Here is a 57,671-nt window from a genome sequence, read left to right on the forward strand (position 1 = left end):
AAAAATAAGGAGCTGTAATAATGGACAAAAAAATTATAGGAATTATTGCAGCAGTCATTATACTGATAGCTGCAATAGTGGCATTTGGATCTTTTGGTGGAAGTACAGATAAAGTATCAATAGGATACCTGCCTTCAGACCATGATTCAGCATTATTTGTTGCCAATGCATCTGGAATGTATAAGGATGCTGGAATAGAAGTAGAACTACACGAATATAATAACGGTGGAGACCTGATGAGTGCAATGGCAAGTGGTAAAGTGGATGTAGGATATGTTGGAATAACACCGGTACTGTCCTCAATACAAAAAGGAGTACCGGTAAAAATAGTGGCCGGAGCTCAGACAGAAGGAAGTGGATTGATAGCATCAAACAGTAACATACATTCAATAACCGACTTAAAAGGTAAAAAGGTAGCAACACCAGGTGAAGCATCCATACAAAATATGCTACTAAAATATGAAATGAAAAATAATGGAATGGACGCATCCAGCATTGAAAGTCCTGGAATGAAAGTGGCATCAATGAACGATGCAATAAAAACCGGAAGTTTGGATGCAGCATTAACCTATGAACCGTTCGTATCAATAGCTACTGAATTAAACAATGCAACGCTGGTTAAAAAATCAGGAGACATCTATCCAAACCATCCATGTTGTGTAGTTGCAGTAAGCGATAAATTCATAAAGGAAAAACCTGATACAGTAGCAAAAATAGTGGATATCCATAAACAGGCTACAGAAAAACTAAGAAACAACCCTGAAGAGTGTGTACAATACCTGCCGGATAATATCGTGCCGGATAAGGAAGTAGAAAAAGGAGTACTCGAGGAATTAAATTGGGTATCCGACTTAAATGACACATACAAACAGGATATAAGAGACTTCATATCTGTTGAAAAAGATTTAGGTTTAATCAACACAACGTTTACCGATGAACAATTGTTCTACAGTAAATAATCCTCCTTCTTTTTTTTCCATTTTTTTAAAAACCCATTTTAACAAGTAATATTCAGACATATTCTCCAATAATCAATTTTCACAGGCAAGTAACCGTCATTAAAAGACGTTCTAACAGTTTATTAATGAATCATGCAGGTAAGTTAACCTCCATTTTAAATTCATAGTCGTATGATAAACAAAATAATTATTAATTAAATCAAATAAAACTATCATTATTAGAAAGCTAAAAAAAATCTTAAGAGATGAATCAATGAATAACATAAAAAATAAAACATCAGTTATAGATTTATTTATTTACCTGTAATACTGTTAATCATTTGGTACATTGTATGTGACGTATTCATGATGGTTCCATCATATATGTTTCCGGGACCAATAGAGGTATTCAATGCATTTGTAAAATTACTGCTTTCAGGTAAACTATTTAAAGATATAATTGCAACATTATATAAAGTGCTGGTAGGTTTACTGCTGGCTGCTATAGTGGGAATTACGTTAGGACTTATATTGGGATGGTCTAAGAGATTGGAAAGGATATCCACATTAATCGTAAGTATATTGAGGCCTATCCCTCCAATAGCATGGATACCCTTTTCAATATTATGGTTTGGAATAGGATCAAAACCGGCAATATTCATCATATTCATAGGTTGTGTATTTCCAATACTTGTTTCAACAATAGATGGTGTACACAGAACAAAAGGAGTCCTAATAGAGGCGGCCAAATCATTCGGGGCATCAAATACACAGATTCTAACGGAAGTTATACTGCCTGCGACAATACCTTACATAGTAACTGGATTAAAGGTAGGTATAGGCATAGCATTAATGTGTACGATTGCCGGTGAAATGATTGGATCAAGTTCAGGTATAGGATATATGATATTAACGTCAACAAATCTTTTCGATACTGGTTCAACCGTTGTTGGAATGCTGGTAATAGGAGTATTGGGAATAATATTTGATTATATCTTTACAAAAATACAGGAGAGAATATTCTGGTAAGGTGACAAAATGGCATTTAAAGTAGAGAATGTATCAAAAAAATATATGTCCAAGGACAATGTGGAAGTATTGGCATTGGATAATATTAATTTATACATAGAATCTGGAAAATTCGTATGTTTTGTAGGGCCATCCGGTTGTGGAAAGACAACACTTCTACGTTTGATTGAAGGATTTGAAACACCAACCGAAGGTCAAATCTATGATGATGATGAACTGGTAACCCAGCCGTCACGAGAACGTGGATTCATATTCCAGGATTACTCCCTATTTCCATGGCTTAACGTAATAGAAAATGTAACATTTGGATTGAAGATAGCGGGAAAACCTGAAGAAGAAAATAGACAAAGGGCATTGACCTATCTTGAAGCGGTAGGCTTAGAAGATTTTGCCGAAAAATATCCTCATGAACTGTCCGGTGGTATGAAGCAAAGAGTTGCAATAATCAGATCAGTTATTAATCAATCTAAATCATTGCTTATGGATGAACCATTCAGTGCATTGGATGTTCAAACACGTCATTCACTACAAAAACAATTTATAGGTACGTGGGCCGATAAGAAAAGAACAACACTGTTTGTTACGCATGATGTGGATGAAGCAGTATTTTTGGCTGATGAGATTGTTGTATTTACACGCAGGCCCGGTAGAATAAAACAAGTATATGAAAATAATCTTCCTCGACCACGAGAACGTGACAGTCAGGAGTTTAGGGATCTGGTAAATCAAATAACCGAAGAAATAGATGAAACAGATGAATAATCTGATTCACATACTCATTTTTTTTAAATTTTTTATTGAATTATGTGGTATAATTCAGACTAATTGTAATCAATCGTCTACGCTGCTTATTAATTGCATTATCTGTGCTGATTGCATACCTGATATCTTTAATGTCTTCAAGGCCTTAACGACTGACATCTTCAGATTTAAGTTTGACACTACCAATCCTTCTGTTGTGTATTTTCTAAACTGATTGTACTGTTCGGTATCATCAAACCATTGGATTAACTGTGATTCGACAGGCTTTAGTTTCTCATCAAGAACATCAGCCAGTTCCTCTATTGCTTTATCATTTTCCCGTACCATTTCCGTCTGCAATGCTCGTCCTATATCGTTTTGTGTAAATGTCTTTTCCAGTTCTTCAAGAATCAGTTCATCAATAACTTCATTGTCCTTTTGATTATCCTTTAATTTTTTGTTACGCTTGTTTTCCTTGACAAACTCTTTGTAAAAAGTATCAATGGCTGCTTTATTATGGTCAAATAAGTTTTCTACAGTACTTACTAAAACGGTACTTGCATATTTTTTTATTTTATCTTCAGTAATCATTAAAATATTCTCCTGTGAGAGATTTCTATTATATTATATTAAATCCTTAGTATTTAATTATATTTTGTAAAAATCAGTATGGAAAAACTAGTGGACCCACCGGGATTTGAACCCGGGGCCTCTGCCTTGCAAGGGCAGCGCTCTCCCAGTCTGAGCTACGGGCCCATTGTATATATAATTCTATGTTTTTTTCTTATTTATATGTTATGTCGTAGGTTATAATCTTATTTTTAGTATTGGGCAAGTTTTCTTTAAGTGTTGAGGGGCTAATAAAATTATTGTTTAAATAATAACTTTTTATATTAATTTAATACAAAGCTTTCATAAAAAAAGTGTTGTTTAAACATACATTATCTGTATGTATAAACACTTTCCTTATTTTCTTATTCTTCTGAAACAGCTAAGAAATCATATAAGTATACAGCTACTATTGCTCCGAGAATAGGTGCAATTAAGTATACTGGGAATAAGTTCCAAGGTGCTGCGGTACCTACTAAGGTGTTCATTAACATAGGTGCAAATACCCTTGAAGGGTTAATTCCACAACCACTGAAACCACCAATAGCTACTATAATACCAGCAAGTACTAAACCGATACTTAATGCTGCATCTTTAGCTTTACCGTCTACAGCTGCTGCCATAATACAGTACATTAATAATGCGGTACCTAAGAATTCTGCAATGAAAATTCCTACCATACCAATACCGCCAACGTCACCAACGCTACCTAAAGCACCGGTAGTTGATGCAATTTGTGTACCTGCCATGAATAATAATGCTGCAGATGCAATAATTGATCCAACAAACTGTGCAATTAAGTAAACTGGTACGTCAGAAGTTGGGAATTTTTTACCAGCCCATAAACCTATAGTTACAGCTGGGTTAAAGTGTGCACCGGATATAGGAGCCAGTGCATAAATTGCAACGGTTAATGCTAAACCAAATGCTAATCCGATTGCTACCCAATCAGCCATGGTTATAGCTGCAATATCTAGACCACCGTTTACTAGTAATACTAATACAACTGATGCTGTACCGAAGAATACTAATATAAATGATCCAATTAATTCTGCTAAAAATTTTTGCATTGTGCTTGCCATTTAATTAGCCTCCAAATTTATAGAATTGTCGACGACATAAATTTATTCGAAATGTTTAAAAAAAAACATGTAAAACATGTTCTTTTATTTGTTGGTTACATTATCAAAAATAATTTATTTTGTATTACTTTAATTAGTCTTACTTTCAAAATCATTTATGTTATGTATACAATTTAATACATTTGACTATATTCACATCATCTAATTAGATTTTTATAGTTATTAATATTTAAACTTGTTAGCTTAATATCTATTTTAATTGATAAAAAAATTTTAAATTTTAGTAATTACATCCTTTTTTTAATTTTACTTGACTTTTCATTCATATAATCATAATTTTTTCCAAATGGATTATTTTTTTTTAGGTTCACCTAATTTCATAAATAAAAAGATATATATATTAAAAAATAGGAATAGATTATTAATATAAACTATTTTTAAAATAATCATATTTTTATAATGTTAATTTTCAACTTACTATAAATTTTCAGTATATTGTCTCAATATAAAATTTCCCCTCTGATAAAAAAATTGTATAAATAAGCAATGATATAAATAATAATCATATTTAATCAAAAAAGTATAATTATTCAATGGTGTATCTAATGGATTTTCGAAATGTTCAATTGCCACGTGAAATACATACTGGTCCTGGAATATTGGATGAGATAGGAGAAGTATGTGATACATTACTGTCAAAAAAGAAGGTAACAATAGTCACAGGAAACACAACAAAAAAAATAGCTGGAAATCATGTAATCGAAGTGCTTGAAGATGATGATTATGAAATAGAAGAAATGATAATCAATCAGGCAACGGATGAAACTGTAAATCAAGTATACGAATCATCAAATGATTCCTCGGCAATACTTGGAGTAGGTGGGGGAAAAGTAATAGATGTAGCAAAAATAGCATCTACAAGAAATAACATCCCCTTTATAAGCATACCCACAACAGCGGCACATGATGGGATAGCATCTCCCCGGGCATCAATAAAGAATAATACCGGCAGTGCCTCATTGGAAGCAAATGCACCCTTTGCAATCATAGCGGATACTCAGATAATATCACAGGCACCATATAAATTCACTGCATCAGGATTTGCAGATATCATATCAAATCTAACGGCTGTAGAAGATTGGAAATTAGCTCATAAATTGATAAATGAGCCCTTCAGTGATTCAGCCGCGGCCTTATCCGTTATGACTGCAAAATTATTAATTCAGGAAGCCGACAATATCCAACCACGGCATCCTGAAAGTACTGCTATTGTAGTTAAAGGATTGATAAGTAGTGGAATGGCCATGAGCATAGCAGGTACAAGCAGGCCTGCAAGTGGATCAGAACATAAATTCAGTCATGCACTGGATAAAATAGCACCAAAACCTGCACTGCATGGTGAACAATGTGGTGTGGGAACAATAATGATGATGTATCTTCAGGGAGGAGATTGGAAACATATTCAATCAGTCCTTAAAAAAGTGAATGCTCCAACAACAGCTAAAGAATTAGGTATTGAAGATGAATATATTATAGAAGCGTTAACACAAGCACATAATATTCGAAAAAACAGGTATACCATATTGGGAGATAGAGGTCTTACAAGACAAGCAGCAGAAAATATTGCAATTCAAACAAAGGTAATAGAATAAAAAAGTGGAGGTCAAGAACTTGATAACATTAATCGGAGAAAGTCTAGCAAAAAAAGGATTGGTATTCACATTCTATGGAGGAAGCGTAAAATGTGAAAACTGTCGCTTTAAAAGAACTTGTTTAAACCTTGAAAAAGGAAGAAAATATATGATTACTGAAGTAAAAAAAGTAACACATAAATGTCCATTACATAAGGATGGAACCGTCAGAACAATAGAGGTGGAACCAGCTACAATCAGAACGGTCATCGAATCAAAAAAAGCATATAAGGGTTCAACCGTAATATTTAGAAATCCAACATGCGATCATGAATGTGAAAATTGGGACATATGTCATCCTGAAGGATTATATAATGATGATAAATGCAGAATAGAAGAGATAGGACCTGCATTATCATGTAAATGTGGAAATAATTTAACTGAAGTAATATTAAGTCACTAGGTGAATAAAATGGATATGGATTTATTAAAACAAAACGTTGGAAAACAGGCAGCAGCACTAATTGAGGATGGACAGGTAGTTGGATTGGGAACAGGTTCAACCACAGTACATTTTATCAAATTCTTAGGTCAACGGGTACAGGATGAACAATTGGATATTATGGGAATACCTACCTCATTCCAGTCCCTGATTCTTGCAAGAGAACTTGGAATAGAAGTAACCAGTATAGATGAACATGATATAGACATTGCAGTAGACGGGGCCGATGAGGTCAGTTCCAATTTGGATTTAATAAAAGGTGGGGGAGCAGCACACACCAAGGAAAAAATCATAGATGCAAGTGCAGATAAGTTTGTAGTGATAGTTGATGAAAGTAAAATGGTAGATAAGTTAGGGGCATTCCCACTACCAATAGAAATCATACCCGAATCATTACGGCTTGTTAAAAACGCATTATTGGATATGAATGTCGAATCACAACTAAGAATGGGTATACAAAAGGATGGACCTGTAATAACCGATAATGGAAACTTCATTTTAGATGCCAGTTTTAATGTTATAGAAAATCCAAGTCAGTTGGAAGTTGAATTAAACTCCATACCGGGAGTAGTTGAAAATGGAATATTTTCCAATGTAGTGGATAAGGTAATTGTTGGGCGAGAAAGCGGTATAGAAGTAATAAACAAAGAAGATATATGATGAAGGTGGAAATATGAAACAATGTATGGATTCAGATAACTTACACAGAAGATTACGTAAAATAGAAGGACAGGTAAAGGCTATAGACAGGATGATAGAAGAGGACATTCCATGTGAAGATGTTTTAATGCAGGTTAACGCAGCAAAATCAGCATTAAACAAAGTCGGCAGTATCATATTGGAGGGACATATGAATCACTGCGTTAAGGATGCCATCGACAAGGGAGATAGTAGTGAAGCTATCCAGGATTTATCCAAGATAATCGATTACTATTCAAGGATATAACTTATGGATTTATCCAATGTTTTCACCACCTTTTGATTTTTTTTTAAACGTTTTATTTTGTTGAATTTTTTTTTAGATATGAGTGTTGTTGTTTACGTATCATTTATTATTTTTTTACATTAATCACATTTGTTTTATTATTGTCCTAGTTATTATTTTATTCATGTTGCTTTACCATTTCAAATTAAAGATTATTTGTCCAAATAATCCAGTAAATATGTTTAAATAGCATTATGTGCAATCATTAATTATACTTATAGGGGGTATAGGTATAGTTTTATTTAATTCTTATGATTAAATAAATTTTGTATCAAATAAGATTATATTTATAATTTTATAAACAATAATTGATTTCGTGTGATTGATTATTATACAAAAAAAATGCTTTGATGAAAAAAAATCTAAAAATAATTATATGTATTGTCAAATGGGGTATAATACAATAAGGGATATGTTTTTGTTTGTTAAATACCATATTGAATCTAGTTATCGGTTCAAAAATTATTTTCACAAAAAACGTATATTGGGATAAAAATAATTATTCGCCAATATAAAATCACCGTGACATATTGTTATTATAAGTTATTCTCCCAAAAAAACAAAATCTGTTTGAATTACTTTACCATAAAAACATTCAAGTGTTCCAAGAATACATGATTGGTATACGCTAAATTTAATCTACAACCCCCAAAAGCAAAAAAAAATAAGGGATGATAAACGCTTTTGTAGATTATTGGTACAATTGGAATAATGATTATTGCATTAATGGAGTATAATTCAGTACTTTTAAATCTCAATGATTTTTTTCATCTTTCTCCTTTTTTATTCCGGGCATGTTCTATCATTTTTTTTATAAATGTACAGTTAAGACTTTTAAATATATTTCTTTATATGATTTATATATCAAAACAGATAATAATTCTTTAATATATTATATTTTTACAAATAACTTTTTATCAAGTTGTTTTTTTATAAGGTGGTATGTTTCAAATGTCCCGAACACAGATTGTACTAAAATGTAATGATAGAAGTAACACTTCACAAATCATCGAACGGATATTGGATTCTAAACGATATGATCATATTCAGAATAATAATGAAGATTACTGGAAACAAGGATTGGGGGTTACTGAGTCACCGAAGTTTATACGATATTATTTCGAAGAGGATAATGTAATACTTGAAGGATGGGTAAGTAATTTCGGTAAAGAAAGTAATCTGGATGGTTTTGTTGGTGCTCTTCCAAAAAAATCCTGTAAAAAGGTGTTAAATGAAATCAAGGAGAATATTGAAAATCCGAATAGTCAAAAGATTAATGATAACAATTTCAGTGACATGAATGCTAATGTTGTGAATGCTAATGTCGAAAGTTCGGCCAATCAGCAATTAACCAATCAGGAATCTGCTCAACTTCAAGGTAGAATGATGATTAAATGTGAATCTGGTGGTGATGATATTAAAAATAATATAAATCCATCAGCAAACGATTCTAATATGCAATCAGGTAATGTGGATGCATACATTAACAATCTATCTGATGATAATGTTGGTCAAAATAAGTCAAATAAGAACAGCATCATTCCTAGAAGGTATAGGGGAAGTATACTGACAAACATTCTTGAAATATTGATTGCATTATTCTACCTGTATGGTGCATCTACCGGTTATATGGTACTTAGATTTACAGATAGTAGCGAGGCCTTGATGCTTGTGGCAATAGTGATTCTGATTCATGGTGTTATTTCATTGATTTTGAATTTATCCGAGAAATGACTTTTCTTTCCAAAATTTTTTTTAAATTATTATTTTTTTATCATTACATGTATATATCCACTAAGTAACTATCGATAAATTCTATTTGATATGTGAATATTTATTTTATAACCAATAATTATACTAGTTAATATAATGACCATATATTTAATTGGAGCTATTTTTCAAATAATTAAAAAAGAAAGTGGGGGATTAATCTTCATATAATTCTCTAAGTAACTTTATCTCATCTTTGTATCCTTCAATATCATTAGGAGTTTCCAAAAAGAATGGCAGTTTTCTTAGTTTTTCATGGTTGATGATGGATGTAATGGCATCCAAACCGATTTTACCGTCACCGATTTTTTCATGTCTATCCTTATGGCTGGATAATCCATACATGCTGTCATTAAGGTGGATTGCCTTAAGCCTATCAAGTCCAATGATGCTGTCAAATTCATCAAGAACTCCGTCCAAGTCATTTACAATATCATATCCTGCATCATAGACGTGGCATGTATCAAGACATACGCATAGTTTTTCATCCATCTCAACAGCTTCTATGATGGATTGCAGTTCTTCAAAGCTTCTTCCAATCTCAGTACCCTTACCAGCCATGGTTTCAAGCAGTATTGTGGTTTTTAATTCCTCTGTAATTAATTTATTCAACGAATCGCTAATAAACTCAATACCCTTATCCACTCCCTGGCCTACATGACTTCCCGGATGAAAGTTATACATGTTTTTTGGCAGGTGGCTTAGCCTTCTTAAGTCATCCTCAAATAATTCGTAGGCATTTTGTCTGGTTTTTTCCGATTTGCTGGCAAGATTTATCACATATGGTGCATGGGCAAGTATCACGTCAATGTCGCTGTTGTTTCTAACGTCCTCAAACCTGGCTATGTCATCAAAATCCAATTCTTTGGCCTTGCCGCCACGTGGACTTCTGGGAAAGAACTGGAAGGTGTTGGCATCAATACTTATAGCTTCCAATCCTATATTTTCAAAACCTTTATTAATTGATAAGTGTGGACCTATTGTAAACATATCTAATTATCTCCATTAATTCTTTCTATTTGATTATTCTCTACTATTTATTTTAAACTCTTCTTGTTAAATATTATTGCCTTTGAAAAATTTTAATAATAAAAAATGATAAACTTTTATGTATATATACTTAACAAATTTTTTATGAGGGAGTTTATGGAAACAAGCAGAATACTGGTAACAGGTGGAGCAGGATTTATAGGTACAAATCTTGTAAACGAATTAAGAAGCCGGGGGCATGAAGTCATAGCGGCTGACTTATTGAACAATGAACGTGACGATTATGTACGTACGGATGTGAGATATTACAGGCAGTTGGAAAGAACCTTTGAAGAGGAAGGTCCATTTGACTACGTTTATCATTTGGCAGCAGAGTATGGTAGATGGAATGGGGAAGCATACTATGAAAACCTATGGCAGACAAATGTTATAGGTACCAAGAACATGCTCAGATTGCAGGAAAAAAACAAGTTCAGAATGATATTCTTTTCATCAGCAGAGGTATATGGGGATTATGATGGTATCATGACAGAGGATGTTATGGAAAACAACCCAATAAGCGATACATATCAAATGAATGACTATGCTATAAGCAAATGGGCAGGTGAACTGATGTGCATGAATTCAGCTACAATGCACGGTACCGAAACGGTACGCGTTAGGCCGGTTAACTGTTATGGTCCCGGTGAACACTATACTCCATATAGGGGATTCATACCAAAATTCATCTACCTGTCATTACATGATAAGCCATATACTGTATATAAGGGTCATAAAAGAATAATTGATTATGTGGGAGATACCGCCAGGACATTTGCCAACATAGTGGATAACTTCAGGGCAGGTGAAGCATATAACATAGGTGGAAATCAGGAATGGGAGATGGATATTAAGGATTATTCTGATTTGGTGCTTAAGGCAACTGGTCGGGATGATTCACTGGTCACATATGAAGAAGCAGAGGCATTTACGACCAAGGTAAAAACCATAGACTTCTCCAAATCAATCAAAGACTTAAAACATGATCCTAAAGTAAAACCTGAAGAGGGAATTAAAAAAACAGCTGATTGGATGAAATGGTATTACAGGTTGGATTAATACCATTATCTTTTTTTGAAAAACTTTATTTGAATTTCCTAATTTTCTTTTCTTATTCTAAAAACAATAAACTTATTAAAATTTGCAGAAAATCTTTTTTATATTAGTCTATTATTTTTCTATAGAGTTTATGGCATCGTTTATCTTTTTACCAATAACCTCCTTTGTATAATTTTTGGATTGGGCGTATCCTTCCTCTTGCAGGTTTTCATATAACTCTTTGTCACCTAAAAGCTTAAGGATACATTCACTTAAACCAACATAATCCTTTGGCTTGAAAAACAATCCTCCCTTTCTGCCACTGGCCTCTACAACCGGCGGAATCTCAGCGGCAACAAATGGGGTCTTCAGTGATAACGCTTCTATTACAACGATACCGAATCCTTCAACAATACTTGGAAGACAGAATATCTGTGATGAATTAACCACCTTCATTACATCCTCATGCTTTTGGACAAAACCCAGAAATTCAATGTTGTCCTCAAGATTTAACTCATGAACCAGTGCTTTCAAATCACCTTCAAGTGGCCCGGTACCTATAATTTTGCATTGAATATCAGGGATGCTTTCTTTGACAATTGAAACTGCCCGTATCAAATCTTCAACACGTTTATATTCAACAAGTCTTGCAACACAGCTTATGGTTGGTTTTTCATAACTTTCAGATTCCACAACCGGAAAATCAACTATGTTGTGTATTGTCGTTATCTTCTCTTCGTCAACATATTTTTTTAAGTTATCCCTTGTAAAATCACTGACTGGCAAAAACAAGTCAACATCCTGTTTCAGGAAATTTCGTTCAATCACTTCACCGAACAATCCCGTAATGCCCATATTTTTAACCCAATTGCCAATCCAAACATCATGATAACGTGCAACAATAGGTACTTTGAGTTTTTTTGCAATTTTATTTGCTATGGGATAAGTGATGAAGTTATATCCAATAACCAGGTCGATATCATCCAATTTTTTACCGGTATCTAATGCATCCTTCATGAAGTTTAGCCTATTTGTAAAGGATCCCTTCTGTACATAGCCACGCTTTTTACCGCAGCAGATAACATGGATATCGTCTATGTAGAAGTCATCATTATCATTATCTTCATTTGATGTTAAAACCGTTACATTATTGTACTTTGATAGCTGCTGTGCTTCATTAAAGGCACATACCTCAACGCCGCCCTTAATGTCTAAGTCCTTGCTGTGTGGAAAGTACTCTGTTACTATGCATATGTCCATATATTTCACCCTGTAGTTGTATCAATTGTTTTGTCTAATTCAATTATTCCTTTTTTGTGTAGTAGTCTAACTGGTCACGGATTATGTTATTTATCTCATGTTTCCCTTTATATCCGATACTTTCTATTTTACTGGTATCGGATAGTAGTATCGGCACATCTGATGGTCTGAAACGCTCTGGATTGAACACTATTTTAATGTCCCTCTTGTCTGTGCTGACAATTATGCCCTTATCCTTAATAGTATATTCCAACTCGTTATCCAAAATCATGGAGTCAACCATGGTTTTCTTAAAACGCACATCAAAATATTTGTCCTCATTTATCTCTGTAGGATCAAGTACCTGTTTGTCATTATTGAACGTTTCAATGCTGCTTATTGAGTATCCTGCCTCTTGGATACTAAGCAATATATAGGATAGTATTGAATTTGTACGCATGGATCCCTGATTATATACCTCTCCACTCAATGCATGCTCCGCCAGTGTCATATAGGAATCAATCATATCATCAATGTGTGTCCAGTCACGAAGTGCATTTACATTGCCTATATTGAGGCAATCGGTCTTCTCGGATATGATGTCTGCCACTTGACTGGTAATGACACTTGTAACAAAGTCTTTTCCGCGGCCGGCACCTTCATGATTGAAGCATCTGGCAACAACACAGTCCAGATTGTATGAATTAAAGTAATTTCTACTTAAGAATTCACCGTTAACCTTACTGGTGGCATATGGATTCATAGGCCTTAACGGGTTATTCTCATTAATTGCCAGTTCGCTTTCAAAGTCATCCGCAATTCCCGGGAATATGCTTTTATATTTATTTCGTATATTTTCATACTGTTTTCTGGATGATATTACCAGTCCATATTCATCACCTGAACCGGCAAAGATCATACGGCCATCACATTCATCTTGACGCATGGATTCCAATAAATTCAATGTGCCAGTAGTATTAACGTCATATGTAAGTTTGGGATTTTTGAATGATACGGGTACAAATGATTGGGCTGCCAGGTGAAAAATATAATCCGGTTGTGACTCACTCAAAGCAGCGGATATTGATGATATGTCATTTAAATTTCCAATCAGTGGATTGAATTTGTCATGAATATTCTTGTTTACCAGGTTTGGTGAATCAACCTTTGACTCATCTCTTATCAATCCATAAACATTAACATCCAAGTCAATTAATTTTTTGGCTAGATATGAACCTACAAAACCATTAATACCTGTTATCAATACATTTTTGTTCTTCCAATTCATATATATTCCTAAGGTGTATTCGATTAATTAATAATTATATAAGTAATATTTTTTATTCTTAACTATGTCTTTTAAAAATATAATAATTTAAACAACTAAATATATTCATAACATAGAATTATATTTTTTTATTTTCAAGGAGTTGTAAATCAATGAGTAGTGTTGCTGTATTATTGCCGGCATATAATGAGGAGGTAGCCATAGGCAGTATGGTTATATTATCATTAAAATATGCTGATGAAGTCATAGTAATAGATGATGGTAGTACTGATAGAACAGCCAAAATATCTAAGCTTGCAGGTGCAACAGTATTACAACACCAATCAAACAAGGGAAAGGGTGTTGCATTAAAAACAGGCTTTGATTACGCTTCAAACTATGATATCATAGTAACAATAGATGCTGATGGACAACATAATCCTTCAGAAATCCCTTGTTTAATAAAGCCAATAGAAGATAATGCTGCCGATATTGTAAACGGCAGCAGATACCTGAATGGACATGATAATGACACTCCCACATACCGTAGAGTTGGACAGACCGTTCTTGATACAGCAACAAATGTGGCGGCGGGTGTAAAGTTAACGGATTCACAGAGTGGTTTCAGGGCATTCTCATCCGATTCAATAAAGTACTTCGAATTCAACCCTGATGGCTTTGGAATAGAAAGTGACATGCTGATAGAGGCATCACAAAACAATTTGAGAATATTGGAAGTACCTATATCCGTCAGGTATGATGTGCAGACAACAAGGGAAAATCCGGTAGTACAGGGTTTAAGTGTACTGATGAGAATACTTGAAATAATGAGATTCAATCGTCCATTATATTTCTATGGAATATCCGGTTCAATAATACTGTTTTTTGGAATACTCATAGTATCCTCTTTAAAAATGAGCATATTTGAGTTTAACATCTATTATCAGGCAATTGGATGGGCCATTATTGCCATAGGAGTAATATTGATTTTGTCTGGAATAATGACCGATACATTAAATCGCTTTAAAAAATAGTTTACAATGGATAATTAAAAGTTTATGCCAGGTATTTAACAGGATTGTATTTAAAAAATGATTAATATAATATCAATTACTATTAAAACAAAGTATATAATTAATGAAAATTAAATTAATACTAAGTAAAAAAATATTTGAAATAAAGGTAGATATGAATGAACTTTGAAGATTATAAAGGAAAAGTAATATTTGTCGGAGCAGGACCGGGAGATCCTGAACTCATCACAGTCAAAGGGGCAGAAGCAATAAAGAATTCTGATGTAATAATCTATGCCGGCAGTCTGGTCAACCCGGCAGTGCTTGACATAGCAAAAGATGATGCAAAAATATATGATAGTGCAGAGATGGACCTGGATGAAATACTTGACGTAATCAAAAAGGCACATGATGAAAATAAGGTTATTGCAAGAGTACACACCGGAGATCCTGCAATATATGGTGCTATAGCAGAACAGATAAATCAATTAAGACCATTAGGTATAGAATTTACAATCATACCTGGTGTAAGCAGCTTATTTGGAACGGCAGCAGCACTTGAATCACAGTTAACACTTCCTGAAGTATCACAGACAATCATCATCACAAGACCTGAAGGAAGAACACCAAAACCATCCAAAGAAGCACTTGCAAGTCTGGCACAACACAATGCAACAATGTGCATATTCCTTGGAATACACATGATAGATGATGTGGTAAATGAATTGCTCAAGGAATATGATGAAAAAACTCCAGTGGCAGTAGTTAAAAAGGCAACATGGCCTGACCAGGAAATTGTCCGTGGGGATCTGACAAATATTGCACAAAAAGTACATGATGCAGGATTTACAAAAACAGCAATGATAGTAGTTGGAGATGTACTTGACCAGCAAAGTGGGGAACAATCCAAACTATACGACCCTAAATTCGCACACATGTACAGGGATGCTAAAGATTAGTATCTTCTTATTCTTTTTTTTATTTAAATCTTTTTATTTCATCGTTCAATTTATCAAGGATATTCTCTTTGTTTGTTGTTTTTCCAAAGAAGGGGATAATGTTTGTATTGTTTGTTGCATCGATGAATGTATCTATTTCTAATTTATCAATAAAAGCCATTAATTCACGGATACACTCCTTTTCTGTTGGCATCTCAAAGATGTTGTTTTCTACTTTTGAATATAATGGCGTATTTTCCCATATTGTCAACCTGTTAATCATGATTCTTTCGGGATTCAGTTTATTGAATACTTTCGCTGATTGGATTGCATGATTCAATCCATAGTCATGGCCGCCCATACCATTCAGGAAAGTAAAGGTGTATCCCATATTGGATTCATCCATTTTTCTAATTTGTTCTATAACATCATCAGAGCAATAACCTTTATTCATATAATCCAAAAGATTATCATCACATGACTCAACTCCAAAAACGATGGAGTTATATCCTAGCTTTTTAAGCTCTTTTAACTGTCGGATGCTTTTGTCTTTTAAACTATCCACTCTGGCATAACATCCAATGCTATTGGCGTATGGTAAATGTTTTCTAATAAGCTCCGCTATAGAACATAATCTCTCATAGTCCAGGCCAAACGGATCTGCTGACAGAAGCCATACCCGATTATGGGTTACTTTCCTGTCATGTAGTTCTTTAAGGTCACTTATAACTTCCTCTTCGGATGATATTTTGAAGGCGGTAGTTTTGTAATAATCACAGAACTTGCATGAATTATGGCTACATCCACTTGTCACTTGGAGGAATATGCTTCTTGCCTCAAATGGTGGTCTGATTATTCTATCGGAAAAATTCATGATATCACGAGCGTATTTATCTATATTTCTTAATTTTTAATAAGGGTAATGGTGAACATTAAAAAAAGTTTAAAAATAGTATTAATTTATGCCAAAACTCCATAATGATTTCTTTTATTCTTTGCATATGAAACAGAAGACTAGTTTAAAAAGAAGGATGGGAGGTTAGGAATTATACTGTTATAGTTTCAGTATATGTGTTTGTTTTTCCTTCATTGTCTGTGAACTCTACTTTTATTTCATGGTTTCCGGATAATAATTTTAAAAGGTCATATATTATCTGTGATAGGTCGTCGGTTGTTGTATCATTGAATACTAATTTTCCATCAATGTATACCGCCAAATGTCCATTTGTAAAGTTTAAACCGAAAATGTTGTTTAAGGTGGCTAATGTTAATTGATTGTTGTTTATTTTTATTACTTTATTGTTTTTCTTTACTGTGATTTTGGCAATATTATTGACGTTATGGGTTGTTTTTTGATTGTTTACCGTTTTTTTGTTTTCTTGGTATGACGGTGTGTTTTTGTCATCGTCTTCTGCATTTCCTCCATAGTCTGCTGCATGATTGTTTATGTATGTGTTGTTTATATCATTTACGTATAATTGATTTGTAGTGTATACTGCATAGTTAGGTCCGTTCTTTGCTTCATTGTCTTGGAATATGTTATTTTCTAGGGTTGTATTATTTGCTGATACGTAGATTGCTCCACCATATGCTGCTGAATTATATTTGAAATTGTTGTTTGTCATGGTGTTGTTTTCTTTTTTTAGGTATATTGCCCCGCCCCTAGGTGCGAAGTTGTTTTCGATTATGGAGTTTTCTAGTTTACCATTGGATGCATCCCATATGATTGCTCCTCCTCGTTCATCGTTAATTCCGTTTATTAGTTTTACATTTGTCAGTGTCACATTATTGCTTGTTATATCGAATATTCTTGCTTCTTTGTTTCCATCAATTATTTGTTTATCTCCAGTGCTGGTCATTGTTTTTTTACCGTCAATTGTTATTGCTTTTGTTATTTTTATTCCATTTTTTAATGATGTATCTGCTATTGGATGGTATTTATATCCTTGTGTTAGTGTTAGTGTACCGTTTGCGGAATTGATTAATTCCTGTAGTTCTGTGAATGATCCGATTTTTGTTTCAAATGTGAATTGTGTGTTGTTTATGTAGACGTTGTTTGTGAATGGTTTTAAATATTTTTTATCATAGAAATTTACTGCCTTATTATATCCTGATGCATTATTGTTTGTAAAGAGGTTGTTTGTTATGCTTGTAGGGGATTGAACATGGATTGCTCCACCTTTATTTTTTGCTGTGTTGTTATTGAAGGTATTTCTGTTTATTTTTGTGTTTGCTTTGTTGATGTATACGGCACCACCCATAACTGCATAATTGTTCTCAAGTTTGGAGTTTTCCAGTATTCCATTTTTTCCATTCCAATAGATTGCTCCACCTTTACTGTCTGTTTTACCGTTTATCAGACTTATATTTTTTATTGTTACATTATCTGATTCTATGTCAAATATTCTTGCAGCATGGTTTCCGTTTATTGTATGTTCAGATCCATCAAGGATTATTGATTTTGTTATTTTTATTCCATTTTTTAGTCCTTTGTCAATTTCAGAATCATATGTGTAGTCATCATCTAGATAAAAGTCGGGAATTTCTTTGATTCGTTGTTCTAGTATGGTAAATGTTTGATAAACACTATTATTTTCATATACTCTGCAGTGATTAAGGTAATTATCTCGTTTTTTGTTTGGTGGTACTCCTACAGGGTATTGATTGTTTTTGATGTTTGAATTTTTTATTGTGTTGTTTATTATGCTGATATCATTTCCATTTAGGGCAATTATTCCCTTTTCATTTATTGCTTTGTTGTTGTTGAATGTGTTTGATAGTAGTGTTACATTGTCTTTTTCAATGTATATTACTGAATTTAAACCTCCATAATTATGGGATATGTTGGAATTTTTTAATAATCCGTTTGATCCATCCCAGTATATTGCTGATGCTTTTGGCCATTTTCCATTTATTAAATTTATATTTTCGAGTGTTACGTTATCTGAGACGATATTGATTAATCTTGATTTATTTAATCCGTTTATTGTATATCCGTTACCGTTAATTTTTAGTGGAGTACTTATTTTTATTCCGGAGTTATCATCTATGTTGGGAGTGTATGTGTAGTCATGAGTTAGTGTGTATTCGTTTTTTGCTTTGTTGATTTCCCTTTGTAATTCTGTAAATGAATATATGGGTATGTGTTCAATGTCTTTTGTAAAACTCAGTTCACCCACATATATTGTGAAGTTACCTTTAGTGTCTTGTATTGGCGTATATTTAATGGTTTTTGTACAATCTAATCTAAATGATGTTGGAGTTACTTTGGCATTGCTTGCTGTTACTTGTAAACGTCTACCAATATTACCGTTTATTGTTTTATCATCTTTTTTTAACGTAACTCTGATTTCCACTGGATTGTTTAATTTGGCACTGCTTGGATAATCAATATCAAGATAAATTCTATCTTTTACTGTAATCTCGTCATTAACATAAGTTAAATCTACATTCTTATTTGTTATGGAGTTTGACCACCAGTTGTTATCAGCATCCATAGTTTTAGTGGAATAAATATTATTATAAATTGTACTTGTTGGATTAATTCCGTTACCTATTCTGTTTAATGCAAATGAATTGTTTTTTATGTCGACGTTATATTCATTTGAATAAATTGCCGCTCCATTTTCACTAGCTTTATTGTTAATAAAATCACATGTTTCAACAGTAACATAATTACTATTTATGTAAATGGCTCCTCCTTCCTCTGCTATATTATTATTAAAATAACAATCTTTTATCAGAGTATATTTATCATTTACATAGATTGCTCCACCAGCTTTTGTTAAAAGAATTCCATCTTGGCTTTTGGCTGCCACTTCATCATAATTATCAGTGAATTCACAGTTTATTATCTTATCTAGTTGATCATCTATATAAATTGCACTTCCTTCTTTAGATGCAAGATTATGGAAAACACAATCCTTAATGGTTGCATTATAAGATTTTAGATAGATTGCAGAATATGTGGAAGCTTGAATTCCATTTTTATAAACATTCTTAAATGTACAATTTTCTAACAATCCCCTTGATCCTTTCCAGTATATGAAACTACCTTTAGCTAATGGATCTCCATTTATCAATGTGAGGTTGTATATAAATACGTCTGCACTTTGAATATTAAATATTCTGTCAATATTATTGGCATCTAATGTATGTCCTTGACCATTAATTTTTATAGGATAGGTAATATCAATATCTCCCCGACCTAAAAAATTAACAGATGTAGCCTTATAATCTCTTGTTAATTTTAATACATTCCCAATACCGGTTTTATCAATTTCTTCCTGTAGTTCTTTGAATGTTCCCACATCAGATGAGCTTTTCAAATTGTTTTGACTGTTTTCTTTCTTAATTCTCTTTGATGTTTCGTTTGAATTACTTATTTTATTTTCAGATTTTATCGTATTCTGCTTGTTAATGCTTTTGCTTAGTTGCACTTCTTGATACTCATTAGTTGATATTTCCTGATTATCATTAGTGGATATTTCGGATTATCATCAGTAATTGTAGTATTACCTGCACTAATAGCAGTTAAAGAGCATAATAACAACAGAAATATTGAAAATAATACTATCTTCTTTAAATATTTAATAATAACACCCCATATTATTTTATTATTAATTATTATATTGTTAATGTAATAATAATTTTATCCATATTTTAGCTTGTCATAAATTAATTCAGATGGTGTGCGACAATTATTTTGCTAAATGAATTGTATATCTTTTTATATTATATATTAAACATAATATCAATCATGTTTGATAATTATGAACATAATTATAAGAAAAACTTGCTAAAAAAACCCCTAAAAGGAATTGTTTACGTTCTCGATTATGCTAAAAAAACGGAACAAATTTTAAAATAATAAAGTAGTGTCAAAGAACAAGTATATTATATATGCAAAATTGTTGCACATTTTCATATTTTAAAAAAAAAGATAATAAGGAGATTAGTTTAGTTTTTCATCTCTGAGGTCTATTGTATCGGCTAAGTCAGGTCCTGTTGATATGATTGTTATAGGTACGCCTATGCTTTCTTCTATGTCTGCAATGTAGTCTTTTGCTTCCTGTGATAGGTCATCATATTCGTTTGCTTGGTAGCATTCAGGGTATAGTCTGTCGATACAGGTTAATGCCACTTGTGTTGCACCATTTATCATACATGAACGTTTTGCAAATTCTTTGTCGAATAGTCCGACTCTTCTTTTACGTCCAGTCACTACTCCAAATTCTTCTATTCCCATAGCTTCTGCTTCTTCTGGGCTTATTTCTGTTGGGAATGGTCCTTCTCCTACACGGGTTGTGTATGCTTTGAAGATTACAACTACTTCATCTATTCTTGTTGGTCCTACCCCTACGTCTGCAGCTGCCGTACTTGCACATGTATCTTTACTTGTAACAAATGGATATGTTCCATAGTATAGGCTTAGCCCGAATCCTTGAGATCCTTCGATGAATACATCTTTTCCTTCATCCAATGCTTTGTTTACTTCTGTTGGTACGTCGGTAATGTATTCTTTTAGGCAGTCTACATCTTTTGCATAGTCTATTGTCCTGTTTATTCTATCTGCGTTTGCAGGTCCGCATCCACTGCCGGTTGTTCCTATTTTCTTGGATAGGTATGATGAATCTTTATCTGCCTGTGTGTGTTTGTCTGTTATTATTGCACAGTTTGAATCCATGAATGTTCTACCATCGGTGTTGTATTTTTCAAGATATTCTAGTTCATGTTGGAATACTTCCGGATTTACTAGTACGCCAGCACCTATTAATAATCTTGCATCTTTATTGAAAAAACCAGATGGTGTTAATCTAAGGGCATATTTATCACCATTAAATTCAACGGAATGGCCTGCATTTGGACCTACTCCTGCTCTTGCAATGATGTCTGGTTTATCTTTGGTACAAAAGTAAGTGATACATTTTCCTTTACCTTCGTCTCCCCATTGGCCACCAACTAAAATGGTACATGTCATAAAAAATCTTATCTCCTAAATAATTATAAATTCCTGTTTTAATTGTTTATAATAATTTTTTTTTATCAGTCTTATATTTTCTATAAAACCTTATACTTTAATATTTATTTCTCATATTTAATAAAAACTTTTCGATATTTTATTTTTTTATACAATATCACAATCCATTTTCTGATACATATACTATTATTTTAAAAAAAGGTAATATTTTTATACAATGTTTAATAAATTATTATATTAACTAAATTAAATTAATGGAGGATAATTTATAATTAAATTATTTACAGGAAAATGTATGAAATAATAGCCAAAAGCAAAGTATTAAAATTGGATAAATATGACATCATATACGACTATGAATCTTCAGAAAGCATGGAATTCTTTACCAAAACTCATTTTGACAAGTACAATAAGGATAGTGAAATATTCATTATCATACATGAAAATAAATTACTGGGCGTATTCACATTAAAGGATGATATTTTTAAATTGAATGATAATAAATATGACTGTGTTAAAATTGATTATTTGTATATATGTAAGAAGTACAGGACATATGGTCTGGGAACATTGATTTTGACGGACATATTATGGATTGTCAAAAGATTTCGTACAAAGACCAATTATATACTGGCAGATTCACTTGTAGACAGCTGCATGTTCTACTTAAAAAAAGGATTCGATTACTACAAATCAAGCAAATCAGAAGACGAACAGTTTAATATCATAACGATGTACAAAAAAATCAGATAACTATCTAAAAAATAAACAGGGGCATGCTAAAAAAAATAAAAAAGGAAAACGTAAACAATAATCACTGTCTTTTCTTCTTTCTTTTTTTCTGACTTTTCAAGTCTTCAAGAACTCTTTTGTTTATGTAGTTTCCCTTATTGAGTTTTGAATATGATATCTCCTCAATGCTTTCGGAGTATAACCTGCCGGGATTTTCATCCCTTAGTCGCTGGATGTAAATGTTTATGATCTTGTTGATATAATTGGCGGATGTGAATCGGCAGTCAAGTGTAATGTTTTCTATGCCCATTTGTTTAATCTCATCAATTTCATCAATTAGACAGAGCATGTCATTGTTTAAGAAGTGACTTTGTCTGTTGTAGTCAAAGTATATCTTGTATTTCTTATTGTTCTGTTTATCCTCAAGCACCACATACTCTCCACTTTCTATATCCAGGTCAAATCCACCCTTAAGGTTACCGAAGTCATCCTTGGATACCATAATCTCCTGATTTCCCTGAACTATCAGTTCCAGTTTGGTATCATACTCATTGGACTTTTTAACAAGATCCGTTATTTCCTCTTTGCTCAGTTCACTTGAAATGGTAGCCCCTTTGAAGTTGTTCTTATCAAGCATTGCAACGCTATAGTTGTTCCAAATGTTCAGGTTGTGGGCTCCATAAACATTCGTATTTGGGAAACTGCGTGTTAAGGAGGGTGAATCTCCCATTATTGAGATATGTATGTTGTTTTCTTCTAATCTTCTGTGAATTTGCTTTAATTTGTCCAAGTCATCATCCGAGGTGAAAGCCGAGAGTACCAACACGACCTCTTTGTCGGATGCGATAGTGGCGGCCTGCGTTAAGAGATCTTCAATATTTTCAAAGTAGTCCTCCTTATTGTCATAGATGTATGATGCATCGAAGTATATCCTGTTTATCGGATTTCTATTTGCTATGGTCAATAGTTCCAGGTTATCCACATATACATTTAATCCCACATAATGTGATTGTTCCATATCAATCTCTTTATTCTTGGATTCCTTTGCAAGCTTTTTGATGGTTTTTCTAATCTGATCCTGTTTAATCTCATCCGGAACATAGGATTGTAATAGTTTTTCGCTGGCGATATCCAACACTTCACGTCTTATATTGTTAATCTTGGCAAGTGGCATAAACAGGTTATCCGGAAAATCATTAACTCTGATGTTATTTATTAAAAATGGTGTATCACCTGTTTTGGACATTTGGTTAACAATCATCTCCTCGGTTACCGGCTTATTTATGGCATCATCAAATTTACGTTCTGACTTATATCCAAAGCTAATAATCCTGTCATTTACCTTGAAGCTGGCATTAACGGTCATTTGCCTTTTTTTGTTGCATGAAATGTCCAGCGATATAGGAATGCTCGGATTTATCCTTTCCTGTGCGTACTGCTTTTGTTTATCATGCAATGTTTTGGAATAACTGATATATACCTCAGAACCTACACGAATATCACGTGTTGTATCGATGAGGATATGTTTGTCATCCTGTTGGATAATCTTATCCAAATAGATGCCCCTTATGTGGTTGTTGTGTTTAAAACCAATACCATCACCCTTAACGAGGGTAGGATGATTTTCATTTTCAAATTCAATATCAACAAGGGTATCCTCGATGGACTTGATTTTACCAAGATATAATCCTTGATGGAACGAACTTTCCCTGCCCATGACCTCTCCCGGTGTGTCATGCATTATATAACCGTTGGTATAATAACGATTAAATGTCAAATCAAGCTCTTCCTGTAGCGATTTGATAAGTTGGCTGTTGTCCTCATTATTCATATTGTCAATCATTGTCCTATAAGCATGTACAACGCATGCAACATAATCCTCAGACTTTAATCTGCCTTCAATCTTAAGGGAAATGATGCCTGCATCAGATATTTCCTTCACGTGTTTGAATGTGGCCAGATCATGTGTGGAGATTAAACAGCCGTTATTGATTCTGTAATTTTTATATCTTAACTTATACATTGATCTGCACGGCTGTGCACAGGCACCCCTATTGGCACTACGTCCTGATATGAACGATGACATATAACAGTCTCCGGATATGCAGTAGCATAATGAGCCATGACCGAAGACTTCCAGGTCCATCTTGATTTTATCCTTTTTTAATCTATTGTTAATGCTACTTATTTCATCAATTTCCATCTCACGAGGTAAAATAACCCTTTTGATTCCTTCATCCTTGGCCCATAGTATGCTGTTATAATCACGTAGGGTCATCTGTGTAGATGAATGAACCTCCATTTCGGGAATGTACTTGTTTAACAGATATACAAGTCCGATGTCCTGTACAATAACGGCATCGACACCTATTCTATATAGGAATTGGACATATTTAAGAACTTCCAGGATTTCTCCACTATTAAATAGTGTATTAACGGTAACATGGATGCTTGCACCATTAAGATGGGCATAACGAACAGCCTTTTCAATTTCTTCCGACGTGAAATTTTGAGCAAATGCTCTGGCACCATATCTATGTCCTGCTATGTAAACAGCATCTGCACCAGCATTGATTGCCACAACCAATATGTCATAACTACCTGCAGGTGCTAATAATTCTCTTAAAACCATTTAAATTTTACCCCTTGTCGATTGATTTAGAAAAAAATAAGTATTATTCATAAAAAAGTATATATTATAACTATATATGTATCTGATAATTAAAAATAATTATTATTCAACAATTTACTGACAAGGAATAAAAAGAATGATATCACAACCGTATGACTTGATAGTGCCATATCTATACACAATATTTGAAATAGTTCTTGCAATAGCCATACCCTTAATAATCATGAAGATTATTGTCAAGGCCCTATTGAAATATGATGATGCAGACAATAATGAAAAGGTACTGGTTAAAAAAATAATATCCATTATTCATTATCTAACTGTGGTAATAATACTTGTTTCAATCTTATCTGTATTGGGTATAGATTTGCAGAGTTTGATTCTTAGTTTAGGACTGGCAAGTGTAGCAGTCAGTCTTGCTGCGAAGGATACATTGTCCAATATTATTTCGGGCGTTATAATAATTCTTGAAAAGAAATTCAAGGTTGGCGACTTGATAGAAATAGATGGAAAAGTGGGAAAGGTAACAAGGATAGGCCTTAAATCTGTTGAATTGGAATATAAAACCAAGTATATTTCAGTGCCCAATGTGGTATTCAGTACGAAGTCATTTATAAACTTTACAAAGTATGGCGTATACGCCGAATCATTCCAGGTAAATCTTAGAAATGACTATGAATTAGAAGAAAAAATACATGAAATCGAAAATATACTTGATAATAATCCGTTAATACTAAAGGAACCGAAATATCTGATATTGCCTAAGAATATTACGGCGTATGGGGTTGATGTTACCGTTAAATTTTACGTAAATGATCCTATTAAAAACAATATTATTAAAGCCAAGTTAATCAGGGAAATTAAACAGAAAGTGGTAATCGAGAATATAGACTGACTTTGTAGTTTCAGATTATATATAAAAAAGTAATATCTATTCTATTATAAAAAAAGTGGGTTATTGAAGGTATTCCTTCAATAATTTAATTTCCAGTTACAGGTTCTGCAACATAGACTGTAATGTCTAGCTCATCTGTTAGGAATTCTTTAATATCATTACCGAATGCTATAAATTCATCCGTTTTCATGTGTTTTTCCAAAGCTTCTTTTGACTCCCATTTTTCAACGAAAGTTAGGGAATCATCCAAAACATCTTTGAATAAGTTATAGGATATGTTTCCTTCATGTTCTCTTGATGCTAGGATTAATTTTTCTGCTTCACTTACAATATCGTCTATTTTGTCTTTTTTTGCTTTTAATGATGCGTTTACGATTATCATTTTTAAACTCCAATATTTCATTTAAATTTATGTTTATAATTATGGCTTAGATAATATTTAAACTTAACAGTTTTTTAACATTTTTAAAGGATTTTTGATGAAATATTTCTCAAAAGTTAAATATTGGAATTATTAATGGAGTTTTGTCTTAATATGTTCTTCCAATAATCATTTAATGCACATGGTTTAACTTATTAGATAATTGAAAAAAAGTTCTGATAAAAATCGTGCCGTATATGAAAAAAGGGGAAATCATATACAGCACGGGGGATTAATAAAATATTTTAATTTTTATTGTAATATTGTTTAGTATAAATCATTATATTATACTAATTGTCCTCCGTTTTTTAATTGAGATATATAATAGGGGGTTATGTGGGTAAATGCATTGCATTTACCTATAATTAAATTTGTTAATTCCCACGATTTTTCTGCTTCCTAGTAGAATATTATTACCTGAATAGCATACGATTATACAATCGATATGGCTGGTAGGAATATTCGGATAGGTGAATGATATTTCACCATTGGAAACATCCAATGCGGGGGATACTGTTTTTCTGTTTATTTTTACAATGGCTTTGCCGCCATATGCACTTTCATTATTTGATTTTCTGTAAATTCGAGCATATACCGTAAAGTTTTGTCTTCTGATGAATGTTGTATTGGTTATATCAATGTCTGATTCTTCTTTTTCAAGTGTAATCGTTGAATAGTTTCTGTTGGAGTGATATAGGTTGTTTTCACCGTATACCAGTGATAGGTTATACTTCGGTCCTCTGTAGTTGGATGGAATAACATAATCTTCAAGTATGGCAACTCCATTTCTTACATGGATGGTCTGTCTGATTGTTATTCCGTTAATCTTAAACCTGGCGATTCCCATATCAACCTTTTGGTTTCGTTCATCAGTTATTGTTGCTTTTAAAGTTATCCTGTCATTTGGGAAACCTGTTACTTCATACACAACAGAGTAAACATTCAATTTAAGGATATTTATTGAGGATGTACCTGATAAAACACTCTCAAGACCCTTCTTGTATAGTTTAACTTCCAGTGTGTAGTTTCTTTTTTTCCAGTTGGATGGAATTATAAAATCCTTTAAACAAATGTCTGATCCGTCGGTTATTATCTGATAATTGATGATTGTTAGATTATTTACCTTAAATATGATGGTTGAATTGTCCAATGAATTCATATTGGTAGTGTGGGCTGTCAGGTTAATGCTATCATTTACGTGTACATAGACCTTATCAACAATCAGTTCTGGTTTTTTTATATCAAATTCATAACTCTTATGTTTTGTAAGGTTAAATACTTCATCATGTATGGTGAGAGTCATGTTGTATTTACCTGTCTTGTTAATTATCGAGTCATAATTAACGTTTATGATTTCATTACTATTTATCGGATTAATGATATTGTTGTAGACAATGATTCCAGCCATGGTGATTGTCACATTAATGTTTCCACTTTTTCCGCTTCCATTGTTTGCAATGCTAATATTTAATCTCAACTTATCTGCTATGCTTATGTTTTCACAATTGTCTGATACGTTCATGTAGAGTGCAGGTTTTTGTACCATTATAACCTTTTCATGCATTGAACTTTCATTCGTATTTGAATCATTGACAGTAATATTTAGCAGTATGTCATCGGGGAAAATGCTTTTTACAGTCAAGGTCAGGTTCTTGCTTTCATTTGACTTAAGACTAGGGATGTACCATGTGTTGTTGTCATAATCCACGTTGTCCGATGAGATATACACGAGATTATCTGGAAGTACATTTGTCAATATGATGTTGCTGCCATTTGCCTCTTGGGTATTTCTGATGAGGATTGTGTAATTAAATGGCGTATCGTATTCTATGGCTTCTGGTGATATTATTTGAACATCATATTCTGGATATAACATTTCTATTATTATATTTTTGTCACAATTTTTGTAATTGGGGACATCTTCGAATATCATTCTAAAATTTGATGAATTATTGATTATTTCAGTAATATGAATATTGTATCCGTTTGAATAAACATTGGAATATGATAAACAAGAGTCATTTAAGTATAGGCTTACCTTACCTGTTGTAACGCTTGTATTATATACTTCTTTTGTCTTTATAATTCCTGTTATTTGAATATCCTCATCATAATTGAAGATATAATTATCATCACAGATTATTTGTGAAAACAGTCTATTTCCAATATATGTATTGTCTGATGCTTTGATATGTTCAACACTACCCTCATATAATTCTTCACATGTGTTGTTGACGTATGTGGTATTTTTGATTATTGTGGTTGCAATTATCTCTTTACATATATGATTTGAGGTATTGTTGGTGAATATGGAATCTTGAATGCTTATCGTAGCATTTTCATTAATGTTTTCTGTAAGTGTATCGCCTGCATTATTGGACGTTATTGATGAATTTAAGATGAGTGCCTCATGGTTATTCATAACAATAATTCCATTATTCTCCTGGATTTGTGAATTTGTTATGTTCAACTGGTTATTGTTATAAAACAGCGATTTGCTCACATTGTTTTCTGATATTGATGAATTTCCTATTGAAACATTACCGTTGCTGTAGATTAATCCATTGGATAGATGTCTGTATATTTGACATTTTGACAAGTCTATCTGACCGTTTTCAAGCAGATAACATATTGGATATTCTCCCTTGTTTGATTCAAAGTGTGTATCTTCAACACTTATATTGGAGTTCAGATTGTATATTGTGGAGCTATTTGCAGTATTGTTTTTAAACAGACAATTTTGAATTACTGTGCTTTTGCTGTATAAACAATAGATTGCCGATCCATCACTTGAGGTGTTGTTTTCGAATGTTGAATCCGTTATTGTCAGGTTGTTTGAATTGTATATTGCAGCTCCTCCAAACGTTATGGCATCAAGTGTATTGTTTATGAACTTGCAGTTATTTATATTCATTAAACCCGAGTTGTATATTGCTCCACCCGATGAAGAATTGTTGTACTTGGAATATGTGTCTTTTATGGTAATGTCATTAAGTATACAATTTCCAAGATTCCTTATCGCATTTGCCCTGTTGGATTGGGTGTTGGTTATCGTTAGATTATTGATTATTAGTGTGTTTGATTTTTGGATGGATATGAATGCTTTCTGGTTATTTCCATTTATGATATTGTTGTTACCGTTAATGGTTATTGTAATTGCCTTTCTTGTGCCCTTGATATCAATGTCCTGTGTGATGTCGTAGTTTCCATCCTTCAGGTTTATCGTTTTGTTTTTACTTTGGGAATTTGCCGTTGCGATTGAATCGTATAGTTCTTCATATGAGTTCACGTCAACTGTTTCCTCGTCTTGTTTCAATGATTTTTCCTGAACGTTTATACTTTTTTGAACGTTTTTTTCAATCTCCACATCCTGTGTATCAGTATCGTCATTTGCACTTATTGTACTTGCAGTTATAATTATTGTGATTATCATCAGCATTGTAAATATTAATTTTTTATTATTCATTTTTTTATATCATACTCCTATACAATTAATAGTATTATGTAGACAATATTAAACATTGTCCAAAATTAATTATAATTTTTATACTATTTATACTTTTTCAATAATTCATTTGATAATAGTTATATTTTTTTTATATTTGTATGAAAGTTTTAATAGGATGTAATCCATATATACAATATGAGAATTGAAAAATCATATACATAAAACGGGTTTAATTTACATGACAAAATATGATAAAAGTACATGTGTAAAGGTAAACAAAGATAAAATGGATTTAATCAAGAAAAAAGGATTAAATTTACAAGATATCTTGGATAAAGCAATGGATGAAGAATTAAAGCTAAACAAAGATGAAATAACAAAAGAATCAATCAAAGAAATAAATGAAAAAATCAATAAGTTGACCCACAAAAAAGAAGAGAGAATGGAAGAATATCAGAAAAAGATAGACAGCATAACAAGAACAATAAACGAATCAAAAATACATGAAGAAAAAATGTATGATGAGAAAATAGAATATCTGAAGACAAAAAAATACTATTTTGAAAAAACACTAAACAATGGGGGACTGTAATGGAAGAAACTCAATGGAGAGTCAAAGGACCACTGGAATTGGATGATGATAAATGGGCTGAAAAATTCTCAAAAGCAGCCAACTTGCAATATGAACTAAACCATCTACATCCCTCACAAATTCAACGAAAGAAAGAACTGTTACATGAATTATTCGGTCAAATAGGTGAAAACACGGAAGTACTACTGCCCTTCTACTGTAACGTGGGAACAAACATAAAAATAGGAAAAGGATCATTTATCAATACAAACAACAACTACCTTGACACGGATTCAATAGAAATCGGTGACTACACACTACTGGCACAGGGTGTAAACATAATCTGTGCAAATCATCCCGTGAGTACAAAAGAACGCATAGTGCCCGTAGATGACAAACTGGATGATGGAAAATATGCCTACATCAACGAAGAGGGAAACTTCGACGACTCGATAGAATACACATTCGTAAACACAAGAAGTCCTGTAAAAATAGGCGACAGATGCTGGATAGGTGCAAATGTAATAATCTTGCCTGGTGTAACAATCGGAAACAATGTGGTAATAGGTTCAGGCAGTATAGTAACCAAGGATATTCCTGACAATTCAATAGCAGTAGGAAATCCTGCAAAAGTAATAAGACAAAACGATTAGGATAAATTAACTGATAACAAATTGAAAGATGAATTAAGCGATTATTTAAAAAAAATTACGTAATAATATAGGAGTAAATGGAGAGATTAATTATGAAAAAGATGGGTTTTGGAATGATGAGATTACCATTAACTGATGAAAACGACTTAAAATCAATAAATCAGGAAGAAGTAAATAAGATGGCAGATATATTTATGGAAAACGGATTTAACTACTTTGACACCGCATATCCGTATCATGATGGATTAAGTGAGGTGGCCCTTAAAAAGGCAGTGGTTGAAAGATATCCACGAGATTCATTTGTCATAGCAGATAAACTGCCACTGTTTTTAATAACAAAAGATGAACAATTGGAACAAATATTCAACCAACAACTGGAACGCTGTGGAGTAGATTACTTCGACTATTACCTTTTGCATAATGTAAGCGGATTCTCTGAGGCAGGATTTATAGATGTTGACTCATTTTCATTCGTAAAGAAATTAAAGGAAGATGGAAAAATAAAAAAGATGGGACTATCGACACACGCCAATGCAGAATACCTGGACAACATACTAAAAAATCATCCTGAGATAGAATTCGTACAACTGCAGGTAAACTACCTTGACTGGGAAAACGATGGAGTAGAATCAAGAAAATGCGTAGAAGTGGCAAAAAAATACAATCTGCCTGTAATCGTGATGGAACCGCTAAAAGGCGGATTTCTTGCAAACATACCACCAGAAGCCGAAAAAATAATGAAGGAATACAATCCGGATGCATCAGCAGTATCCTGGGCATTAAAATACGTGGCCAGCATGGATGAAGTATTCATGGTATTAAATGGGGTAAGCAGTCTTGAACAAATGGAAGAAAACATAAAAATCATGGATTCCCACGAGAAATTAAACCCTGATGAATATGAAATAATATCCAGTGTAATTGACATAATAAACAGCAAAATAACAGTACCATGTACAAAATGCAACTACTGCATAAGCACTTGTCCGGTAAACATCAACATTCCAAAATTATTCGATTTTTACAACAATCAAAAAATAGAAAATATCCAAACATTTACGGCAGTGGGTAATGCATATGTAAATTACTCAAAAATAGAGTCAAATGGAATAGCATCAGAATGTATACAATGCGGCAAATGCGTAAAGGAATGTCCACAACATATAAATATCCCAGAAGTCATGGAAGATGTTAAAAAGACTTTTGAAATACCACTATATGGATTTAAAGAAGAGGAATAATCCTCTTCCAATCTTCTATTTCAGTACAAATAACTTATTTTATAATAATACTTCTCCGGTGATTTAATGAAAAAATTAGGCTTCGGAACCATGAGATTGGAATTGGTCAATCATGATACGAAAGAGATTAACATAGATTTATTTAAACAAATGATCGATTGCTTCATGGATGCCGGTTACAACTACTTTGACACGGCATACACCTATCTAAACGGCAACAGTGAAAAGGCACTAAAAAAAGCTCTGGTTGAACGCCATCGGCGGGAATCATTTTTTCTGGCAGATAAATTGCCGATATTCAATCTAAATAATGCTTCAGAAATGGAAGAGATATTCAATACCCAACTAAAACGATGTGGGGTCGAATACTTCGATTATTACATGTTGCATAACGTAAGTACAAAACATCAAAGCAAATTCACCGATATTGACTCCTTCAAATTTATTTTAAATAAGAAGAAAGAGGGAAAAATCCGGCACATCGGCATATCCTGTCATGATGATGCAAAATTTCTGGATAACATCCTCAAAAAACATCCGGAAATAGAATTCGTACAACTGCAAATAAATTACCTGGACTGGAATGATGAGATAATCCAATCAAAGGCATGTTATGAAGTGGCATTAGAACATGATGTCGACATAATCATAATGGAACCGCTTAAAGGGGGGCTGATGTCCTATGAGGATTCTGACATACTTAAGGAATTTGACAAACATTCCTCCAGAAAGGCGGTGGACTTGGCATTTTCTTTTTGCAAGCACTTGGATAATGTAATGGTTGTATTAAGTGGTATGAACAATATGAGTAACCTTTTGGAAAATATCAGAATATTTGAGGATGATAAAAAATTGTCAGAGGATGATTTGGAGTTTCTTGACAGGATAAACCGGTTAATGCATTCATACGATTTAATCAAATGCACGGGATGTAATTACTGCATTGACCATTGTCCGAAAGCCATAAAGATACCTGATTTTTTAAAGTTATACAACACCCAAAAAACCAGTAAAAATCACTCCGTAGGGATGTATTACAGGAATATGATAACCAGGTATTCCTCCAGTCCAAAAGATTGCATAAACTGTGGAAATTGCACTAAATTCTGTCCGCAGGATATTGATATTCCAAAATACATGGATGAAATAACCACCCTTTTCAAATAACTCTTTTTAATAAAAACATTGTTTCTAACTATTTTTTCATATTTATACTTTTACAAAAAAATTATAAAAAATATTTGATATTTTATCATAATAATTTAATATATGAAATTACAAATATATTATTACATATTTTATAGTTGAAAATAATAGAATATACTGTAGTTTAATAAATTCTAAGGATTTTCTATATTTTCAATAGTTTGTATAAAATATGTATTATATTAATATAATTAAAGATGTTTAACATGTTGAAAAATAAAACAAAAATGTTTTTATTATTTTCATTAGTGTTAATCACTATGATTGGAATGACAGCTATTGCAGCTGCTGATGTAGATGATTCTACAAGTGATGCACAGATTAGTGATGCTTCCAGTCAAGTAGGCGATACAATTAGTGATTTTACTAGTGACAATAGTAATAAACTAATAGAACAAACTGGTAATACAAAGACAGTTAAAAATGAAGGAGAAAGTGGAACACTATCTGATTTACAATCGGATATTGGTTCTGCTACAGATAGTATAACTCTTCAAAAAGATTATACTAGTACAAGTGATGAACAACCATTTGTAATAGCAAAAGATTTGACTATTGAAGGAAATGGAAAAACAATCACAGCGGTAAACGGTGCATTCAACATATCAAGTGGAAATACAGTATCAATCAAAAACTTAGTTTTCACGGGTAAAAATGGTGTACCTGCCATGATAAAAGTTGACGGTATATTAAACCTAGAAAATGTAACGTTCCAGGATTGTTTCAGTAGTACCTATGCAAATGCGGCTGTTTTAAATATCACGGCAAATGCAGTTGTTACCATGGATGGATGTAGTATTAATAATACTTGTTCAACCAAAGCAGCAGTGGGAGTTGCTGCTGAAGCTAAATTAGATGTTAAAAATAGTAATTTTACTGATATTGTAGCACTTAATGCTCCTATAGGTACATATGGTAATGGTGCAAACATTACTGTTGATAACTGTTACTTCTATAATTCCAGCAGAGTAAATTATGGTGCAGCCATATACATGGATAACTCAGGTTATTTAACAGTTAACAATACACTTATTGAAAACTGTTCTGCCGGTACGAGGGGGGCCATATATACAAGTGCAGTAACCAATATAGAAAATACTGTTGTAACAGGATTAAACCTTACAACCTCATCTGCTCAGTATAGCAGAGGTTCTGGTTTATGGATTGAAACAAGTACTGCAAATGTGTATCTTAAAAATAACACTTTTACCAATGGTCAAATACTAAAAGATGAGGGTATATACACCAGAAATGGATTTATCAATTCCACAGTTAAAGTGACTGTTGCAGATTATTCATTTGATGAAGGAGAAACCCCTGTATTTGTAGCATTTGTTACCGATGATAATGGTAATAAGATAGGTGGAGGAAATGTTGTTTTCACCACTGAAGATAAAACATACACGGCAACACTTGAAAACGGTACAGCATCTGTAACGGCATCCGACCTTGCATTAGATAATACTTACCGTGTAAAGGCAGTCTATCAAAGAACTCCTGAAGAAGTACAGGAAATCACTGAAGGTGTAATTACCTATGGTAATGTACTTCCGGCAATGACTGACTACACCTCCATGCAGGAAGTTATAAATTCACAGGAAGCACAAGCAGTTGTAAAATTAAACAACAACATTACACGTGCTGAAGGTGAAGAAAAAGTTGTCATTGATAAAGATTTAACAATCAATGGTGCAAAACTGGTAATTGATGCAAGTCAAGGAACAGTATTTGAAATAACCAACGGTGCAACAGTAACCATTAATGATTTAACAATCACCAACGCTGAAAGTGCTAATGTAATAAACATTACAAACGGTAACTTGATATTGGAAAATGTTGTAATTAAAGATACTACAGTAACACCTGAATATGCAGTAGGAGCACTTATTGCAGTAAAACCGGGCAGCAGTTTATTATTAGAAAATTCAATCATTGAAAATATCAGTGGTCCATTGATTGATGCAAACGGAACAACAGGTATTGGAGATACGATTTTCAGAAACATAAACGGCGGATCAGCCAACGGTGAAATATATGTAAGAAGCAATTTAACCATGAGTGGTTCAACAGTAGAAAACTGTACAGCTTACAGTGGATTCTTATATTCAGCAGCTTCACTTTCAGCATTCAGGATGAATGGAAAATTAGTTATAAATAACTGTACATTCGTCAACAATGTTATTACAACAGGTAATGCAGTAGTAAGTGTTGCTAATAACACGGAAATCTACAACTCCAAATTCATTGGAAATAAGGCAACCAGGGATTCTTCCTATGCTTCAGCAATAGGAATAAGCGGTTCATCCGACCAAACAGTTACAATGAATGTCATCAGCTGTTACTTCGAAAACAACACCTGTGAAGGGGACGAAGGTAACACTGCCATTGCAGGAGCACACTCCATTATGAACGTTACTAACTCAGTCTTCCTAAGAAATGATACCAAACCATTCTTCAGTTATTCAACACCAGAATACGGTGCTAAAGCCATATTAAACGGCAACTATTGGGGTACAAATAACACACTTGAAGATGGTGCAGTTGTCACTGAAGGTAATGAATATGATGAGTGGGAAGATGAATGGGTAACCACACAATATGACGTTACAATAGACAATTGGGTAGTAATCAACACTGAAGTTACACAATTTGAAGACAATAACATGAAATATAATGTTGTCACAACAGCATCAAGTATGGATACAAACGGTCAAACAAGTGAATTAACACAAAGTTTACCTAACTGTATAAATGTAAGTTATCAGGCAACAGCCGGTAGATTCGATAGTAATACTGTAACAATATCCAATAATGTTGCAAATAACGTATTTACTAGCGGATTGGAAGCTTCCACAGTAACCGTAAGTGTTCCAAATATTGAACAAACATTCGAATTGGAAGCACCTGAAATAGATGAAAGCAATTATTTCGGATTGGAATTAATGATAGATGGTACACCTGACGGCGAAACATTTACCTTTACAAGAGATTGTACAAGAGGGGAATCAGAAAACAATGTCACCATTGAAAACAGAAATATTGTAATAGATGGTAACGGTCATACTATTGATGAAAACAATGGCAGATTGTTCATGATTCAAAATTCAAACGTAACTCTTAAAAACCTAATCATCAAAAATGCAGGTACAACCTACAACCCATCCGTACTACAGATATGGACCGGTAACCTGGTAATGGAAAACGTCACAATCGTAAACAGTACCGCCTCTTCAAGCGGTGGAGCATTAGTATATATCAGTGCAGACTCAAATGCAACAATTAACGGCGTAACATTTGAAAACAACACTGCTAGATTCATATCAAATGTAGGTACAACCCTAATAAATAACTCTGTAGTAAAAAATACCAATGCAAACACGTCTTCAATGATTTATTGGGCATTCAACAATGGTCCGTTAACCATTGAAAACACAGTATTTGATAGTAACACTGGTTATTCTGCAGGATTTGCAGCAAATACGAATTCAGTATTAACTATGAACAACGTAACATTTACCAACAATACCATTTCAACAACAGGAAACGGTATTGTATTACATAGTAACGGTACTTTAACCATAAACAATTCCAATTTTGTCGAAAATACCAAGAATGATAGTGGAGCATTAAAAGGACTGATATATATAAGAGCAGATACAATTATTGACAATACATTATTTGAAGATAATTGTCTATACTCAACAAGTACAAGTTCATACTCCACAGGTCAAGGTATGGTATACATAGATAAATCAGGAACAAAATTAAACGTTACCAATTCAGCATTCATCAACAACATAGCAAATAATGGAAGTGCAATATTCAATTATTACGGAATATTCAATATGTCAAATTCAGTGATTATTGGAAGTCCAACTGATAATTTAATATACACGGATTATTCCACATCTTATGCTAATGATAACTGGTGGGGTGCTAATGAAGTACCTAGAGACCAATTCAGAACTACTTCAAGTTATAAGGTAATTACAGATTCATGGGTAATCATGGAAGCTGAAGCTAGTGAAGTAGCCGATGATAAAACAACAATTACAACCACATTAAACAAAGTAACCAATGCTGATGGAGTTGTAAGTGACCTGACTGGATCACTGCCTGATGGATTAGGAGTAACATATGATGTTATAACGGGTACTTTGATTGATTCAACCAACTTGATAAATGGCGTATCAACAGCAACAGTACAAACTGATGATGGTTCATACACAGTCACTGTAACACAAGCTCAGGAATCAATACAATTATCAAATGAAGAAGTTGGGGATATCATCGTAACAGAAGATTCATACAGCACATACTTCAATGATGATGGAACAACAACCTCTAAAGTTAAAGCGGGCAGTACAGTATACATCTCAGGTGAATTATCAAATAAATCATTCATTTTTGACGTACCTGTAACCGTAACCACATACAACCAAACACAGGCAAACCTTACAAATGCTAAATTCGTATTTAATGAAGGTGCCAGTGGCAGTAACATGACTAATATCATCATAAACAACACTGATTATGCAGAAGTGGCTGTATTTATTGATGAAGCAACAGATATGAACATTACAAACAACACGATTACTCAGACAAACAATGACGGTACTACAATAGGAATTGCATTTAACCAAACAACAGGAACTACAATTGAAGCAAATAATATCACAATATCCGGTAAAACATATCCAATAACCAGTAATGAATTATTATCAAGAACGGCGGCTATCCAAGGATACAACTCAAGTTCAAATTACATACTGGATAATGATGTAAACATGGTTGGATTAGGTAATGGTGCAAGTGCATCCTCTTCTGATTCAATGATTGGTATTGAAGTAAGAGGAGAATATTGGATAGATTGGACTACTTATGATATGGGTATGGATGAAAGTAATGATAATATGGTATCTGATAACCGTATAACCGTTAGTGGAGATGTAAAATATAACTATGGTATAAGGTTCGGTAACAATATTGATGGAACAATCATTAACAACAACACCATCGATGTAACTGGTACAGTCTATGCTTGTGGTATAGAAACCAATAAAGGTGATGATATACAGGTATTGTACAATAACATTAAAGCTGCTGCAGAAAACTATACCTATGGGGTATATGTATCCACAGGTGGTATGGGTAATGTAAATGATGCAACAGTATTTGCTAATGTTATTAACATAACTGGTAAAGATTGTTATGGTATTGAATTATTCGGCCCTGATGAAACAACAGTAAGTGAAAATATAATCTATGCTACTGGTGATTATGTATTTGGTATAGGTGGATATAACAGTAATCAAAACACCCTTACAGAAAACAACATAACAGTTGTTGGTGATTCAAGCAAAGTAAAACAAGTAACAGCGGACAGTCTTGGTCAGGATATTGTAGGTATCTCATTTGCTGGACCTGCTAATCCAAAGAACAATGTTGTAACTAACAACAATGTAAACGTCACAGACATAAACGGTAATGAGGTATATGCTGTAACAATCAACGGTGATGACAACGCTGTAACCGATAACAATTTATACGGTACAAATTGTATGGGTGATGAAGCTGTTAAATCTACTGGTGACAATACAGTTGAAAACAACGGTCCTGTAGGTGACATAATAATTACCAACGACACATACAGTAAATACTTCGATGAAAATGGACTATTCAAAGTAACAAAACAACTTCCAGGTTCAAGTGTATTCTTATCTGGTGAATTCACAGATAAAGACTTCGTATTCAACGTTCCTGTAAATCTCATAACCGCAGAAAATCAGGCAATATTAAATAACTCAATAATCACATTCAATTCCGGTGCAGTTGGCAGTAACATATCCAATATCATTATCAACAACAAAGACTACTGTGAGTATGTGATATACTTAGATCATGTTGATGATGTAACAATTGAAAACGTAACCATTAACCAAGAAAATACTGTTGCTGATTCAACTCACTCAATAGGTATAATCTATGGTAAAAATATCACAATCAAAGACAGTGCAATTACCACTATCGGTAAATGTTTAGATATTGATTATACTTCAAATAGTAAAGTCTTCACATCTTCAATATACTCATTAGCAACCAAAGCTTTAGTAATTGATTCAAACACAATTACCACAAAACAAAATGGTGAAGCTACTGATTATGGTACTATTGAATGTTTAGATTTACGTGGAGACATGACATATGATGAAGATGAGTATGAATATGTCGGAGAAACATTTGAAGATGCACGTATAGTAAACAATGTAATCAATACAGAAAGTGAATGTTATACATATGGATTAGTATTCAATTATGCGGTAGAAGATTGTGTCGTTGATAACAACACATTCAATTCCTACAGTACTTTCTACAGTAATGGTATTGAAGCATTCAACACTTCAAAAGTAAACATAACCAATAACAACATAAACGTTAATTCCGCAGATTTCGCATATGGTATATACTTATCAGGAATGGTTGATTGGAATACTTATGAGACAAGGTTAACCGATTTCAACTATGTTGCAAACAATACACTCGTCTGTAACAGTAATGTTGCATATGTAGTCGAGTTATACCTAGCTTCAAACAACACATTCATAAACAACAACCTAACTGCAAATACCAATTATTCAATCGGATTTGCAGGAAGTGATTCTGGTGATAATACAATATCATACAACAATGTAGTATTAAATAATGACATGGTTCAAACGGAAGTGCCAAATTATGATTCAATTGACAGCTATCCTGCAGGTGTAAAAGTAGTCTTTGGTTACATGGGATATCCTGGAGGTAACGTGATAACATTCAACAATATAACAGTAAATGCAGATACCGATGACATATTATACACGGTAAACCTTACAGATGTTGAATCCAACACAGTAACCGATAACATTTTAATTGGTGTAAATACTGTAGGATCTTCTTCTGTAGTATATACTGGAGAAGATAACACTGTTGAAAGAAACTTACCTAAATCTGTTAATGTAACAATGGATGAAATTGTCGGATTCATTGGACAGGAAACAATACTTTCCGTATCAGTAATTGATGAAGATGGTGAAGATGTCCAAGACGGTATAGTAACCTTTACTGATGCAAAAGGTAACCTATTAGGTGTAGCAAATGTTGAAAATGGATTTGCAGCAATCGGTGTAACATACAACAAGACACTTGAAACAACAATCACGGCAGAATATGCTAACGAATACATGACTGCAACTGCTGAAAACAATTTAACCATCAGAAAAGTAGTAACAATCATTACAATCGATGAATTTACTGCAACTGTAGGTGAAGAAGTTACCATAACAGCAAGAGTAGTTGATGTAAATGATAATCCGGTAACAAACGGTAAGGTCGTATTCAAAGTAAATGGTAAAACATTGAAAGATGGAAGCGGCAAGGTAATCTATGCCAAAGTAGTTAACGGTGTAGCAACCATTACATACACTGTTCCTGAAGATTGGACAGATGCTAATATCACTGCTGTTTACTCAGGTTCAAGCAAATATGAAGAATCTCAAGAAACTGCTGCCATTAACATGACTGCAACAACTCCTGCATTAACAATAGAACCTATCACTGATAGCATAACTATTGGTACACAAGTAACTCTCAAGGCTAGTGTAACTGGAACATCAAGTCCACTTAATAATGGAAAAGTAGTCTTCAAATTAAATGGTAAAACATTGAAAGATGAAAGTGGTAAAGTAATCTACGCTAAAGTTGTAAATGGTGTAGCAACACTTGACTACACATTTGCTGACGTAAAAGCAAAAGTTTACACACTTAGTGCAGTACTTATAAGCACTGAATATGAAAGACTTGAAGATTCAACTGAAATTTCATTTGTTAATTAAATGGTAGAATAATTAACCTTATTCTACTTTATTTTTTTTTATAATTATTGTGTTCATGTTTAAGACTTGTTTTAAGGCACATGATTTGATTCTATTTTTAAAGACAATTATGCATATTCTATCTATGAAACTAATTTTACAATATTGGATGATATATTCAATAGGATATGCCAAAAATAATCACTAATCTAGTTCTGTAAAAATAATAAATAAGTAAAAAAATCGTCTACATCTATTAATATAAGTTTTTTAAAGAGACTTGGCCAAAAGTATTTTAAAACAAAAAAAAGTATTACTTATATAAGTCAAGAAGAAAAAAAAACTTCCATAAACATATATTTTATAACAACCATTTTTTCATTTTAAAGCAAGTAAACAATAAACAGCATAACATTTCTTTCTTTTATTATAAAAGATTTAAACCCAGAAATAATCATACTGCATGGAATACTCTCTTTTGCCTTTGTTCAAATCAAATAACGACAAACATGTGATAATAACAATAATGGACAATAAGGGATAAACATTTTTTTATATTGCATCTATTATATATCTGGATGTCTTGGTTATAATTTGATTTTACTTGGAGTAGTCTGGACCCACTTACACAATAGCTCAAAATTGAACCTATGCTTACATTTTCGTATAATATTGGCTGCAGCGTTTACATCTGCGTTAATAATTTTTCCATTTTGTGTTTCGTATAATCCACGTTGGACTCTATTGCCCTTAAATTCATATTTAACTTTATCTTCCTTCTTTTTATCCTTCTTTTTTTTATCCTTCTTCTTTTTATCCCCCTTATTTTCAGCGTCTTTTTTTTCTTGGTATTCTGGTAGTATGTCTTCATCTAGGAAGCTGCTTTGGCTTGTGTATGATTCTTCCTGTATTATAAGGTCTATTTCGTGTATTTGGCATCGTGTTTCTAGTTTTTGTTTGAATTGTTTGAATGCTATGTGTGAAAATATTTGGTTTTGTTTTTTTCCCAGATTGGTCTTGTGCTGGAAATTATTGTTGTATCCAAGCACAATTGTACCTACATCTTGTTGTTTGCATTTTTTTATGATGAAGTTTACTGTTTGGTTGAGGAAGTTGTCTTGTATGTTTTTGAATTTTTGGTTTATTTTTCGGATTCTATTGGATGTTTTACGTCCTTGTTTATTAAGTATTGATTGGTAGTGTGCTGTTTTCTTACATTTGAAGTATATTTGATTTTTTAATTTTCTCCCGTCCACAATACATGGAGGCCCTTCGGTTGTAACAATTGTTGCAAAATTATTTACACCAGGATCAATACCCATAATTTTATCCTTATCCAAATCCAGTGGCTTTTTTTCAGCTTCATAAGTGAAATTTGCCTTAAACATCTTTCCATTATTTATAGGAATGATTTCCACTTGAATAATCTTTTTATCTCGTATGTTCTCAGGAATTTTTATTCTAGGTCTACAATTCTTTGATTCCAACACTTTCTTATACTCCCTACTTAAGGGTAATTCTATAAAACCCTCTTCCAGCTTCTTTTTAGAAGAAGTAACAGATTCTTTCGGAATTATAATGTTATGTAATCGATAATTCTCATGTTTTTTAGGCGGATTAACCTTTTGATTATATTTACCATCAATTTTTTTATTTTTCAACTCAATATATCCATTGAATGATTCAACATGCTTTTTTATAGTAGTATTAGCTAACTGAGCCTGAAGAAAAGAATATTCCATCTTAAATTCTTCTTTGACCTTGTTAATTATTGGTTTAAAATTTATTTTCTTAAAATGCTTTCTGTCAGTAGATTTAACAAATGGCGTCTTTTCCACAGCACAATTTCTCAAATAGTTAAGTTTCAAGGAAATATCCACTAAAACATTATATTGTTTCTTAGTAAGACCACGAATAAGAATACTTTGAGTTAATAAAACATTTTCATCTGACATAATCTCTCTTAGTTCACCTCCCCTATAATCACTGAATAAACATAATCACATAATATCTAACAAAATGTTCCTCAATAAACATTCATAACAGTCCCCCATATAAAGACATAACATATTACATGATTATATTATTATATTATTCATAGATACTATATAAATAAAATGAGAGCGTCTGATAAGTATTCAAAGGGGAGTCATGATAAGTATTCAAAGGGGGGTCATGATAAGTAATAATAATATAATTATTTTAAATTTTAACTAAAACAGATGCTAATAAATTAGTAAGTGTATAAAAGTATTACTCAAGAGTGAAAAAACATAATTTATGCCAACACTCTTAAATAAAAAAAAAAATAATAAATGGGGAATTTAAGTTAACATGCCCGTTAAAATAGCCATACTTTTTTTTTTCAATGTTTGAGTATTGGACAAAACTCTTAAATTACTTATTTTATCTTAATTTTCCATATTTATTCTTATTTTAGTTTTTTAATGGTGTATTGTTCTTTTTTTATTTTAGTTTTATTATTTTTTTAATTATTTTTATTTTTTTATTAATTTTTTTCTGCGTGTATTTTGCTTGTTTTTGATAGTTACAGTTAGTTTTATATATTATTTTTTATATAAATAATTATAATTATTTAATATTTAATATAAGTAGTTAGTTAGTCTTTAAACTAAGTATTAATGTTTATTTAATTGTATTTTTATATTTTGATTATATTTTGTTAGATTTATTAAATATTATATGGTTGGGTGTTTATGTTATGTATTCTGAAGTTTTTGATGAAAAGAAACGTTTGTTACGTGAGCGTGGTTTGATTAGTTTTGTTTTGGATGATGATTTGTTGTTTTTTATCAAGTTTTTTGTTGAGAATTATTGTCAGGAAATTTGTGGTTATTTTGAGCAAAAAGGAACTGGACGTCCTCGTTATCCAATTGAAAACATGCTTGGATTGCTTTTATATGCTTATTGTAATAAAGTATTTTCTCCGAAGGACATAGAGAGCAATTCACGTACTAATATTCCTTATATGGTGTTGATGGATGGGTTAACACCATCTAGTCGTAGTATTAGTCGTTATCGTTTTGTTTTAGGTTGTTATTATAAGTCTATTCTTTCTAGAACATTGCAGTTGGCTGTTGATTTGGGTTTAACAGATTTTGATCATGTAGCAATTGATGGTACAATTATTAAAGCATATAACAGTAGTTTTAATGTTATTCGTAAAGTAGATGTTAATCGTTTAATTAAAATACTAGAAAATGATAATCATGATGAAGAGATTATAAATAAGTTAAGAAAACCTGCTTATAATTTGTTAAATAGTGATATGAAGTTAAAAGAAAAACTTGACTTTTTATATCATTTGAAAGAAGAATTAAAAAGTAGTGGGCAAAAAACTGTGGCATTGTATGATAGTGAAGCTCGTTGGATGTTAAACAAAAAAGGAAAAAAAGAAATATCATACAATCTTCAAACAGCAGTAGACTACACAAGCAAACTAATATTAGCTATTCATGTTTCCAATCACCCTACTGACCATTATCAACTACCACCAACACTAACCAAAGCCATACAAAATAGTCCAGTACCATTAAATAAAATAAGTGCCGATACAGGATACCATAACGAAGTAAGCAGCAGCATACTACAAAAATACGAACTAGATGGATATATAGTTAACAGAAAACAAACCAAAGACCACAAAAAACAATACAATTCCAACCCATTCCATAAAGATAATATGATAGAAATTGAAGGAACTAATGCATTTTTATGCTTTAATAATGAACTACTAACATTCAAATACCAATACGTAGTTAATAACAAAAATAAAAAGAAACAAGAAGACCCATATGAAATAAAAAGAATATTCAACAATCCCGAAGCATGTTACATCTGCCCATACAAAAAATTATGCTTCACTGACTCACATACACACAGACAAGTAACAGAATATGGATCAGAATACACACAACAGATGAAATACAAACTCGAAACCATCGAAGGAAAAGAAGAATACAAAAAAAGATCCAAAACAGTAGAAGCACCATTCGGAACATTCAAACAACAATACCACATCAACAAACTACCATTTATCAAAACACAAAACATAGAAAACAACATAAACCTATACAGCATAACATACAATATAAAACGAATAATAAACATGATAGAACTAGAATTAGATGTAAATAAAGAATATCAAACATTTAAAAAAGAAAAAATAAAAGAATATCAATTATAAAAAAAATAGAACATTTACTAACCTCCTCAAAAAACACACCCTCTTTTTTTACAAACACCTAATAAAACAAATAAAAATATAACAATGTTAATTATTTTAATAAAAAATCTAAATAAACACAAAAAATAAGGAAAAAATGATGAAAAAACTCCAATAAAATATCAACATTGATAAAATAATAATATTCAAAAATAGGTTAAAACAAGAAAACAAGAAAATATAAAACGATTAAGCAGAAAATAAAAGAATAAAAAGTTTTGTCATATACTCTGTTTTAATTATCATTGAATGTCACATTATGTGAATATAACAATTCGGTACCGAATGATTCATAAACCTGAATTTCGGCTCTTGCCGGCTTGTTATCACTTGATTTATAATATGGGATATTCAACTTATAAGTTTGGTTTGCTGTAACATCACTAATGGATCCGGTATCATATGTTTCATCTATCTGGGCACCTTTATCGTCATACCATACGGCTTTAACCTGAACGTTTTCCAAGTTACGCTGTGATTTTAAATTTCCTTGAATACCGCCGGTATAATAACCGTAACTGACTTTTAAATCACTGGAGACATTGCTAATTTCGATTGACTGGGCCTTTGAATTCATATCATTTTCATAACTTAACCCACCGATAACTCCAACCAATATGATAATTATCACTGATGCTATAGGAACCAACCATAACATCCTATTGTCTTGTTTAGGCATTTGAGGAGCTGTTTGCTGGTTGTCACCAAAGTTATGGACATACTCTGGATTTATATTTGCAACATTGCTGACTTTATCCTTTTCCATAAATGCAACAACACCTGCTATCAGATAAAATAGGAATCCGAGAAGACCAAAGAGGGATGTTCCAATCAATACTCCCAATCCGCATACAATATACTGTGCTGCAGCTATCTTATAGTCCTTATTAAATAACCATATGCCCGCAAGACCAAGCAGACTTGATATCAATGTTATTGAACCGTTGGTCATTAACTCGGCACTAATTCCTGAAAAACCATAGGCAGCGAAGGCTCCGCCTAATCCAAATATCATAGCAATAACTGCTAATATTGGATTTATTTTCATTTTTACACCTCGTTGATATTATACATTTTTTAAAAGTAATTAATTATAAATTCATATCTTTAATCATCTTGATTTTAAAATAAAATATTATTCTTTCATTATTTTTTGTTAATCCAACTGAAATTTCATATTTTTCAAATTAATTACTATAATTTTATATTTGTAATTATTTAATAATATATTTTAATTATTCTAATCTAATTTAATCACATATCATGGGCATATAAAATCTATTTTTTTCATGAGGTGCCATGTTATATAATAGTAAAGAATAGATATTTAAATAAACAAATATAATAATGAAAATAACAATTATGTTTTAAGGAGATACATATTATGAAAGTATTAGGAATCGTAGGAAGTCCAAGAAAAGATGGAAACTGTGACGTATTAGTAAAAAAATTTTTAGACAATGTAGAAGGAGATACCGAATACATATTTTTAAATGAAAAACAGTTACATGGTTGTAATGCATGTATGGGATGTGTTGAAGGTGATTGTGTAATTGATGATGATGGAAACAGCATTATCAAGTCATTACTTGACTGTGACATTTTAGTATTTGCATCACCTATATACTATGGACAAATCACAGCACAAGCAAAAGCATTCATCGATAGATTCTATCAAATATCCAGAAACCCTGAAAAATCATTGGAATCAAAAAAAGTGGTTACAATCTTTACACAGGCACAACCTGAAAATGTATTCGGCGATTATATTGACTCATTTAAAGTCATGCCATTTGGATTTATGGGTATGGAAGTAATAGGTAACATTACCGCTATGGGAACTCAGGACAAAGGTAATGAAGAAGAACTTGAAAAATATATAGAAGAAGTAAAAGACATAGCCAGATCAATTAAATTATAATCGATCTATTCTTCTTTTTTTTAAGTTTCTTTATGAAACAATACTTATTTTTTTAGCACTACTTTATTTAAATTTTATTTCTGAATTCATTAATTTATGTGACTTATATTGATTAGTCTTCTCATTTCAAGGTTTAAAAAAATATAAAAAAAGATTCAAGGAGTAAACTCCTTTTTTTTATGAATATTATTTGGTGTTTAAATAAAGTGGTGTAATCAGACTAGCAGTCTTCCATACTGCCGTCCATAAAGCTACCATAACCTTTGAAGTCCATTAATCCATGACCGGAGAAGTTAACTACAATGGTTTTTTCTTCACCTGTTTGTTTACATTTCTGTGCTTCATCGATAGCTACTTTTATTGCATGGTTTGTTTCAGGTGCCGGGATGACTCCTTCGCATTTTGCAAACATTTTACCTGCTGCAAATACTTCCGTTTGATGTGCCGTTCTTGGGGTGATGTATCCCTCATTCTTAAGTAATGATACCTGTGTGTTCATTCCATGGTATCTGAGTCCACCTGCATGTACTGATGGGGCTACAAAGTTATGACCAAGTGTAAACATCTTTAAAAGTGGTGTAAATCCTACTTCGTCACCGAAGTCGTAAGTGTATTCACCTTCTGATAATGTTGGACAAGCTGATGGTTCAACAGCTAAGAATTCACAGTCGGTGTTTCCTTTGATTTTTTCTTTAATAAATGGGAATAATGATCCTCCGAAGTTACTTCCTCCACCTACACATGCAATCATGGTATCAGGTTCTTCTTCAGCTATTTCGAGTTGTGTTTGAATTTCCTGGCCGATAACAGTCTGGTGTAATATGACGTGGTTTAATACACTACCAAGTGTGTATTTTGTTTTTTCATCACTTAATGCATCTTCTACCGCTTCGGATATTGCTATACCTAATGAACCAGGATGATCAGGTGTTTCTTCCAATATTTTTCTTCCGACTGCTGTCTGGTTACTTGGGGAGGCATAAACGTTTCCATCGTATAGCTGCATAATTGTTTTTCTGAATGGTTTTTGATCAAATGATACTCTTACCATATAAACTGTACAGTCTAAGTCCATGAGAGATGCCGCTAATGATAATGCGGTTCCCCATTGACCTGCACCGGTTTCTGTCGTTAGTTTTTCAACACCTTCTTTTTTTGCAAAGTATGCCTGTGCTATTGCACTGTTTAATTTATGACTTCCCGTTGGGGATGTATCTTCTCGTTTATAATATATCTTTGCGGGTGTGTTTAGTTTTTCTTCCAATCCTTTTGCTCTGCAGAGTGGAGTTGGTCTTCCAAGTCTTTGGTATAACTCTCTTACTTCTGTAGGAATTTTTATATATCTTTCTGTTGAAAATTCCTGTGCTAAACATTCATTTACGAATATGTCTGGTAGTGTGCTTATCTGGTCTTTTCCTTCACTGTTTTTTGGTGCAGGTAATTCAACTGGTAAATCTGCATTTATATTATACCAATTTTTTGCCACATCGTCACTTGTTAATTCTATTTTATATTCCATTTTTTTCAATCCAATTGTTGTTTTTCAAATAATAATATGATAATTTTCATTAAAACTTTTTTTAATTAAAATATTTTTATTCTTGAGTAATATATTTGTATATTGTATTATTTATAATTCGTTATCTTTTTTCTATCCCTTGTAATTTATAAAAAAGCTTTACAAATTAAAACTTTTGCGATAATTCTTTAAATGTTTAAAAACAAATATTCTAATTAATTATTGGGTTGGTTATTATGAATAGTAAACAATTAACACTAAAGGACTTAAATATTAAGGATGAGCTAATTTTTATAAAATATTACTATAAATATCTGTTATCATATTGTCAAGAATATGACCTTCAATACAATGGGTTACTTGCTGTTGAAATCATTAAGCTTGGGGAGTTTGTTGATCGGATTACTTCCGATGAGAATGCTGTAATAAAGGATAAGGATATGAAATATTTAATTAGAATAGCTGAAGGTAGGGTATTTAAGGAAATTGATGAATTATCGCCTATGTATAATCGTAAGAATACTCATGACATTCTTAAGATTCCACGATATAAAATGTATCATATTCTTGAAAGGCATGGTTTCTAAAATGGGTAAATATTTATCTTAGTTATTAATTTACCCTGGTATTCATAGCAATCATGTTTATATGTTTAACTGTTTATAATTATTCTAGCTTTACGTTAAATTATATTCTGTTATAGTCATAATTTATTTAAAGGGGATGTCATTCATTAATATTCACTTGATACAAATGAAAGAATATATTAAAAAAGTCATATATAAATATATATAGATAATGAAATTTAGAGGTTTTATGATGAGCGAGCAATTATCATTCACACAATTATTACGTAAAAATGATTTTATCGAAGGCAATAACAGTACCGATGAAGAACCTATTGATATGGAAAATGACTTTGATCCTGATGAAAATATAGAAAATCTTGAAATGAAAACATTTGAAGAAGAAGCTAAACTTGTTGAAGAGGAAGAAGCCAGAAAAGCAGAGGAAGCCAGAAAAGCTGCTGAAGCTAAAAAAGCAGCAGAGGAAGCTAGAAAAGCAGAGGAAGCAAGGAAAGCTGAAGAGGCCAGGAAAGCTGAGAAAGCTCGGAAAGCTGAAGAAGCCAGAAAAGCTGCAGAAGCTAGAAAAGCAGAGGAAGCTAAAAGAGCCGCCGAAATTAAAAAAGCTGCCGAGGCTAGAAGAGCCGAACAAGCCAAAAGAATTGCTGCAATTGAAGAATCTGAAGATACAAGAGTCATATTCATTGGAAATAAACCAGTCATGAATTATGTTTTATCAATCGTCACATTAATGAACAAAGATGTTAAAAGAATCAGCATAAAAGCAAGAGGAAAAGCTATTAACAGGGCTGTAGATGTTGCAGAAGTAGTCAGACACAAATTTGTGACTAAAACCCAAATTGAAGATATTCTAATAAATACCGAGGAACTATTCAGGGAAGATGGTTCTTCATCAAACGTTTCAACCATAGATATTATACTCAGGGTTTAATTCTTAAAATTTTTTTTAAGAACAATTATCTTTTTTTTCACCTTTTTTTAGTCAATTTTATAATTGAATTAATTTAGCAATACTTTATTTGAGAGTTGATAGTGATGGAACTTATAGATATTGGATTAAATTTAATGCATAAATCATATAATAAGGATCGCGTTGATGTAATAAATCATGCAAGGGATGTTGGAGTAACAAAATCCATTATTACCGGAAGCAGTTTAACATCAAGCAAACTTGCAGTAGACTATGCAAGCAAACATCCTAATGTATTATACGCTACCTGCGGAGTTCATCCTCATGATGCAAAAACATGCGATGAAAACACTATAGATACATTAAGAAACCTTGCGAGTAATAGCTGCGTTGTAGCAATAGGCGAATGTGGGCTGGATTATAACAGAAACTTCTCACCCCAAAATGTTCAACGCAAATGGTTTGAAAAACAGGTAATATTGGCAGAAGAATTGGACATGCCACTATTTTTACATGACAGGGAATCTTATGATGATTTTAATAAAATAATGAAAAAACATAAAAAGATAGCTGGCAGGTCCGTTGTGCATTGTTTTACAGGAACAAAATATGAGGCAGAAGATTATCTTGATTTGGGTTGTTACATAGGCGTAACAGGATGGATATGTGATGATAGGCGAAATGATGAATTGCTCAAAGCAATAAAGGTTATACCACCAGAAAAATTAATGATAGAGACTGATGGTCCATTCTTGACTCCAAGAGACTTTGAACAAAAACCAAAGAATAACCGAAATGAACCAAAATATCTTCCCCATATCTTAAAAAGAATTGCTAAAGAAATGGATATTGATTCAGAAGAACTGGGAAAACAGGTAACAGTTAATACTAAGGAATTCTTTAATATCTAACTTCCCCGTTCATATATTTTTCATGTTTCTTAATTCAACATCCTCAAAAAAAAATCATGATTTTATAAATATTTCATCAATTAATTAAATACTGCCTTGTGATATTTTAAATACACTCCTCTTATAATATCGTATTTTAAAATCAAGGCATGAATCATGAGTAGTTATATAAATATAAAATGATAAATAAGTACATATCTGTAAACAATCGTAGTAAGAGAAATAAGAATATGACATGTGAAAATTTAAAAGAAGAACACGTACAAAAATTAAAAGAATTAGAAAAAACTTTACCTTCATTTGAGGAATTTGAAGAATATTCTGATAAATTCAAAGCGTTATCTGACCCAACACGATTGAAAATATTGTACTTACTATCTGAAGGTTCATGTTGTACATGTTCGATACAGGAAATATTGGATAAACCACAATCAAATATATCCCACCATCTGAAGATATTGAAGAATGCAGGGTTTATCGATAGTAAAAAAGATGGTATCTGGGTCTACCATAAAGTCAAAGATCCAGAGATAATCAAATTATTGGATGATTTAAGTAATTTAATTACCAATTAAATCCAAACAATTACTTTTTTTTTTAATTTTATCAAGTGTAAATATGACATTTAAAATATATTGTTCCATATGTGGTTATGAAAATAATTCAAACAATACCCTCTGTCAAAGATGTAATGAATTTCTACATAAGGACAACATACTATCCGACAATAAGCAATTAAACTCAATAGATGAATTATTTGCTAACATATATCATCAGAAGTTAAACGATGCAATCCTAACACTCGACAGCTATGAAGTAATAATACAAAACATCATAGAAAGTGGAGAAAACGGGATTATCTATAGAAAGAATATGACGCCACTGGAACGGGTCGTAGCCATAGCAAAGGCATATTCAATAGTAATTACCAAAGAGATTGGAAATAACTATGGTGAGTACGCATATAATGTGATATGCATAGATAAGACATTTGATTCATCAATTCAAATAGCAACAATCCTACATGAGTTGACACACCACTTATTCAATGAGATACTTAAGCAAATCCTAATATATGTATGGAATGTAAAGAAATCACCCCTGCTTGATGCCTTTGTACAAACGTTGGTTTCCCTTCCACCTGTACTTTTGGCCTCGGAGTATTGTGCAAGTAAAACTGAAGAAAGGTATCTTCCAAAAGAATACGTGTCATACTCATCGTTCAATCAGATAGCAGGTGATTTAAACTATGATGGCAAAATACTTTTGAATACCTTCGTCATAGCAAATGGAATCAGCGAATCCATCATAAGGATATTGTCTAACTTTATTGACAATCAACTGGAAGATAAAATAAGACAGGAGTTTGAAAGAAACAATACCGAAGAGATAGCTAATCCCATCTGTATAGAAGATAGAATAATAAACAATCCAATTTTAAGAAACGTATATCTCATGAACATGATAACTGAAAGTTATGAATTGCTCAATGATGAAAATTACCGTCATCTGATAGAGCGAAACAGGGATTTATTCGAAAAAGCATATGAAAAAATCAAGACAGATTAACATCTTCCTTTAACAAGTTCTGATTAGTCCACATCTTTTTTATCAGAATAAATCTTAATCAAATCGAAATTTAATTTTTCAAGGGACTCTCCATTCAAATACTTTATGAGAATATTAATCAAATCATTCTCCATAAACATAATTTCATCATCATTCAAGCCAACAAACGATTGATTAAATAGGAATTTGATGGAATCCCAATCCAAATTCAATGAATATAAGGTATTTCTCAGATATGACATATAATCATTTTCAAGTGGATTTACTCCCCTTTGAATGTTAAAGCTTGACTTAACAATAAATTTCTTAAACAGGCTGATTAATCGATTGTTATTATCGCCAAACAATTCATAGATATATGCTTCCATGTCATAAGAGGAATGATATTCTGTATAAAAACCTCCGGATATGAATTTATTTCTAAGAATATGAATTAAATTCAAGGTCAAATCTTCAAATGATTGATTTATAGGTCTTGTCTGACACAACCGGTCAAACTCGACTATGTCATCCACAACACTGTTTTTAATAATCTGATAATAAAAAATTACGTGTGGATTACTGTTTAATAAGTAGACGGCATATTGTGAAAGACTGTAATTGTTAGTTAATATCTCGTCAAATGGATTATGATTTTTGTCCCTAAGCAGTGAGATATAATCCTTCACAAGATGCTTAACTGATTTGCTTATCAGTTTTTCATTCTCTAATTCCTGAACTGTCAATATTATATCTTCAATGTTATAATAGGGGTACTCCTTGCTAAAGAGTTTGAGGTTGCCTTTTCTATGAATATAGTCAAGCAATATTATTTTAAGGTATCTGTGTTCAATTTCTTTAACACATCTTCCATGGTTGTATACCGATTTGATGCTGTCAGTAACTACTGATTCGTTCAGAGGTTTATCAGGGCAATATGATGTCTTATCGATGGAATAATCCTCATTGATTTTTATGATGTCGCCCGGTTTAATATACTCCGAGTTAATGCTTGATAAGAGTTCAACCAATGTTATATGAGGATCCTGTTTTTTACCACAGTTATAGCAGTATTTGTCTATGTATAAAATTTTTTTACCACAAAATTCGCAGATAATCTTCTTGTCAGCTGTATTGGCCAGATATCTTAAAATTTCATAGTCATAATCAAATTCATGGTTATTATAGGAACGTCTATTTGATAAATGATTAATCAGGCTGTTTATACGAAATATTACATTATTTTCATTAACTTTTTTGTTAATGACTTCATTATATACTTTAAACTTAATCAGATAACCGTCACTCTCATTAAGATGATTTTCGGATAATTTTTCATTAAAATTACTTGAAAATTCCTTCTCTCCAATGTACTCATTGAATGTTGCTAAAGTTTTATCTATTGACATTCCAATGCAATTCCTTTTTAATCCAGACAGGATAGATTATAATTTATTATTTGTAGTTAATCGTATAATTTAGTTTTGATAAATTATTGAAATATAAAAATAGTTGGTGATTAATTGGATTTGAAAGAAAAGTGAAAGATAGGTTGGTTTAACCAACTTTATCTAGGCCTATCGGTCCATCTTTTTCCGTCCATGTTTCAACATATCTTCCAGGAGCCATTCCCTCATATTGTCCTTTTTCATTATCACTTACTGTAAAGTAGGATTTATGAACATCTGATTGGGAACTTGATGTTTTCTGTGAGCTTGTCTTTGTTTGGGTCTTTTTGTTTGAGGCAGTTTGTGTTGTAGTGTTGGTTGAGTTTGTCTGATTGCTACTTATGTTTTGTGTATCGTTTGCCGTGGTGTTATTTGTGTCATTTGTCGTGTTGTTATCCGATAATTTAAACGTATCTGTGGAGAAAAGAACGATTCCCAGCAATATTAAAACAACTGCGGCTATAATGGCAATTTTCATATTTTCTCTCAATATTATACCTCTTATTTAATTTACATAACTAATATATTTTCTTTTAATATTTAAATATTTTGTACTTTTTAATGCATAATCAATTTTCTAAAAAGGTACACGATCAATTATTTTTTCTAAATATTCATTTATAGTCAACCATATTAAAATCAATCGGATTAAAATGGTACTTTTTGAAATAAAACAGATAATCATGGAAAAAACTATATTTTTAATCGCTCTGATTTAAGAAATAATTCCATATTGTTACTTATATTAAAAAATAATGCATAATTATATGGCAGTGTCCAAAATACAGTCTGAGTTTTGATGTCTGTTAACCTTATAACATTATTTAATAAATTGTTTTATTTTTTCATTGATTAAATAAATGTTAAAATACAATATAATATTATACAATTAGTTAATCTTCAATTAAATTATATATTAAATATTATTTAATCAACAGACTTATTTTTATCAGTATTTTAATATATGGTTGATATATATGTCGTCGTTAATTTATATCAGTTTAATGAATTTGTTATAATGAGTTTAGAGTTATAAAATAAGTTTATATATGTGTAGGGAGTTATATAATATTATGTTAACGAAAATAACCCCTACAGATATATGTATTAATTTTGAAGTAGTTAAATTTTTCGGTGAAGAAGAAAAATTATTGGTCATGTTACCAGATACTGTTTCACCTGATGTTATACCGTTTTTAGGATTCTTTAACTCCGATATTGATGGTGTTTTGTATTTTAAATCAAATCCTATTTGTCCTGATTGTGGATTGGAATTGGTTGAAAGTACTGTTGAAGAATTTTATCCCAATAAATTAGATAATGTTTATAGGATTGTTTATAGGTGTCCTGATAAAAAATGCGGTAAGAAACACAGGGCTAAATTAGATAAATTTATTGATGATAGCTCTAATTATACTAATAATATGAAACAATTGGGTTCTAGACTTCAATTTATTGAAAAGATAGCCTATCGTAAAATGAGTGAAATTTTTCAAGCTATTCTTGGAATAAGAATACCTAAGTCTACCATGTATAATCATCAAGATCAAACTAGTGATGAAATATTAACTGCCGTTGAAAAAGAAATTGATGCAGAAGTTGAAAGACAAGAAATAGAAGCATCTGGAAACTATAATTATGATGAACAGTTTATGAAAGTATCCAAAAATAAAAAAGCAAAATTACAATTGCTTGATGCTAACACAAAATATGCATATCCTGCCATGATCCTTAATCAAGATAAATTTGATTCTGATACTATTTTAAATTACTGGAATACGATTTTATCAAATTTACCAAAAGAATGCATGATTACTGATGGTCATACAATGTATCCATCAATTTGTAAAGAATTTGAAATAGAACAAGCATTATGCACTTTTCATGCCATCCATAATGTGCGAGATAAACCATATAAGATAATAAATAGAAACAATACAAAAAGAAAAAATAAATCAAAGAAGATTAAGACTATTGAAGAAAATTTAACAGAATTGAATAATCAATACATTCCTAAACGAGGTAGATTTCAAAAAAACGATACTAAACAACGTAAATTGTATGAAAAAATACAATCCAAAAACAGACAGATATCTACATTAAATCAAGAAATCCGAACGTTAAATAAGGAAGATAAAGAACTAAATAAATATATGGATAAGATATCCTTAATATTCAAATCAAAAACTCTTAAAACAGCCAAGAATAGATTAAACAGACTAAAAGAAGATAAAAGTAAATTACCTGATTCTATAGTGGATGCCCTTGACAAAATAGATAAAAAATTTGATAAACTAACTAAACACATTGGAAATGATGATATACCTAGTACAAATAATTTAGTCGAATTATTTTTCAATGTTACATGTGGTAATAAGTTAAAGAAACATTATAGGACCGATAAAGGGGTTGATAGAAGAATGAGGGCTAATAGATCAAGATGGAATTATAGAGTATGCTTGGGAAAAACAGATTTTATCTTATCGGTCTTTGTAATACAACCCACTGAAAAAATATTAAATTTATAGGAAGTCAGACTGTATTTTGGACACTACCTAATTATATAAGTTTTAATAATGATAGTATTAAGTATAAAAAATAAAGGAGGAAAATCAAAATGGTAAATAAGAAAGTACTGTTTACATTATTTATCATATTGGGTATAATGACTGCTTCATCAGTAGTATCCGCAGGATTATTTGATTCTTCAGCATCCAATGATTTGAATGTATCTGATATTACAATTACCAGTGAAGGATATTCCATGTACAAGGTCAACTGTGAAGTTACTCCTAAAAAGGATTTCAGCTACCTTGAAATGCAAGTAATCTTCTATGACAGTGATGATGCTGTTGTTGGTAAAAGTTCACTTGTATGGAATGTTAATGATCCAGAAAAAGATCAGTTAATGAAAGTGTCCGGTACAGCAATGACAGATGATGCAAGTTCTAGACCAGCACGTGCTGAAGTATACTTTGTTGACTCTGCATTTGGAAGTACAAAGGATGATGCGATATATGTTCAAAATGTAACCATGTAAAAATATTTAAATTTTTTATTTTATTTTTTTTTATCATATCCGTGAATTGAGTTTATTTTTTGGGAATAACGTAGTTATTTGCTTTATTATGGGATACTATCTAA

At 32.1% G+C, this 57,671-nt stretch carries 43 protein-coding genes and 1 tRNA gene; 27 read left to right on the forward strand and 17 right to left on the reverse strand.

The features are described from left to right. The first annotated feature begins 20 nt into the window (after positions 1-20). From AW729_RS00005 to AW729_RS00015, 3 genes are all read left to right on the forward strand, one after another. Positions 21-959 carry an ABC transporter substrate-binding protein gene (locus tag AW729_RS00005; protein ID WP_112123139.1) on the forward strand — a complete coding sequence of 313 codons (939 nt, stop codon included), beginning with the start codon at positions 21-23 and terminating at the stop codon, positions 957-959. A gap of 345 nt (positions 960-1,304) precedes the next feature. Then, positions 1,305-1,967, forward strand: a complete 663-nt coding sequence (locus AW729_RS00010) for an ABC transporter permease (protein WP_112123140.1) — start codon at positions 1,305-1,307, stop codon at positions 1,965-1,967. Positions 1,968-1,976: 9 nt separating this feature from the next. Next, on the forward strand, positions 1,977-2,729 hold the full coding sequence (locus AW729_RS00015) for an ABC transporter ATP-binding protein (RefSeq protein ID WP_112123141.1): 753 nt from the start codon (positions 1,977-1,979) through the stop codon (positions 2,727-2,729). 69 nt (positions 2,730-2,798) lie between these two features. Here AW729_RS00015 and AW729_RS00020 read toward each other — a convergent pair whose 3' ends face one another. From AW729_RS00020 to AW729_RS00030, 3 genes are all read right to left on the reverse strand, one after another. Then, complete coding sequence (locus tag AW729_RS00020) at positions 2,799-3,299, reverse strand: hypothetical protein (RefSeq protein WP_112123142.1); 501 nt, start codon at positions 3,297-3,299, stop codon at positions 2,799-2,801. A gap of 91 nt (positions 3,300-3,390) precedes the next feature. Continuing rightward, positions 3,391-3,464 (reverse strand) — tRNA-Ala (locus tag AW729_RS00025). Between the two features lie 218 nt (positions 3,465-3,682). Then, positions 3,683-4,399, reverse strand: a complete 717-nt coding sequence (locus AW729_RS00030) for an MIP/aquaporin family protein (protein ID WP_112123143.1) — start codon at positions 4,397-4,399, stop codon at positions 3,683-3,685. Between the two features lie 605 nt (positions 4,400-5,004). Here AW729_RS00030 and AW729_RS00035 point away from each other — a divergent pair. The 5 genes from AW729_RS00035 (at position 5,005) to AW729_RS00055 (ending at position 9,251) form a co-directional block, all read left to right on the forward strand. Then, positions 5,005-6,051 carry an NAD(P)-dependent glycerol-1-phosphate dehydrogenase gene (locus AW729_RS00035; RefSeq protein ID WP_112123144.1) on the forward strand — a complete coding sequence of 349 codons (1,047 nt, stop codon included), beginning with the start codon at positions 5,005-5,007 and terminating at the stop codon, positions 6,049-6,051. Positions 6,052-6,070: 19 nt separating this feature from the next. Then, positions 6,071-6,493, forward strand: a complete 423-nt coding sequence (locus tag AW729_RS00040) for a UPF0179 family protein (RefSeq protein WP_112123145.1) — start codon at positions 6,071-6,073, stop codon at positions 6,491-6,493. 15 nt (positions 6,494-6,508) lie between these two features. After that, entirely contained in the window at positions 6,509-7,192 is a 684-nt protein-coding gene (rpiA, locus tag AW729_RS00045; RefSeq protein ID WP_112125198.1) for a ribose-5-phosphate isomerase RpiA, read from the forward strand. 13 nt (positions 7,193-7,205) lie between these two features. Next, complete coding sequence (locus AW729_RS00050; RefSeq protein WP_112123146.1) at positions 7,206-7,478, forward strand: metal-sensing transcriptional repressor; 273 nt, start codon at positions 7,206-7,208, stop codon at positions 7,476-7,478. Between the two features lie 990 nt (positions 7,479-8,468). Further along, positions 8,469-9,251 carry a hypothetical protein gene (locus tag AW729_RS00055; RefSeq protein WP_112123147.1) on the forward strand — a complete coding sequence of 261 codons (783 nt, stop codon included), beginning with the start codon at positions 8,469-8,471 and terminating at the stop codon, positions 9,249-9,251. A gap of 192 nt (positions 9,252-9,443) precedes the next feature. Here AW729_RS00055 and AW729_RS00060 read toward each other — a convergent pair whose 3' ends face one another. Next, positions 9,444-10,277 carry a deoxyribonuclease IV gene (locus AW729_RS00060; protein ID WP_112123148.1) on the reverse strand — a complete coding sequence of 278 codons (834 nt, stop codon included), beginning with the start codon at positions 10,275-10,277 and terminating at the stop codon, positions 9,444-9,446. 156 nt (positions 10,278-10,433) lie between these two features. Here AW729_RS00060 and AW729_RS00065 point away from each other — a divergent pair, with 156 nt between their 5' ends. Then, positions 10,434-11,375, forward strand: coding sequence for an NAD(P)-dependent oxidoreductase (locus tag AW729_RS00065; protein WP_112123149.1), 942 nt, complete (start codon positions 10,434-10,436; stop codon positions 11,373-11,375). A gap of 111 nt (positions 11,376-11,486) precedes the next feature. On the opposite strand, the gene AW729_RS00070 is transcribed toward AW729_RS00065, so the two are convergent. Continuing rightward, positions 11,487-12,614 (reverse strand): glycosyltransferase family 4 protein, encoded by a 1,128-nt coding sequence (locus AW729_RS00070; RefSeq protein ID WP_112123150.1) that lies wholly within the window; start codon positions 12,612-12,614, stop codon positions 11,487-11,489. A 43-nt stretch (positions 12,615-12,657) separates the two neighbouring features. Then, the gene (locus AW729_RS00075) at positions 12,658-13,881 is read right to left on the reverse strand and encodes a GDP-mannose 4,6-dehydratase (RefSeq protein WP_112123151.1); all 1,224 of its coding nucleotides are present in this window, start codon (positions 13,879-13,881) and stop codon (positions 12,658-12,660) included. A 152-nt stretch (positions 13,882-14,033) separates the two neighbouring features. On the opposite strand from AW729_RS00075, the gene AW729_RS00080 reads away from it, so the two are divergent. Both AW729_RS00080 and cobM read left to right on the forward strand, forming a co-directional pair. After that, complete coding sequence (locus AW729_RS00080; RefSeq protein WP_112123152.1) at positions 14,034-14,894, forward strand: glycosyltransferase family 2 protein; 861 nt, start codon at positions 14,034-14,036, stop codon at positions 14,892-14,894. Between the two features lie 158 nt (positions 14,895-15,052). After that, the gene (gene cobM / locus AW729_RS00085; RefSeq protein WP_112123153.1) at positions 15,053-15,832 is read left to right on the forward strand and encodes a precorrin-4 C(11)-methyltransferase; all 780 of its coding nucleotides are present in this window, start codon (positions 15,053-15,055) and stop codon (positions 15,830-15,832) included. A 19-nt stretch (positions 15,833-15,851) separates the two neighbouring features. Here cobM and AW729_RS00090 read toward each other — a convergent pair whose 3' ends face one another. From AW729_RS00090 to AW729_RS00100, 3 genes are all read right to left on the reverse strand, one after another. Next, the gene (locus AW729_RS00090; RefSeq protein ID WP_112123154.1) at positions 15,852-16,685 is read right to left on the reverse strand and encodes a radical SAM protein; all 834 of its coding nucleotides are present in this window, start codon (positions 16,683-16,685) and stop codon (positions 15,852-15,854) included. A 172-nt stretch (positions 16,686-16,857) separates the two neighbouring features. Then, positions 16,858-20,250 (reverse strand): right-handed parallel beta-helix repeat-containing protein, encoded by a 3,393-nt coding sequence (locus tag AW729_RS00095; protein WP_112123155.1) that lies wholly within the window; start codon positions 20,248-20,250, stop codon positions 16,858-16,860. Positions 20,251-20,765: 515 nt separating this feature from the next. After that, positions 20,766-21,791, reverse strand: a complete 1,026-nt coding sequence (locus AW729_RS00100) for an adenylosuccinate synthetase (RefSeq protein WP_112123156.1) — start codon at positions 21,789-21,791, stop codon at positions 20,766-20,768. 291 nt (positions 21,792-22,082) lie between these two features. On the opposite strand from AW729_RS00100, the gene AW729_RS00105 reads away from it, so the two are divergent. Continuing rightward, positions 22,083-22,544, forward strand: a complete 462-nt coding sequence (locus AW729_RS00105) for a GNAT family N-acetyltransferase (protein WP_112123157.1) — start codon at positions 22,083-22,085, stop codon at positions 22,542-22,544. 61 nt (positions 22,545-22,605) lie between these two features. On the opposite strand, the gene AW729_RS00110 is transcribed toward AW729_RS00105, so the two are convergent. After that, positions 22,606-25,155 carry a U32 family peptidase gene (locus AW729_RS00110; protein ID WP_112123158.1) on the reverse strand — a complete coding sequence of 850 codons (2,550 nt, stop codon included), beginning with the start codon at positions 25,153-25,155 and terminating at the stop codon, positions 22,606-22,608. A gap of 136 nt (positions 25,156-25,291) precedes the next feature. On the opposite strand from AW729_RS00110, the gene AW729_RS00115 reads away from it, so the two are divergent. Beyond that, positions 25,292-26,050, forward strand: coding sequence for a mechanosensitive ion channel family protein (locus AW729_RS00115; RefSeq protein ID WP_112123159.1), 759 nt, complete (start codon positions 25,292-25,294; stop codon positions 26,048-26,050). 85 nt (positions 26,051-26,135) lie between these two features. Here the strand turns inward: AW729_RS00115 and AW729_RS00120 are convergent, their stop codons facing one another. Continuing rightward, complete coding sequence (locus tag AW729_RS00120) at positions 26,136-26,432, reverse strand: putative quinol monooxygenase (protein WP_162685677.1); 297 nt, start codon at positions 26,430-26,432, stop codon at positions 26,136-26,138. Positions 26,433-26,826: 394 nt separating this feature from the next. Next, entirely contained in the window at positions 26,827-29,937 is a 3,111-nt protein-coding gene (locus AW729_RS00125) for a right-handed parallel beta-helix repeat-containing protein (RefSeq protein WP_112123161.1), read from the reverse strand. A gap of 220 nt (positions 29,938-30,157) precedes the next feature. Here AW729_RS00125 and AW729_RS00130 point away from each other — a divergent pair, with 220 nt between their 5' ends. From AW729_RS00130 to AW729_RS00150, 5 genes are all read left to right on the forward strand, one after another. Then, positions 30,158-30,511, forward strand: coding sequence for a hypothetical protein (locus tag AW729_RS00130; RefSeq protein WP_112123162.1), 354 nt, complete (start codon positions 30,158-30,160; stop codon positions 30,509-30,511). Beyond that, the gene (locus AW729_RS11690) at positions 30,511-31,143 is read left to right on the forward strand and encodes a sugar O-acetyltransferase (RefSeq protein ID WP_112123163.1); all 633 of its coding nucleotides are present in this window, start codon (positions 30,511-30,513) and stop codon (positions 31,141-31,143) included. Before AW729_RS00130 ends, AW729_RS11690 begins: the two co-directional genes overlap by 1 nt. Before the next feature lie 92 nt (positions 31,144-31,235). Further along, on the forward strand, positions 31,236-32,384 hold the full coding sequence (locus AW729_RS00140) for an aldo/keto reductase (RefSeq protein ID WP_112123164.1): 1,149 nt from the start codon (positions 31,236-31,238) through the stop codon (positions 32,382-32,384). A gap of 66 nt (positions 32,385-32,450) precedes the next feature. Further along, a complete protein-coding gene (locus AW729_RS00145) occupies positions 32,451-33,551 on the forward strand; it encodes an aldo/keto reductase (protein WP_112123165.1) in 1,101 nt (366 codons plus the stop codon). Positions 33,552-33,850: 299 nt separating this feature from the next. After that, positions 33,851-41,461 (forward strand): Ig-like domain-containing protein, encoded by a 7,611-nt coding sequence (locus AW729_RS00150; protein WP_162685678.1) that lies wholly within the window; start codon positions 33,851-33,853, stop codon positions 41,459-41,461. A gap of 566 nt (positions 41,462-42,027) precedes the next feature. Here AW729_RS00150 and AW729_RS00155 read toward each other — a convergent pair. Then, complete coding sequence (locus tag AW729_RS00155) at positions 42,028-43,395, reverse strand: transposase (protein ID WP_112123167.1); 1,368 nt, start codon at positions 43,393-43,395, stop codon at positions 42,028-42,030. A gap of 767 nt (positions 43,396-44,162) precedes the next feature. Here AW729_RS00155 and AW729_RS00160 point away from each other — a divergent pair. Further along, complete coding sequence (locus tag AW729_RS00160) at positions 44,163-45,647, forward strand: transposase (RefSeq protein ID WP_112123168.1); 1,485 nt, start codon at positions 44,163-44,165, stop codon at positions 45,645-45,647. 274 nt (positions 45,648-45,921) lie between these two features. On the opposite strand, the gene AW729_RS00165 is transcribed toward AW729_RS00160, so the two are convergent. Next, a complete protein-coding gene (locus AW729_RS00165; RefSeq protein WP_112123169.1) occupies positions 45,922-46,734 on the reverse strand; it encodes an FxLYD domain-containing protein in 813 nt (270 codons plus the stop codon). A gap of 336 nt (positions 46,735-47,070) precedes the next feature. Here AW729_RS00165 and AW729_RS00170 point away from each other — a divergent pair, with 336 nt between their 5' ends. Further along, complete coding sequence (locus AW729_RS00170) at positions 47,071-47,607, forward strand: flavodoxin family protein (RefSeq protein WP_112123170.1); 537 nt, start codon at positions 47,071-47,073, stop codon at positions 47,605-47,607. 220 nt (positions 47,608-47,827) lie between these two features. On the opposite strand, the gene AW729_RS00175 is transcribed toward AW729_RS00170, so the two are convergent. Then, on the reverse strand, positions 47,828-49,126 hold the full coding sequence (locus AW729_RS00175; protein ID WP_112123171.1) for a TrpB-like pyridoxal phosphate-dependent enzyme: 1,299 nt from the start codon (positions 49,124-49,126) through the stop codon (positions 47,828-47,830). 236 nt (positions 49,127-49,362) lie between these two features. On the opposite strand from AW729_RS00175, the gene AW729_RS00180 reads away from it, so the two are divergent. The 5 genes from AW729_RS00180 (at position 49,363) to AW729_RS00200 (ending at position 53,100) form a co-directional block, all read left to right on the forward strand. Continuing rightward, positions 49,363-49,713, forward strand: a complete 351-nt coding sequence (locus AW729_RS00180) for a hypothetical protein (protein ID WP_112123172.1) — start codon at positions 49,363-49,365, stop codon at positions 49,711-49,713. Between the two features lie 646 nt (positions 49,714-50,359). After that, entirely contained in the window at positions 50,360-50,641 is a 282-nt protein-coding gene (gene albA / locus AW729_RS11435; RefSeq protein ID WP_257791429.1) for a DNA-binding protein Alba, read from the forward strand. A 101-nt stretch (positions 50,642-50,742) separates the two neighbouring features. After that, complete coding sequence (locus AW729_RS00190) at positions 50,743-51,531, forward strand: TatD family hydrolase (RefSeq protein WP_112123173.1); 789 nt, start codon at positions 50,743-50,745, stop codon at positions 51,529-51,531. Between the two features lie 230 nt (positions 51,532-51,761). Continuing rightward, positions 51,762-52,106, forward strand: a complete 345-nt coding sequence (locus AW729_RS00195; protein WP_112123174.1) for a helix-turn-helix transcriptional regulator — start codon at positions 51,762-51,764, stop codon at positions 52,104-52,106. Positions 52,107-52,149: 43 nt separating this feature from the next. Beyond that, a complete protein-coding gene (locus AW729_RS00200; protein ID WP_112123175.1) occupies positions 52,150-53,100 on the forward strand; it encodes a hypothetical protein in 951 nt (316 codons plus the stop codon). Positions 53,101-53,123: 23 nt separating this feature from the next. Here the strand turns inward: AW729_RS00200 and AW729_RS00205 are convergent, their stop codons facing one another. Both AW729_RS00205 and AW729_RS00210 read right to left on the reverse strand, forming a co-directional pair. Then, positions 53,124-54,488: a hypothetical protein gene (locus AW729_RS00205; protein WP_112123176.1), complete on the reverse strand. Its 1,365-nt coding sequence runs from the start codon at positions 54,486-54,488 to the stop codon at positions 53,124-53,126. Between the two features lie 148 nt (positions 54,489-54,636). Next, positions 54,637-55,005: a hypothetical protein gene (locus AW729_RS00210; protein WP_112123177.1), complete on the reverse strand. Its 369-nt coding sequence runs from the start codon at positions 55,003-55,005 to the stop codon at positions 54,637-54,639. 595 nt (positions 55,006-55,600) lie between these two features. Here AW729_RS00210 and AW729_RS00215 point away from each other — a divergent pair. Both AW729_RS00215 and AW729_RS00220 read left to right on the forward strand, forming a co-directional pair. Then, the gene (locus AW729_RS00215) at positions 55,601-57,055 is read left to right on the forward strand and encodes a transposase (protein WP_112123178.1); all 1,455 of its coding nucleotides are present in this window, start codon (positions 55,601-55,603) and stop codon (positions 57,053-57,055) included. Positions 57,056-57,144: 89 nt separating this feature from the next. Further along, positions 57,145-57,567, forward strand: coding sequence for a hypothetical protein (locus tag AW729_RS00220; protein ID WP_112123179.1), 423 nt, complete (start codon positions 57,145-57,147; stop codon positions 57,565-57,567). Positions 57,568-57,671 lie beyond the last annotated feature (104 nt).

This window comes from Methanosphaera sp. BMS (assembly GCF_003268005.1).
Classification (GTDB): Archaea; Methanobacteriota; Methanobacteria; order Methanobacteriales; family Methanobacteriaceae; genus Methanosphaera.

Excerpts from the sequence above, each read along its gene's own strand:
- AW729_RS00005 (WP_112123139.1), top strand. The coding sequence starts at position 21 with ATGGACAAAAAAATTATAGGAATTATTGCAGCAGTCATTATACTGATA.
- AW729_RS00010 (WP_112123140.1), top strand. The coding sequence starts at position 1,305 with ATGATGGTTCCATCATATATGTTTCCGGGACCAATAGAGGTATTCAAT.
- AW729_RS00015 (WP_112123141.1), top strand. The coding sequence starts at position 1,977 with ATGGCATTTAAAGTAGAGAATGTATCAAAAAAATATATGTCCAAGGAC.
- AW729_RS00020 (WP_112123142.1), bottom strand. The coding sequence starts at position 3,299 with ATGATTACTGAAGATAAAATAAAAAAATATGCAAGTACCGTTTTAGTA.
- AW729_RS00030 (WP_112123143.1), bottom strand. The coding sequence starts at position 4,399 with ATGGCAAGCACAATGCAAAAATTTTTAGCAGAATTAATTGGATCATTT.
- AW729_RS00035 (WP_112123144.1), top strand. The coding sequence starts at position 5,005 with ATGGATTTTCGAAATGTTCAATTGCCACGTGAAATACATACTGGTCCT.
- rpiA (WP_112125198.1), top strand. The coding sequence starts at position 6,509 with ATGGATTTATTAAAACAAAACGTTGGAAAACAGGCAGCAGCACTAATT.
- AW729_RS00050 (WP_112123146.1), top strand. The coding sequence starts at position 7,206 with ATGAAACAATGTATGGATTCAGATAACTTACACAGAAGATTACGTAAA.
- AW729_RS00055 (WP_112123147.1), top strand. The coding sequence starts at position 8,469 with ATGTCCCGAACACAGATTGTACTAAAATGTAATGATAGAAGTAACACT.
- AW729_RS00060 (WP_112123148.1), bottom strand. The coding sequence starts at position 10,277 with ATGTTTACAATAGGTCCACACTTATCAATTAATAAAGGTTTTGAAAAT.
- AW729_RS00065 (WP_112123149.1), top strand. The coding sequence starts at position 10,434 with ATGGAAACAAGCAGAATACTGGTAACAGGTGGAGCAGGATTTATAGGT.
- AW729_RS00070 (WP_112123150.1), bottom strand. The coding sequence starts at position 12,614 with ATGGACATATGCATAGTAACAGAGTACTTTCCACACAGCAAGGACTTA.
- AW729_RS00075 (WP_112123151.1), bottom strand. The coding sequence starts at position 13,881 with ATGAATTGGAAGAACAAAAATGTATTGATAACAGGTATTAATGGTTTT.
- AW729_RS00080 (WP_112123152.1), top strand. The coding sequence starts at position 14,034 with ATGAGTAGTGTTGCTGTATTATTGCCGGCATATAATGAGGAGGTAGCC.
- cobM (WP_112123153.1), top strand. The coding sequence starts at position 15,053 with ATGAACTTTGAAGATTATAAAGGAAAAGTAATATTTGTCGGAGCAGGA.
- AW729_RS00090 (WP_112123154.1), bottom strand. The coding sequence starts at position 16,685 with ATGAATTTTTCCGATAGAATAATCAGACCACCATTTGAGGCAAGAAGC.
- AW729_RS00100 (WP_112123156.1), bottom strand. The coding sequence starts at position 21,791 with ATGACATGTACCATTTTAGTTGGTGGCCAATGGGGAGACGAAGGTAAA.
- AW729_RS00105 (WP_112123157.1), top strand. The coding sequence starts at position 22,083 with ATGTATGAAATAATAGCCAAAAGCAAAGTATTAAAATTGGATAAATAT.
- AW729_RS00110 (WP_112123158.1), bottom strand. The coding sequence starts at position 25,155 with ATGGTTTTAAGAGAATTATTAGCACCTGCAGGTAGTTATGACATATTG.
- AW729_RS00115 (WP_112123159.1), top strand. The coding sequence starts at position 25,292 with ATGATATCACAACCGTATGACTTGATAGTGCCATATCTATACACAATA.
- AW729_RS00120 (WP_162685677.1), bottom strand. The coding sequence starts at position 26,432 with ATGATAATCGTAAACGCATCATTAAAAGCAAAAAAAGACAAAATAGAC.
- AW729_RS00125 (WP_112123161.1), bottom strand. The coding sequence starts at position 29,937 with ATGAATAATAAAAAATTAATATTTACAATGCTGATGATAATCACAATA.
- AW729_RS00130 (WP_112123162.1), top strand. The coding sequence starts at position 30,158 with ATGACAAAATATGATAAAAGTACATGTGTAAAGGTAAACAAAGATAAA.
- AW729_RS11690 (WP_112123163.1), top strand. The coding sequence starts at position 30,511 with ATGGAAGAAACTCAATGGAGAGTCAAAGGACCACTGGAATTGGATGAT.
- AW729_RS00140 (WP_112123164.1), top strand. The coding sequence starts at position 31,236 with ATGAAAAAGATGGGTTTTGGAATGATGAGATTACCATTAACTGATGAA.
- AW729_RS00145 (WP_112123165.1), top strand. The coding sequence starts at position 32,451 with ATGAAAAAATTAGGCTTCGGAACCATGAGATTGGAATTGGTCAATCAT.
- AW729_RS00150 (WP_162685678.1), top strand. The coding sequence starts at position 33,851 with ATGATTGGAATGACAGCTATTGCAGCTGCTGATGTAGATGATTCTACA.
- AW729_RS00155 (WP_112123167.1), bottom strand. The coding sequence starts at position 43,395 with ATGTCAGATGAAAATGTTTTATTAACTCAAAGTATTCTTATTCGTGGT.
- AW729_RS00160 (WP_112123168.1), top strand. The coding sequence starts at position 44,163 with ATGTATTCTGAAGTTTTTGATGAAAAGAAACGTTTGTTACGTGAGCGT.
- AW729_RS00165 (WP_112123169.1), bottom strand. The coding sequence starts at position 46,734 with ATGAAAATAAATCCAATATTAGCAGTTATTGCTATGATATTTGGATTA.
- AW729_RS00170 (WP_112123170.1), top strand. The coding sequence starts at position 47,071 with ATGAAAGTATTAGGAATCGTAGGAAGTCCAAGAAAAGATGGAAACTGT.
- AW729_RS00175 (WP_112123171.1), bottom strand. The coding sequence starts at position 49,126 with ATGGAATATAAAATAGAATTAACAAGTGACGATGTGGCAAAAAATTGG.
- AW729_RS00180 (WP_112123172.1), top strand. The coding sequence starts at position 49,363 with ATGAATAGTAAACAATTAACACTAAAGGACTTAAATATTAAGGATGAG.
- AW729_RS00195 (WP_112123174.1), top strand. The coding sequence starts at position 51,762 with ATGACATGTGAAAATTTAAAAGAAGAACACGTACAAAAATTAAAAGAA.
- AW729_RS00200 (WP_112123175.1), top strand. The coding sequence starts at position 52,150 with ATGACATTTAAAATATATTGTTCCATATGTGGTTATGAAAATAATTCA.
- AW729_RS00205 (WP_112123176.1), bottom strand. The coding sequence starts at position 54,488 with ATGTCAATAGATAAAACTTTAGCAACATTCAATGAGTACATTGGAGAG.
- AW729_RS00210 (WP_112123177.1), bottom strand. The coding sequence starts at position 55,005 with ATGAAAATTGCCATTATAGCCGCAGTTGTTTTAATATTGCTGGGAATC.
- AW729_RS00215 (WP_112123178.1), top strand. The coding sequence starts at position 55,601 with ATGTTAACGAAAATAACCCCTACAGATATATGTATTAATTTTGAAGTA.
- AW729_RS00220 (WP_112123179.1), top strand. The coding sequence starts at position 57,145 with ATGGTAAATAAGAAAGTACTGTTTACATTATTTATCATATTGGGTATA.